The organism is Ruegeria sp. HKCCD9138 (assembly GCF_057220975.1).
In genome coordinates this window covers 115,343-169,220 of sequence record NZ_JBWVAZ010000002.1, presented here as the reverse complement: position 1 = coordinate 169,220, position 53,878 = coordinate 115,343, and the positions used below count along the sequence as shown (strand labels likewise).

Sequence of the window (53,878 nt, the reverse complement as noted above, 5' to 3'; positions counted from 1 at the left end):
CTTTCTCAGAACCAAGGCGGCTCCTGCAAAATCCCGACTGCCTACAAGGGCGAGCGCCCGCAAACGCCGGGCGGGGTCCGAGCCATCTCCGGCAAGTTCCATCAGAGCCTGGCGCGATCGACCTTCCCGTAATGCGGCGCGGGCGCGAAGCCGTGATCTTTCCGAGCGCCGGGAGTTGTCATGTTGCCGGTTCGCCAGAGCGTACCCCAACTCTGCAAACCCCAGATCGGTCAGGCGCTCGGATAAGGAAACGGCCGTTTCCAATGCCAAGGTTTCACGCACTTCTTCAGGCAGGCTCAGGACGTGCCTCAGAAAGGTCACGTCGGCTGCGCGCTCGGCCAGCAATTGCAAGATTTGATCGTGCGTTCTGCGCCAGTCCTTGTCATCAGGCGATGCCGAAATCCTGACCAACGCGGCGCCAAACTCCTGGTTCAGACCCAAAGCCAGCGCATGTGTGCGTTCCATCATCGGGCCAATTTCTGATCTGCGGAACTGCACCGCATAGGCGCCGGCAAGATCCAGTTCCTGTCCAGTTACTGCCCCTTGGTCCGACCATCTTTTTTCGATAAGCCGCGCAAGTGCAAGAGGCGCAATTGCGCCAGCGTCAGGCGCGGTTGCCGCTTTCTGCAACAGGTCTTCGGTCTGGTCTGCATTTCCTTCTGCAGCCGCCACACCAGCTTTGGCCATTGTCATCTCGGGCCGGTCGATCTCATCAACACGCCCGACCGCTCTCAAAATACGCCGAGACGCTTCCAGCTTGTCGGCCTCGACAAAGACCTCAGCCACGGCCGCTCCAAACTGGCGCTTGAGATGCGGAGGCAGGCGATAAAAGGAATGCTCGATCTCGTCCGACCGGGCGTCTGCGGTCAAGTGGCCCTCGGTCAGCAAGGCCCACAAGGCGGTGTCGCCACCGCAACGCTGCTGATCTGCAAAAGGATTCGGACTGATCGCCTTCCGGCCGTCCATAACCCGGGCAATCGCTTCGATCCGATCCCATTCTTCCACTCGCTCCGGTGCAAGCTTCAGCACCTGAACGGCTTCTGCACCAAAGCCGTGATAGGCATAAAGCTTTGCCAGCTTTTCGGCCTTGATCGCGTCCAGCCTGTCGAATTCCAGGAACAAGCCAACCCTCAGCTCGGAGACTTGTTGCGGGAAAGGCCGAGTTTCAGACCATGTGTCAAAACCCAGTTCCGCGTTCGCAATGCAGGTCGGCCGGGTTTCAACCTGCTGCAGCGCCGATCGTTCCAGTCCTGACAGTCCGTCCAAGATCGACGAGACATTTAGGTTTTGCGGCAGTTCAATAGGGGATTTCAGCGGCCCAAAGTACCCGGATTGGCGCGCACCAACGCCAGCCAGATCAAGATCGACGACCTCTCGATCCGCCCCTTGCAGAATTCGTGACATCAACTGGGTTTCAAAACTGCGGCGCTTCAACTGCAGCAATGAGGGTGAAAGCTCTGAGCCGAAAGACTGGACCCGGGTGGTTTTGTTCCCGGCAATACCCGATACCGGCAGAATTGGCGGCGGGGCAGCGGTTTCAATGGGTGGACTGTACTCGCCCGGCGCGATGTCCACGACAACCATTGTCTGGCGGTGCAAAAAGGCAGTGGCGATACATTCACAGCCAAAATCCATTTCCAACGCCGCGCCGGGTTCGGACTGGGACAAAGATGTCAATCGCCCCGAGGACAGGCGGTCAAAGGCAGAACTTGTGTCAAATTCCACGTTGTCCAATTCCAAGGACAAACGCGCGCCGTTCGGTTGTTGCGTCAATACCCAACCGGTGTCGGGTGGAACCTGAACGACAATGCGGGTGTAGCCGTCATGTTCCCCGGATCGGACTCTGACGGTTTGCGCCCACGTGCCCGACGCCGCTGCGATCAGAGCCAATGTCAGAGTGAATACGCGTTTCATGCGGCTGCCTGCTTCAATTCCTTCAGCGCATCCTCAAGCTCGGTAAACCCGGGGCGGTTGTGCGTCGGCGTATTCTGGCGACCCACCTCGATACACATTGCCGCGTTATGGTTGTGAAGGTTCGCGACAAGGACTTCCTTGATCAGCTGATAGAAATGGTTGTCTTCCTCGACCACCGCCTTGAGCTTGCCCGCGAAGGGGCCAACCAGGCCATAAGCGAGGAAAACACCAAGGAACGTACCGACCAGAGCCCCACCAATCAGCTTTCCCAACACTTCCGGTGGTTGGTCGATCGAGCCCATCGTCTTGATGACACCCAGAACGGCCGCCACAATCCCAAGCGCGGGCAGCCCGTCCGCTACGGTCTGCAATGCGTGGCTGGAATGCATGGCGTGATGAAAATTCGCTTCCATCCGTTTTTCCAGAACCTCTTCGACCTGATGAGGATCGTCGTAGTTCATCGCGGCCGACCGCATGGTGTCGCAGATCAGGTCCACCGCCTCCTTGTCGGCCTGGATTTTGGGATAGGTCGAAAACAGGTCCGAGGATTGGGGATCCTCAATATGCTGCTCCACCTCCACGGGGTTGGCGCGCGCGATGCGGATGAGCGAGAACAGAAGGCACAGCAGATCCCGATAGTCTTCGGGTTTCCATTTCGGGCCTTTGAAAACCTTTCCCATGTCCTTGGCCGTGTGTTTGACCGCGCTCATGTCATTGCTGATCAGAAATGCGCCAATAGCCGCGCCGCCGATCATCATCATTTCGAAAGGTAGCGACTTCAAAATGATCGCCATCTTGCCCCCGGCAGCGAGATATCCGCCGAAAACCATGACGAAGATACAGGCAATTCCAATCAGTCCAATCATGCGAAGTCTCCGGCGGTTTGGAAATCGGGGTGGCAGCACATTTCAGCTATTCCTCCGGCGCTGATGCATTGCGGCCAGCCATGACGACACTAATCGTGTATGCGGCTTCGGGGCTGAGCCCAGCCATCACACCTGCCGCAGCATCAGGTGGCATTCGAGACAGAAAGCCCGCCGCAAAAACGGGGTCCATCGTTTCGAACAAGGCCGCAGCATCCTTGGGTTTCATGTTCTGATAGACATCCGTAAGACGCGTCAGATCGGTTTCTGCGGCCTTGTCGGCTACTGCCAGCGTCTCGCGCAAAGAGTCTTCCGCATCCTGCAGCGCGGCCAGTCGGCTTTCGATTGCAAACTGTGCGATTTCCTGAGCCCTTTCCTTGTCCAAAAGAAGTGCCTCCCGGCGGTTCAGGTTTTCTTCTCGGCGCAGCAATTCAGTCAAAAGAACCTGCAAATCGGCCTCTGAAGTTCCTTCTGCCATGGACCCATCTGTTGGGGACTTGCCTGGTTCGACGCTGCGGGCCAGCGCCGGGCCTGCCTCCAGCCCCAAACGAATTACCGCCGACCCGATCATCAGCAGCGAAATCACGGTCAGAACGCCGCCGCGCGACCGTTTTGACCCGTTCTGCTTCGGCACCTTGGTCATTGTGATGTTCTGCCCTGCACCCGTGCGTGGCGAAAGAACATGATCCCCTCCGGGGCTTTTGACTGCCCGGCGTTCGTTTCTGTTACCGGCGCGACGGTTGTTTCGGATTTGGTCGTCGTCTTGGGTTCTCCAGCTTCGGACTCCTCCGCTTTTTCTTCTTGATCGGGCGAGCTGTCCTCAGCGATGTGCACAGGTTCCGACGTGGTCTCGGTTTTGGCAGAATCGTCCGGGATCACGTCGTGCATCGATGCCATCATCAGTTCCAGACGTTGGGCGACTGATTCCGCACGCTCGGTCAGGGCCTGCAGCGTTTCTCCTGACCGATCAGACGCCACGCGCGCGGACTCCAGCGAAGTCTTCAGCTCGTCCGCTTGCGCCGACAGAACGGACACCGCTCCGCCAACACCCTTCTCAAGATCGGTAAACCGTTTCAGGCGCCGGGCCAGAACAAAGCAATACAGCCCCGCACCAAGTGCGCCTGCGACCAGCAGAATATCCGCTATCAGTTCCAACTTCGCCTCCTAGTTCAAAACGAATTCCATGACGAGGACATCGCGCACGCGTCCTTCGCCGACCACGATTCCAATACGCCGCAGCAAGTGGCCCCGGATTCGGACCAGCGCCAGAGAATCCTCAAGATCGCTCAGCTCGACCGCGCGCAAATAGTTGTTCAGCACGTCCATGATTCGCGGCTGCATCTTTTCCACTTCACCAACATGGTTTGCGTTCACCTCAAGCTGGGCGTGAAACTTCAGGTGGCGAGAATCGCCCGCATCGACTGAGATGATCACCGGAGGCAGATCGACAAATGCGACATTGGGCAAAGCGTCTGCGGATCTGCCCTCACCCTTATCCGCCGCCTCAATCGGCGAGGCTTTGGTACCGATTGGCAGCAGGCCAGAGCTGGTGACAAAGAACCCGGCCGCCGCACCCGCGACAGCCAGAATCACCGCAATGATCATGCCCTTTTTCCCCGACTTCTTAGGGGCTTCTGCCTCTTCTGTTGTTGCGCCGGTCATGACGTCCTCATCCTTGCGTTCGACAAGTGTCATAACCCCGCAGGGACTAACCGATTGTTAAGGGCAATCGTTCAAACATGGGGCGAGCCGCACAGAATGTCGGCGAGTCGGAGGTGAGCGTGCAGCAGATCGGAGCTGTCTGGGCAAGTTTGGACAGGCGCAAGCAAATCATAGTGGCCGGCGCCGTCGTGCTGGTGTTCCTGGGTGTTCTCGCCATGTCGCGAATTGCAACGGCGCCTTCGATGACATTGCTTTACGCGGGGCTGGAAAGTGGTGCCGCCGGGGATATCGTGCGTTCGCTGGATCAGCGGGGTGTTCCTTACGAGATCAAGGGTGGTTCAATCTATGTCCCCGGGCGACATCGGGACGAGCTGCGCATGACTCTGGCCAGCGAAGGGCTGCCGACGAACGGCAATCGGGGATATGAGCTGTTGGATTCGCTCAGCGGCTTCGGCACCACGTCGCAGATGTTCGACGCCGCATACTGGCGCGCAAAAGAAGGCGAGCTGGCGCGGACGATTGTCGGCAGCCCTCATGTCAGCCAGGCACGCGTTCATATCGCCAATGGATCGTCAAACCCGTTCCAGCGCAGCGTTGCGCCGACTGCATCCGTCTATCTGGTGCCGTCCGGGTCTCAGATTACCGGCGATCAGGCCAAGGCGATCCGGTTTCTGGTTGCCTCGGCGGTCAGTGGGCTGGCTTCGGAAAATGTCGCGGTAGTCGATTCAAACGGCACGGTTATCGGAGTGCAGGATACGGTTACCGCTACCGACACGTCGGATGACAAGGCGAACCAGCTGCGCGAACGCGTTTTGCGCTTGGTCGAGGCTCGTGTCGGCGCTGGCAATGCTGTGGTTGAGGTCAGTGTGGATACAGTGACCGAGACCGAGTCGATCCGCGAGCGGCGCTTCGACCCCAAGGGACGCGTCGCCATCAGCACGGATGTCGAGGAACGGTCGGACAGTGCGCGCAATCAGTCTGCCGAGGTGACTGTTGCCTCCAACCTTCCGGACGGTGATGGGGCGGGCGGCGACGAATCCAACTCGACGACCACCCAGACCCGTGAACGGGTGAATTACGAAGTGTCCGAAACCGAGCTGGAGGTGCATCGAGCGCCCGGTGCGATCAAACGGTTGACGGTGGCGGTACTTGTGAACGGCACGCGTACCGTCGGCGCAGACGGCGTGGATACATTCGAACCTATGCCTCAGCCCGAGCTTGATGCGCTGGAGGAATTGGTGGCGTCAGCCGTTGGCTTTGATCCCGAGCGCGGAGATGTCATTACACTGAAGTCACTGGATCTGCCTGCGGTTGAACCACGGGGCACGTTAGCAGCGGCATCGCTGTGGCAGAAGATCCATCTCGACGCAATGGCGTTGATCCAGATGGCTGTGTTGGCGCTTGTTTCCCTTGTTTTGGGTCTGTTTGTAATCCGGCCGATCCTGACGAACCCGGCAACAGCTCCGTCCCTGCTGCCCGCAGGCGTTGAACCGCAGGCGGATGCGTCACCCTACCTGGTAGGAGAGATCGCCACCGAAGACTCTCAGGACTTCGCCCCGCTGCCCAATCAAAGCCAGCAGAATGTCCCAGCGCTGACCGGAGGTCAAAGCGAGGATGCGGTGGACCGCCTGCGTGCCATGATCGGCGACAAGCAGGAGGAGACAGTTGAAATCCTGCGCAGCTGGCTTGAAGAAAGCGAGGAGAAGGTGTGATGTCCATTGCCCATCTCCTTGAGGACTTTTCGGTTCAGGTCGGCACCGGCGCGATACATCTGCTGGACGATGACGCGCTAGAGGAGCAGCGTCTTGCCGCATTCGAGAAAGGATACGGCGCGGGTTGGGAAGATGCCGTTCAGGCGCAGGATCAGGGGCGCGATCAGCTTAGCGCCGAATTGACCAGCGCGTTGTCGGACCTGTCCTTTACTTATCACGAGGCGTTGACCCGTATGACGCTGTCACTGGAACCGATGTTTCAAAGCCTCGTCCAGACGGTTCTGCCGGAGATTTTGGATAAAGGTTTTGCGGCACGTCTGGTGGCCCAGTTGTGCGAGCTGGCGAAAGATCAAATAGGGCAGCCGATGATCCTGCGGGTGCCCGTCGGAACAGCTGCGCAGGTTGAACCGCTGATCCCGCAGGATTTGTCTCCGCAACCTCAGGTTATCGAAGACACGGCGCTGCAACCAGGTCAGGCCAGACTGCATGTCGGCTCCGCCAGGTCCGAGATGGACTGCGGAGCCTTGCTGACCGCCATTTCCGGCGCATTCGACGCCTATGTATTTGAAGCAAAAGAGGCTTTGTCAAATGAGTGATCCCCAAGCCCAGAAATCCGAAAAATCCAATCCGTTCGAGACCGTTCCGATTGAAGTGACCGTCTCTGTCGGCCGCGCGCGCCCGCTGATCCGCGATTTGCTGAACATGGGTGAAAACGCCGTTCTGACGCTTGACAAGCGGATTGAAGACCCGGTGGACCTGTATGTCGGTGATCGCCTTGTTGCCCGCGGATTACTGGAAGAAATGGAAGGCGATCAGGCCGGGCAACTTGCAGTACGCTTGACCGAGATTGCGGATTTGCAGAACGGGATCGGATAATGCGCCATCTGATCTGGCCGGCGGCAGTGGTTCTCCTGTTGCCCTCGATGGCCGTGGCGCAGGAGTTGTCGCTGTCGCTGGGCGATGGCGGTTCGATTTCGGCCCGGACCATTCAGCTTATCCTGTTGATCACGGTGCTGAGCCTTGCGCCGGGGATCGCGATCATGATCACCTGTTTCCCGTTCCTCATCACGGTGCTGGCAATCTTGCGGCAGGGCATCGGATTGCAGCAATCGCCACCCAACATGCTGATCGTCAGCCTTGCGCTGTTTCTGACCTATTTCATCATGGAGCCCGTGTTTTCGGAAGCCTGGACCATTGGTATCAAACCCCTGGTTGACGAAACTCTGGAAGTGGAACCCGCCTTGGAGCGCGCCTTGATTCCCTTTCGCGAGTTCATGGCGGCCCGTCTGGATACAGAGACGTTCCAGGCCATGGCGTCATTGCGACCGGATGGAGAGGCGATGCAGCTATCGCCCAAGGCGCCATTGTCGGTGTTGATGCCTTCCTTCATGCTGTCGGAAATTGCGCGGGCCTTTCAGATCGGGTTTCTGATCTTCCTTCCGTTTCTGATCATCGACCTGGTCGTGGCGGCCGTCCTGATGTCGATGGGCATGATGATGGTCCCGCCGGCCACTGTTTCCTTGCCGTTCAAGCTTGCTTTTTTTGTGATTGCCGATGGGTGGGCCCTGATCGCAGGGGCATTGGTGCGCAGTTACGCGCCATAACGCCTAGTGCCGAGTGATCTGCAAACGGGCGCGCAGGCCCTGATCGCCCGCTTCGAATTGCAGCGTGCCGCCATGTTGTTCGGCCACGGTCGTGGCGATCGTCAGCCCCAACCCGAACCCGTCGGACGACCCGGTATTCGAGCCACGTCGAAATGGTTTCAGCAGCGCCTCGATGTCTTCGACGGACAGGTCGGTTCCCTTGTCCTCGACAATAATGGTGGCAGTCTGCGCGTCTGTCTCCAGCGTGACCTCGGCGCGGCGGCCGTATTTCAGCGCGTTGTCGATCAGGTTCGTCAGGGCGCGTTTCAACGAGATTGGACGCGCCGTGACCAGAATGCGCCGGGTTTCGGTCAAAGACCCCCGGCCCCGGCGCGACATGAAGACCGACGGCGCCCCCTCGACGATCACCGGCGCTGTTTCCTTCAGGGTCACGGGCTGGCCCATGTCCTGATAATCGGCAACCATCGATTCCACGAGGGAAGTAAGAGAAATCTGGCGCGGTTCCTCGACGCTCAGTTCGGACCGGGTGTAAGTCAGAACGCTTTCGATCATGCCCGTCATCTGGTCAACGTCAGCTTCAAGCTTTTCGCGCAGTTCGTCATCGGGGATCAGCGCCGCGCGCAATCTGACACGGGTCGCTGGCGTGCCCAGATCATGGCTGACGCCCGACAGCACGATGGCACGTTTTTCCAGCTGTGCGCGTTCGGCATCCAGATGGGCATTCACTGCGGAAACGATATCCCGCAACTCTTCCGGACCGTCAGCATCATAGCTTTCGGGCCCGCCCCGGCGCCTGCGGTCCCTCAGGGCCTGCGAAAAGCGGGTAAAGCTGTCCGAGACATTTCCGATCGACGTCAGAATGACGGCCAGTGTCACTACCGCTGCAAGAATGGCTGGCAATCGAAGATCTGCCGGGGCCGCCTTGCATCCCCAGATATCCGTTCCGTCCACCTGCTGCCACGGGCCGCGACCGAATTGCGCGATCAGGATGGGCTCGCTGCAATAGGTTGCCAATAGGCGCGTCAGGTTGCCCATTTTCTCGGGCCCGGTCTGGTCGCTGCCAGATACGATACCTGAAATCGGATACACCAAACGGTCCGACATCACGGCCAGAGTCAGCTCGCGCCCGCTCAGCGGAGCGGAACTGTCGGTCAGGATAGACAGGTTGGTGACAAATCGACGACCGGAAAAACCGGGCATCTGTTCGAACATGCCGGCCTGCGCCAGGGCGGCGGTCTCGGCCGGCAAGGGCGCAATCGTAATCCCGGGGGTTTGGCCCAGCCCCGTTCGCAACTCTTCATAGACGGCAAAACCGGCTACGAAGGATCGCGTCAGGTATCTGTCCCAGGCTTGCGACGATGCAAACCACAATCCGGCCGACAGCATTCCCGAGGCAAACCCGGCCAGTGACCATACCCAGCCCAGACTGCGCAGGCGCAGGGTCATGTGTCCTCTTCCACCACGACGTCAGCCGCAAAGACATATCCCACGCCGCGCTCGGTCCGCAACATGTGCGGATCTTTCGGGTTGGCCTCGATCTTCGAGCGCAGACGACCCACAAGCATGTCGATGGCACGTCCTTGTGCCTCGGGCTTGTCCGCTTCGCGGGTGACGTCAAGGGCGGCGGCGATCTCGTCTCGGGTCAGTGGGATATGCGGGTTGGCCAGCAAGACCTTGAGCAGGGCAGTTTCCCGCTGTGACAGGGACACCAGATAGCCTTCGGGCGAATGCACTTCATCCCGCTTGCCGTCATAGATCCAACCACCAAACCGAAAGGTGCGGGTCCGGCGACGATAGGCCAGGGACGGAGTGCGTCGCGCCCGCTGCATCACGGCCCGGACGCGGGCCAGCAGCAGCTGGGGGTTGAACGGTTTGGCAATGTAGTCATCGGCACCGACTTCGTAACCGGCCATACGCTGATGATCTGCCGAAAGGGCCGAGACGAGAATGATAGGCACATCCTGTTCGCGTCGCAGGCGGGCGCAGATTTCCACGCCGTTCTCGTCACCCAGCATCACGTCCAGCAGGATCAGGTCGATGCGCCCGGATGTCAGATGCCGCTGCACTTCGGTCTCGGAACTGGCGGGCAGGGCGATGAAACCGTTCTGCTGAAAGAACTGGGTCATCATCGAACGCATGTCCGGATCGTCATCCACCACCAAGAGTCGCGGAATGCTCACGCTGCTTTTCCTCCCAATCTGCCCTCCGGTGTTGCCGCCAATTGTAACGTTCTGCAACGGATTCAAGGTCAACGTAACATGCTGTAACAAAAGCGGTGAAAATTTCCCGTTTGTCAGTGCTTTGACCCGGATTATCCGTTGTCAGACGGCATAATGGCCTCAGAATGGCGCACATGGCTGCCGTCTGGGCGGCAAGAAATTCTCAGGGAGGAGACAAGAAATGAAACGTTTTGCATTTGCCACCGTGTCGACTTTGGCCGTTGCGGCCGGGTCGTCCGTTGTGGCGGAACCGCAGGCGGAGGTTCTGCACTGGTGGACATCCGGCGGCGAGGCCAAATCAGTGGCCGTTTTGCAGGAAGAGTTCGCCTCGAACGGCGGTACCTGGACCGATATGCCCGTCGCGGGCGGCGGCGGTGATGCCGCGATGACCGCACTGCGTGCACGTGTCCTGGCAGGTAACGCACCGACCGCGGTTCAGCTGAAAGGCCCTGCGATTCAGGAATGGTATGAAGAGGGCGTGCTGGCTGACATTTCGAACGTTGCCGAAGCCGAGGGCTGGGCCGACGTTCTGCCCGCGTCGATCGCTGGTCACATGATGTGCGAAGGCACGTGGTGTGCCGCCCCAGTGAACGTCCATCGCATCGACTGGATCTGGGCGAACGCTGACGTTCTGGCCGCAAACGACATCGAAATGCCGACCACATGGGACGAATTCAACGCCGCGGCAGAAAAACTGCAGGCTGCTGGTGTGATCCCGCTGGCGCATGGCGGTCAGGCTTGGCAGGACGCCACCGTGTTCGAGGCAGTTGCTCTGGGTCTGGGCGGGCCGGAGTTCTATCAGAAGGCTCTCGTTGATCTCGACCCCGAGGCGCTGACCTCTGACACCATGGTTCAGGTTTTTGACCAGATGCGCACCCTGCGTGGCTTTGTTGACGAAAACTTCTCGGGCCGTGACTGGAACCTTGCCACCGCAATGGTGATGAATGGCGAGGCGGCATTCCAGATCATGGGTGACTGGGCCAAGGGTGAATTCCTGGCCGCTGGCAAAACCCCCGGCGAAGATTTCCTGTGCGCCTCGACCCCCGGCGACGGATATCTGTACAACGTCGACAGCTTTGCCATGTTCGAAGTAGAAGGCGACGACAACCGCGCCGGTCAGGAACTGCTGGCCAAGCTGATCGTGGCACCGAACTTCCAGGAAGTGTTCAACCTGAACAAGGGCTCGATCCCGGCGCGGACCGATGTGGCGCTGGATGCGTTCGACATCTGCGCCAAAATCTCGGCCGAAGATATGGGCTCGACCTCGGCTGGCGGTTCGTTGCTGCCGTCCTACGCGCATGGCATGGCGCTGCGCGGGTCGCAGGCCGGTGCGATCACCGACGTTGTGACCGCGCATTTCAACTCGGATATGTCCTCGGCTGACGCGGTTCAGCAACTGGCGGACGCAGTGGCAAACAGCTACTGATCCAATACGCTCTGCCCCCTATACTGCGGGGCAGAGCATCTTTCCCCGGAGGCTAAAATGTCCGAATGGCTGGAAAACCACCTGCCCAAGGTGGTGCTGGCACCGTCGTTCATCGCCGTATTGATCTTTGTCTACGGCTTTATCGGATGGACCGCGTGGGTGTCGCTGACACGATCAAAACTACTGCCGAAATACGAGATCAAGGGCTTCATCCAGTATGAACGCCTGTTCGACTCGCCCCGCTGGGATACGGCGATCAACAACCTGTATATCTTTGGCGCGCTGTTCATCGTCATCGCGATGGTACTGGGCCTGTTGCTGGCCATTCTGCTGGATCAGAAGATCCGCGTCGAAGGAGCGATCCGCACCATCTATCTGTACCCTATGGCGCTGTCGATGATCGTGACCGGTACAGCGTGGAAGTGGATTTTGAACCCGGGTCTGGGCATCGAATCCATGGTGCAGGGGTGGGGTTTTCCAAACTTTGAATTCGACTGGCTGGTGAACCCCGATTACGCGATCTACACCATCGTGATTGCCGCGATCTGGCAGAGCTCGGGCTTCGTCATGGCGCTGTTTCTGGCTGGCCTGCGGTCGGTGGATGGAGAGATCATCAAGGCCGCGCAGGTCGATGGTATCCCCACTTGGCGCATCTATACCGCAATCATCATCCCGTCGATGGCCCCGATCTTCCTGTCCGCCTTCATTGTGCTGGCCCACCTTGCGATCAAAAGCTTTGATTTGGTTATTGCCTTGACTGGTGGTGGCCCGGGCTACGCGACCGATCTGCCCGCCACCTACATGTACGCCATGGCGTTTTCGCGCGGCGACATCGGTCAGGCGGCGTCGTCCGCGATGATCATGATGCTGGTCGTCTTTGCCATCGTGGTTCCCTACCTTTACTCAGAGCTGAGGGCGAAAAATGACTGATCTGTCAATGCCCCAAACACAAACCCGCTCGCAGAGAGCCACCGGCAAGATTGCCTTGCGTTGGCTGCTCTATGTCCTGCTGGGCCTCTTCGCGCTGTACTACCTGATGCCGCTGTTTGTGATGGTGACCACATCGCTGAAAAGCCTTGAAGAAATCCGCACCGGGTCCCTGATCTCGCTGCCGCGCGAAGTCAGCCTCGATGCCTGGAAAACCGCATGGTCCAGCGCTTGTACCGGTATCCAATGTGAAGGTCTGCGGCCCTATTTCTGGAACTCCGTCCTGATCGCGGTACCGGCGGTTGCCCTTTCAACCCTGCTGGGCGCGCTGAATGGCTATGTCGTGGCGCAGTGGCGGTTCAAAGGGGCCAACATCATCTTCTCGCTGATGTTGTTTGGTTGCTTCATCCCGTTTCAGGTGGTCCTGCTGCCGATGGCACGTCTGCTGGGTATCATGGGCATCGCGGGCACCATTCCGGGCCTGATCTTTGTCCACGTGATCTATGGCCTTGGTTTCACCACGCTGTTCTTCCGCAACTACTATGTCACCATTCCGTCCGAGCTGACCAAGGCGGCGCGCGTCGATGGGGCTGGTTTCCTGCGGATTTTCTGGTCGATCTTCCTGCCATTGTCTCTGCCCATCATTGTGGTGACGGTGATCTGGCAGTTCACGCAGATCTGGAACGACTTTCTGTTCGGTGTGTCGTTCAGCCAGGCGGGCACGCAGCCCGTGACCGTGGCGCTCAACAACATCGTAAACTCCACCACCGGCGTCAAAGAGTACAACGTCGACATGGCCGCCGCGATCATCGCGGGGCTGCCGACGCTGCTCGTCTATGTCGTTGCCGGTAAGTATTTCATCCGCGGCCTGACCGCCGGTTCCGTGAAGGGATAAGACCCATGGCTCCCATCCTCGATATCAACAACCTCTACAAGAATTACGGCGCGACCGAGATTCTGAAGGACATCAACATCTCGATCGAACCGGGCGATTTCCTGGTGCTGGTCGGCCCGTCGGGTTGCGGCAAGTCCACCCTACTGAACTGTATTGCAGGGCTGGAGCCGATCACCGGCGGGACGCTGGCCATCGGGGGGAAGGACATGACCCATGTCAGCCCCAAGGATCGCGACATCGCCATGGTGTTCCAGTCCTATGCGCTGTACCCAACCATGTCGGTGGCCAAGAACATCACCTTTGGCATGAAGGTGCGCGGCGTCGATGCCGCCACGCAGGACGCGAAGCTGAAAGAGGTCGCCTCCCTGCTGCAGATCGAGCAATTGCTGAACCGCCGTCCCAGCCAGTTGTCGGGAGGGCAACGTCAGCGTGTGGCAATGGGCCGGGCGCTGGTGCGCGATCCAAAGCTGTTCCTGTTTGACGAGCCGCTGTCGAATCTCGACGCCAAGCTGCGGGTTGAGATGCGGACCGAAATCAAGAAGCTGCACCAGACGCTGGATGCCTCGATTGTCTATGTGACGCATGATCAGATCGAAGCGATGACATTGGCGACCAAGATCGTGGTACTGAAGGGCGGGATCGTGCAACAGATCGGCAGCCCGGCCGAGATTTACAACAATCCGGCCAACTTGTTCGTAGCCGACTTCATGGGCTCACCCGCGATGAACCTGATCCCGGCGAAAGCAACAAAAAACGGATCCGGAACTCAGATTTCGATAGCCCGCGAAGCTGGAGAGCCTCTCGTGCTCACCGACGCGCGCGACCTGTCATTGCCACCGGATGTCATTCTGGGTCTGCGCCCCGAAGACATTGCCGAGGCCGGGTTTCGGGCCGGTGCTGGCGTGCAGGAGGCCGCCTGTCTGGTCGACATGGTCGAACCTGCGGGCGCGGACACTTACGTGGTTTCTGAACTGGGTGGCAAACAGGTGACGGCGCGTCTGCATGCGGAAACCAGCGCGCAGGCGGGTGAGATGCTGAATCTCGCTTTCGATATGAGCAAGGTTTCCTATTTCGCGAAAGAAACCGGTGAACGATTGAACTAAGAAAACAGCCGCGCGAGGTGATCGCGCGGCTGTTATTCAGAAAAACGCGGACCGTATCAGCCGGTCTTGTTCAGGTCCTTGATCAACTGGTTCAGATTGCCTTTGCGTGCATCCAGCATCGCCCCGATCTCGGTCCGTTCGGTCAGCAGCAGGTTCACGCCTTCGATAAACATGTTGAAGAATTTGCCTTTACCGGATTTGTCCGACACCAGGAAGGTCACGTCAAACGGCGCCGAACCCTGCAGCTTGACCGAGGTTCTGACCTCATACCCAGCCTTGATCTTGCGCGCATTGCGAACGGTCACTTCCCCGCCGATGAATTCGCGGAACCGGCGGCCGTATTTGCGCGAGATATAACGCTCGAACGCCTTGGTGAACTGGCGCATCTGGGAAGGGGACGCGCTGCGGGCTTCGACACCCAGGGCATAGCGCGCCATGATCGGCACGTCGCCATATTGTACAAAAATCTTCTGGAAATCTCGCAGCATAGCGTTTTCGGATTTGCCGGACTCGATGACACGAGTGATATCGGCGACCACGCTATTGACCAGTTGCTTGGCACCGTCCTCGGTCAACGCAAATGCGGGCAGGGGTAATGTGACAGCCGCCAGCCCGGTCAGGGCCGTTGCGACAAATCGGCGACGGTTCATCAGGTTATTCGGCATAGGGGTCCTCGTAAGGGTCGAGATAGGGGTCTCTGACGGGGTCGGTCCCGGTTACGGCATAGGGGTCGTCATACAGTCCCAGATAGGCCTCTTCGTCATCCCTTGCCAGTTCGAAGCGACGGTTTTGCAGATAGATCAGACGAGCCTGCGCGTAACTGTCTGCACTTTCATACAAAATCGAGTCGACCGTATCCGAGAACCGGCCCCGGTCACCCATCCGCCGGACGATCTCGGCATAGACACCCAGGTTGTCCGCCGGGCGTGTCGGGCTGAAGTTAATCGGATTCGAAAAGAGATTGACCACAACGCCCACGGCATCGCGCGTGGTCGACGGGCCATAGAAGGGCAGCTCGACATACGCGCCTTCGCCAAAGCCCCAGACATGCAGCGTTTCGCCAAAGTCGGTATCCACAGGGGGCAGGTTCAATTCATCCGCGGGCGACGACAAGCCTGCACCGCCAACTGTCATGTTGATGACAAAGCGCAGCAGCGCGTTGCCGGACTGCTTGAGATTGCCCTGCAGCAGGTAATCGACTGCTTGTCCGGGCAAAGTCAGGTTCTCGGCAAAAGTGCTGAAACTGGTGACCATGGGGTCGGGCACGATTTTCACATAGCCCTTCGAGGCCGGGCGAAACAGAAACCGGTCGACCCCCAGATTGAACTTGTGAATGCCACGGTTCGCATTCTCGTAAGGATCGAAGATCTCACCACGGGCCGCTTCTTCCGGCGGCTGCGTTGCGCAGGCGCTCAGCACTGCCATGACGGACAGCGTGAAAAAATGTTTCAAACGGAATCTGCTCGACACGGTCTTTCGTTACTCCAGATCGCCAGCTCAATGTTGTCCGGCATTCAATCGATACTGCTGCGGCCGGGCGGTGGGGCCTCAAGTTGCTGACACATAAAAGTTTCAAACTGGAATTGAAACACCTAGCCTTTAACCCGACAAACACAATCCGGTAAAGTGACCGAAATCACCACTGCCGGAATAAGAGAACTTACGCTCAGATCGTGGCAGATGACGAAAAAGCCGGTTTCCGACTTTTCGAAGCGCGCCATCCCGGTTAGCGTCCGCGCGAGTCGAAATTTTGATGAGGATCAACTCATGAGCATCGCAGCAAAACTGGACAGCCTGGGCGTCAATCTGCCGGACGCACCTGCGCCGGCGGCGAATTACGTACCCTTCGTGCGCGTCGGTAACATCGTTTACGTCTCGGGCCAGATTTCCAAGGCCGAAGATCTGATCACCGGTAAGCTGGGTGAGAACATGGATGTGGAAGCAGGCGCGGCTGCGGCACGGGTTTGCGCCATCAACCTTCTGGCACAGGTCAAGGCGGCCTGTGGCGGCGACATCGATAAACTGGTGCGTGTGATCAAGTTGACCGGGTTCGTGAACTCGACAGCCGATTTTACGGCGCAACCGCAGGTGATCAATGGCGCCTCCGATTTTTTGGTCGAAGCACTGGGTGAAGCCGGTCGCCACTCGCGCTCGGCTGTCAGCGCCGCGTCTCTGCCGTTGGGTGTTGCCGTCGAAATCGAAGGCATTTTCGAGGTTCAATGACACCGCCTCTGCCAGCAGAGTTCCTGCAAAGCCCGATCGCGCATCGGGCACTGCATGACAAATCTGACAACCGCCCGGAAAACAGCCGGGCGGCAATCCGTGCCGCAGTCGACGCAGGCTATGGGATCGAAATCGATCTGCAACTTACCGCCGATGGTCGGGCGATGGTCTTTCATGACTATGACTTGGCCCGTCTGACCGGCCAGCCGGGTCCGATCCGTCAGATCAGCGCCGAACAGGCCCAGGCCACGCAATTGCTATGCGCTGACGACGGCATTCCGACACTGGACGAGGTATTGGAACTGGTCGCCGGAAAAGTGCCGCTGCTGATCGAATTCAAAGATCAGGACGGGGCCATGGGGCCAGAAATCGGGATACTGGAGCAGGATGCGATCCGTGCCTTGAAGGGATACGATGGTCCGGTTGCATTAATGTCCTTCAACCCGCACAGCGTCGCGGAACTGGCCCGGCTGGCCCCGGATTTGCCGCGCGGGCTGGTTACCAGTGCCTATGACCCCAACGGTTGGGCACTGCCCGCCGAAACCTGTGAAAATTTGCGCGCCGTTCGGGATTTCGATCGCGTTGGTGCCAGCTTCATCAGTCACGACGTAAAGGATTTGGACAGTCCCCGCGTGGCCGAGCTGAAGGCGCAGGGCGTGCCGATTCTGTGCTGGACCGTTCGTTCGCCCGAACAAGAGGCGCTGGCGCGCAGAGTTGCCGACAATGTGACATTCGAGGGTTATTTGGCACCGCATCCGGGTTGATCCCACCCCGCGCCGTCACAGATAAAGGTCAGGCGCGGAGGGGACATGGATCAGGCACAAATTGAAGTTCGGGTTCTGAGCTCGCTTTCGCAGATTTCTGCGGTCGAGTGGGACAGTTGCGCCTGCCCTGAAACAGCCGATGGCGGACGCCCGTTGGATCCGTTCACGACACATCGGTTTTTGTCCGCACTTGAGGAAAGCGGCTCGGTTGGGCGCGGTACGGGTTGGCAGCCCCAATACCTGACCGCATATCTGGACGGAATGCTGATCGGCGCGGCGCCGATGTATGCAAAATCCCACAGTCAGGGCGAGTACATCTTTGACCACAGTTGGGCGCACGCCTACGAGAGCGCCGGGGGTCGATACTATCCGAAACTGCAGATCGCGGTTCCGTTTACCCCGGCCACCGGGCGGCGGTTTCTTGTCCGGCCCGGATATGACGCTGTGGGCATGTCGGCGCTGGTGCAGGGGGCAGTGCAACTGGCCGCCGAAAACAGGGTATCATCCTTGCATGCCACGTTCTGCACCGAGGCCGAAGCGCTGGCGGGTGAGCAGATGGGACTGTTGCCGCGAACCTCGCAGCAGTTTCACTGGCTGAATGGCGGCTACACGGATTTTGATGGGTTTCTGGCCGCCCTGTCGTCCCGCAAGCGCAAGAATATCCGCAAGGAGCGGGCGCAAGCCTGCGGATTTGGCGGCGAAATTCGTACTCTGACCGAAGCTGACCTGCGTCCCGAACATTGGGATGCCTTCTGGCGCTTTTATCAGGATACCGGGTCCCGCAAATGGGGCGCGCCTTACCTGACCCGCCAATTCTTTGATATTGCGCAGGAAACATTGGCCGGGGACATGGCCCTGGTCCTGGCCGAGCGCAATGGCTACCCGGTCGCCGGTGCATTGAACTTCATTGGGCGCGAAACGCTTTTCGGGCGTTATTGGGGCTGTGTCGAGCATCACCCCTGCCTGCATTTCGAACTGTGTTATTATAGGGCGATCGACTTTGCCATTGCTCACGGCCTTGCCCGTGTCGAAGCCGGTGCGCAGGGCGAGCACAAGCTGGCGCGGGGCTATTTGCCCACCCGCACCTACAGCCTGCACTGGATCGGCGATCCGGGATTTGCGGACGCTGTTGCAAAATATCTGGACGCCGAGGCCCATGCAGTGGGAGAAGAGATCGAGATTCTGACGGATTACGGCCCGTTCAGAAAATCGAACCCGGAGGAACAGCAATGACCGAACTATTGTCGACCGAGACCCGCGGGCCGCTGCTGGACCCGCTGTTCAGAAATGGCTGGACCATGGTCGAAGATCGCGATGCGATCACCAAGACCTTCATCTTCGAGGATTTCGTCCACGCCTTCGGCTGGATGACCCAGGTGGCGATTTTTGCCGAGAAATGGAACCACCACCCCGAATGGTCCAATGTCTACCGCACGGTCGAGGTGGTGCTTTCCACCCATGATGTAGGTGGCCTTTCGGCTCTGGACGCCAAGCTGGCACGCAAGATGGACAGTCTGTTAGCGATCACCGCGTGATCCCATACCGCCTGCCAGCAGTGCAGCGGTACCCATCTGTTCGAACTCGGCCGGCGTCACCGTGCCATCACTGACGTTGATATTGCCCGGAATTCTGATCGTGCGGTTGCCGACAGACCGGACGCTTCGCGCGGCCGGGTTGATGTCCAGGCAGCGTGTCTTGTAGCAGGTCAGCCCGCTGGTATTGATCTGAATGCGTTCCTGCCCGTCCGGGCCCGTCACCACGGGTGCCTGCGGCACGTCGCACGCCGCCAGCAGCGCAACCGCGCCCAATCCGATCCATCTGTTCATTTTACGCTCCTGCCGCTAGTCCAAGCGGCCATTGCCATCCAGATCAGCCGCGTTGAAATCATCGTTCATCTGCGAGTCGTACTCTGCTCTGGAAATAAGGCTGTCCCCATTCCGGTCAACGGACTGGAACTGTTTGATATCCAGAAACGGCTTTGCTTCGCTCAGACCAAGGGTTCCGTTCTTGTCATCGTCCATTTCCTGAAAGGCATAATCCGAGAACGCATTGAATTCGTCTTTGGACAGAAATCCGTCATTATTCGTGTCGATGGCTTTCAACTCGGCTTCGTGCAGCTCTGCGACGCTCTCGGCCATTGCTGCGCCGGTCATCATCAGGGTCAGGATCACTGGTGTTACGGTTTTCATCTCAGCTCTCCTCAGCATGCGTATCTCTGGCCTTCGAAACCACCGGCGGCCGCGCCCGCGGCTGTCAGAATGGTCTTGCCCGACCCGCCGCCAAACTGGTTGCCGATGGCGCCACCGATCAGCGCACCGCCCAATGTTCCGCTGAGGCACGCAATCTCGTGCTGGCGCGCAGCCTGTTGTTGTGGTGTCGGGGCCGGGCCACAGGCCGCCAAAGCGCCCGAGCAGCCCAAAACAAGCGCAATTGCTTTAAACTTCATCAACAAACTCCCTGATTGTATGCGCCAAGTATTCGCACATCAGAGCGTTGTATCAAGTTAAATAGGTTTCATATGGCCCCGGGCAGCGCCGGGGGCCCAGGGGATCATACCACCTTCAACAACCCTTCGCCTGAAGAAACCTCGCAGGTGCCCGGGTTTTCTTCCAGATTCAGCGCCACGACCTGGCCATCCTCAACCAGCATCGCATAGCGCCTGGACCGGGCGATAAGCCCGACCGGTGGCGCGTCAAAGTCCATGCCTACCGCCTTGGTGAATTCGGATGTGGCATCAGCCAGCATGGTCAGGCCAGCATTGGTGGCGCTGGTGGCCTCGCCCCAGGCATTCATCACAAAGGGGTCGTTGACCGATATGCAGATGATTTCATCCACACCTTTGGCATCGAACTGTTCTTTTGTACGAATGAAGCTGGGCACATGCGTATTTGTGCAAGTGCCGGTAAACGCGCCGGGGACAGCGAAGATGACGACCTTGCGCCCCTTTGTCTTGTCTGAAATCCGAACTTCTTCCGGGCCGTTCGCGCCCATCTGAAGCAGTGTGGCGTCAGGCAGCGTGTCACCTGTTGAAATCATTTTTGTACTCCTGTCGTTTGGATTTGCAGAGTCGGTCCCAGCCGCAATATAGGTGAGCGAGCGAAGGTGACCACAGAAAGAAGACAGGCTGGGAGGAACATGAGCCATATTGTCGTGATCGGTGCCGGGCAGGCGGGTGCATCGCTTGTCGCAAGACTGCGCAAGGACGGGTTCGAGGGCGATATCACCCTGATCGGGGCCGAGCCGCATCTGCCCTATCAGCGCCCACCCTTGTCCAAGGCCTATCTGCTGGGCGAGATGGAGATGGAACGCCTGTTCCTGCGTCCCGAGAGCTTTTATGCCGAGAACAACATCACCCTGCGTCTGGGCGAACGCGTGACCGCAATCGATCCGCAGGCCAAGACGGTGACTGTGGGCGATGAGGTAGTCCACTATGACGAACTGGCCCTGACCACCGGTTCCGACCCGCGCCGTCTTCCTGCTGCCATTGGCGGCGAGCTGGGCGGTGTCCACGTGGTGCGTGATCTGGCCCATGTCGACGAGATGGGCCCGTACGTCACCGAAGGCGCGCGCGCCCTGATCGTGGGTGGTGGTTATATCGGGCTCGAGGCTGCGGCGGTCTGCGCCAAGCGCGGGGTCAAGGTGACTCTGGTCGAGATGGCCGACCGTATCCTCCAACGGGTCGCCGCGCCCGAGACCAGCGACTATTTCCGCAGCTTGCACGGCGCATACGGCGCCGACATCCGCGAAGGGGTCGGGCTGGATCGCCTGCTCGGAGAAGGTGGCAAGGTTACCGGCGCTGTACTGTCTGACGGCACCGAGCTGCCGGTCGATTTCGTTGTCGTCGGTGTAGGCATCGCGCCGTCGACGCAACTGGCCGAGATGGCGGGGCTGGAACTGGACAACGGCATCAAGGTCGATGCCCATGGCCGCACATCTGATCCATCGATCTGGGCAGCGGGCGACTGCGCGTCGTTCCCGCATCAAGGCAATCGCATTCGCCTGGAAAGTGTGCCCAACGCCATCGATCAAGCGGAAATCGTGGCTCAGAACATGCTGGGCGCGGCGCGCGACTATGTTGCGACGCCGTGGTTCTGGTCGGATCAGTATGACGTCAAGCTTCAGATCGCGGGCCTGAACACCGGCTATGACCGCGTGGTGACCCGTCAGGGCGAAGGGCAGACGGTTTCCTTCTGGTACTACAAGGGCGATCAGCTGATCGCCGTGGACGCGATGAACGATCCGCGGGCCTATATGGTTGGCAAGCGGTTGATCGACGCGGGCAAAACTGCCGATCCGGCCATCGTGGCCGATCCGGATGCGGATCTGAAACCGCTGCTCAAGGCGTGAGGATCATCGCCGGAGAGTTCCGGGGCCGGGCCTTGGCCTCGGTCGGCAAGGGGGATGTGGGGGCGCATCTGCGCCCCACTACCGACAGGGTTCGCGAAAGCCTGTTCAATGTGCTGACGCATCAGATCGATTTCGAAGGTCTGCGCGTGTTGGATCTGTTTGCCGGCACCGGCGCGCTGGGGCTTGAGGCGTTATCGCGTGGCGCGGCGCATGTCACGTTTGTCGATGACGGGCGTGCGGCGCAGAGCCTCATTCGCAAGAATATCGATCTGACCCGCAGCGCCGACCGCACCGAATTGATCCGGCGGGACGCGACCCGCTTGGCCGACAATCCGGGGGCACCTTGCGATTTGATCTTCCTTGATCCGCCGTACGGCAAAGCGCTGGGTCAAAAGGCAGTGGCGGCGGCGGTTTCCGGCGGATGGGTGAGTGACAAAGCCCTTTTGGTCTGGGAGGAAAACGCCCCGATGGTTGCCCCCGACGCGTTCGACCTGCAGGGCTCGCGGAAATACGGCGATACGCATATCTCCTTGATGTGGCGGAATGTTTCAGGCTGAAACAGGCGGAGGCCCACATGCACGATTTGGTCATTTTTGATTGCGACGGCGTACTTGTTGACAGTGAACCATTGTCCAATCAGGTGCTGGTCGAGAATCTCGCGCAATTTGGGTTGAACCTGACCCTTGAAGACAGCGTTGGCTTTTTCCTTGGCGGTACTATGACCGGCGTGCGCGACAAGGCGCGGGCGTTGGGTGCGGATTTACCGGACAATTGGGTCGATCAGGTTTATGCCCAAACCTATGACAGACTGCGCGCAGGCGTGTCTTTGGTGGCGGGCATCCCCGAATTGATCCAAAGGCTTGATCAACAGGAAATTTCATTCTGCGTCGCTTCAAACGGCAGCCGGGACAAGATGAAAATCACGCTGGGACAGAACGGATTGTGGGACCGATTCAGCGACGTGATGTATTCGGCACACGAGCTGGGAACCGCCAAGCCTGATCCGACGATGTTTCAAAAGGCAGCCGAACGGTTTGGGGCGACCTCTGCGGTTGTCATCGAAGACAGCCAGAATGGCGTAACCGCCGCGATCCGCGCCAATATGCGCTGTCTGGCCTATGCGCCGCACGGGGACGGTGCGAAGCTGGCAGACCTTGGTGCTGAACCATTTACCGACATGGCAGAGGTTCCGGCGCTTTTGGGTATTTGAACCGATCGTGCTAATATCCGGTCCATGGACCGTGCACTGACCCCTCCGCTCTGGACCTTTTCACGGGATGTCGAAACCGTGACCGGGCCCGAGCCCAAACCCCTGCGCGCGCCGGTCTTCATCCAGGATGCACTTACACCCTGGGGTAATGAGACTTTGCTGCTGAAAATCCTGCGCGAGCAGGCCGCGGATCAGGACGAATAGGTCGGGTGGAACTTTCCGCCCGGTGACAGGGTGAAGATTTCGACCCCATCCGCCGTAACACCAACCGAGTGTTCGAACTGCGCAGACAGTGATTTGTCGCGAGTAACAGCCGTCCAGTCATCGGCCAGGGTCTTGGTCTCGGGGCGGCCCAGATTCACCATTGGCTCGATCGTGAAGAACATGCCCTCTTCCAGCTTTGCGCCGGTTCCCGGACGACCGTAATGCAGCACATTGGGCGGTGCGTGGAACACGCGACCCAGCCCATGACCGCAGAAATCGCGCACGACACTCATCCGATGTGATTCGACATAGGACTGTATGGCATGACCGATATCGCCGAAGGTATTGCCCGGCTTGACCATTTCGATGCCTTTGAACAGCGCGTCATGGGTCACCTGGATTAACCGCTCGGCCTTGCGCGGCAGCTTTCCTGCGACAAACATGCGCGAAGTATCGCCGAACCAGCCGTCGACGATGACGGTGACATCGATATTCAGGATATCGCCATCTTTCAGCTTTTTGTCGCCGGGAATTCCGTGGCAGACCACGTGGTTGACCGAAATGCAGCTGGCGTGCTGATAGCCCTTGTATCCGATGGTCGCCGACTTTGCGCCCGCATCCTCGACCATCTGCGTGATGATCCGGTCAATCTCGCCTGTGCTTTGGCCGGGAAAGACGTGCTCTGCAATGTCGTCGAGAATCCGCGCAGCCAAGGCCCCTGCCGCGTGCATGCCGGCAAAGTCACCCTGTTCGTAAATGCGGATACCGTCCTTGGTCAGACGGCCACGATGTTCTTTCATCGACGCTAGGCTCCAAATGTTTCGCGCAGCACTCCTTTTACGCTGCTTGTGCAGAAAGTACCAGAGGGCGCGCAGTTACAATATCAAGTGCTCGGCGGCCAAACGCCTCATCTCAGGTGGACCCTCGCGACCGAATGAAATAGCACAAGGTAAACCCTACCCGGTTGCGTAAATGAGAGAAGGGCGCGCAGATGCTAAAAGCTGACCAGCTAAGGGCCGAGATCGCCAGCATTGGTGACCTGCTCAAAAACGGCCGACCGGAGCGGGCTTTCAAACGTGCAACCAAGGCCGCAAAGAAGTGGCCAAACGTGCCGGCCCTGCCAAGACTTGCGGGTTTGAGCGCAATCCAGCAGCAAAAGTTCAAGCTGGCCCAGACGCATTTCGAACAGGCCTGGCGCCTGGATCCGGCAAATCCGGAATTGATTCAGAATTACGGCCTGAGTCTGGTTCAGGGCGGAGATGCGGACGCAGCTCTGCGGTTCCTCGCAAAGATTGGTGCCAAAGCCCCTTTGACACCGCCGCAGCAGTTCATCCGCGCAATGGCGTTGCTACGCGAAGGTGAGCCTAAGAAATCTTTGGCCGCAATCGAGCAGGTGCTCGAACACCAGCCGGCGAATTTGCAGGCGCATTGCCTGCAGGCAGACATACTGGATGAACTGCGTCAGTGGGACCGCGCCATCGATGTGCTGACCGCTCTCGTCGGACAGAATCCGAAGTTCCACTATGGACAACTGCGTCTGGCCAAGGCTCTGGTCGGCGTGGGTCGGCTGGATGATGCGCTGACATATGCTCGCGCCGCATTTGAAATGGCACCGGCACATCCCGAAACGCTTGAGTTCATGGCAAAGCTTCCGAACCTGTCGCCGGATGACCAATCGGCTTTGAAAACCCAGGTTTCATCGGCGCTTGGCGCCGCCATGCCCAACCGGGAAGCTGCCGCGATGGTCTGCTTCGCCGCCGCCAGTCTGGCGCAGCGGGACAAAGACACACCGCAGGAGATGCATTTTCTCGGCGAAGCGCACAAGCTGTTGCGAGAAGGCTTTCAGAATTGGGAATCCCGTAGCGCGAAGGAATGCCGGAAACGGCTGGCTGCGCCCCTACCCGTTGCGGCAGTTGATCCGCACCCGGATGCCGCGCGCCCGATCTTTGTCGTCGGCCTGCCCAGATCGGGCACAACGCTTGTCGAACGCATTCTGTCGGCACATTCCCGTGTTCAGGGATTGGGGGAGTTTGCCAGCGTTCACCAATGGGCCAGAAAGGCCGAAGCGCAGCCCTCGGAATTGCGGCAGGCGCAGAAACTTACGGATTTCTATAGCAATAATCTACCCGAACTTGCCGATAACACTGTGGCCTTTGTGGACAAGGCCCCCGGCAACTACGCGTTCATTGGTGCCATGGCTCAGGCCTTCCCGAACGCGGTCATTCTGAATGTTCAGAGGGACCCAAGAGATATCGCCCTTTCCATGTGGCGCACACATTTTGGGGCCGCAGGGCTCTATTTCACACATGACCTGAATTGGATGGCGGCCGAGGCCAATCGCTATCGCCGCTACATGCTGCATTGGCAAAACGAGCTGCCGGGTCGCATCCACGACATCCAATACGAATACCTGGTCGAAAACCTGAACGATGCCGCCACCAAGCTTGCACGGATTTGCGATCTGCCCTTCGAAGACGCTATGTTGTCGCCACAAAAATCTTCGGATGCGGTCAGGACGGCCAGCAGTTTGCAGATCAGAAAGCCGGTCAGCGCGTCCTCGGTCGGGCGCTGGCGGACGGTGGCGATCCAGCTTGACCCGTTTATTCAAGGCCTGGATGCGGAATTGTGGCCGGATCTGAAGGAAGAAAACTAAGTCGCAGCAGGCCGTCGGTTCCGTCACATCCTCGCCCGGGCGTTGAATAGGGCTCTAAGAACCGCTTTTCAAATAGGCTGCCTCATCCGGTTTACATCCACCCAAACGCCCTTGGGCGAAATGCGCGTTCCATAGACCAAACGCTCCACTCCCTTGGCCTGTGCCACCTCGAACGCGGTGGCGTAAGCCGGGTCGATATCTGACGCCAGCGCAAAACGGTCGCAATCCGTCCGCTGCACCAGATACAGCATGACTGCCCGGTGCCCCTGCGCCACCATGGCTGACAACTCGCTCAGATGCTTGGCGCCGCGGGCGGTAACACTGTCCGGAAACTCGGCCAGACCCGGCTGGCGCGAAAGGGTGACGCTTTTGACCTCGACATAGGCATCCGGCAATCCGGGTTGGGTCAGCAGAAAATCAATGCGGCTGTTTTCGCCGTACTTCACTTCGGCGCGCACGCTCTGGTACTGCGCCAATTCGGGAAGCTCTCCGGCCTCCAACGCAATGCGTAAGGCCTTGTTCGGAACCGAGGTATCAACCCCTGTGAAATGACCGTTTTCATGATCGACCAGCCGCCAGCCGAATTTCAGCTTTTTCTTCGGATCGTCGTTCGGTTCCAGCCAGATTTTCTCGCCCGGCTCGGCCAATCCCATCATCGAGCCGGGATTGGCGCAGTGGGCCGTTACTTCGCGTCCATCCTCCAATATGCAGTCGGCCAGAAATCGTTTGTAGCGGCGGATCAGGCGGGCGGGAACAAGAGGGGTTTCAAATCGCATGGCCAACGGCCTATACCTGCCCAGACAGTCGATCAAGAGGAGAGGGTGCCATGGCCAATCCAACTGCCGCGATGCTTGTGATCGGGGATGAGATCCTGTCGGGAAGCACCCGCGACGCGAATATGCATTTCCTGGCACAGGAGCTGACCAAACACGGGATCGACCTGAAAGAAGCACGTGTTGTCAGCGATGATGCCCCGGCGATCGAAACTGCGGTGAAGGCTCTTTCCGAGGCGTATGATCATGTCTTCACCAGCGGCGGCATCGGTCCGACCCACGACGATATTACCGCGGATTGCATGGCGCGCGCCTTTGGTGCCTCAATTGACGTCCGCGCGGATGCGCGGGCCTTGCTTGAGGTGCATTACGAGAAGTCCGGGCTGGAACTGAACGCGGCCCGCCTGCGCATGGCCCGCATTCCGGACGGGGCGGTACTAATCGACAATCCCGTTTCGACGGCGCCGGGGTTCAGTATCGGCAATGTGCATGTGATGGCCGGTATTCCGGTGATCTTTCAGGCCATGGTGGCAAGCGTCTTGCCTCGTCTGACCGGTGGCAGGCCGCTGTTGTCCCAAACCCTGCGGGTCAACCGCGGAGAGGGTGACATCGCCGCCACCTTGGCGGCCTTGGCCGAGGAGTTCGGTGATCTTTCCATCGGGTGCTATCCGTTCCAGATGAATGGCGTGTTCGGCGCCAATGTGGTGGTTCGGGGAACCGAAGGCGCGCGTATCGACGCCGCCATGACACGCCTCGCAAAAGAGCTTGAACTGTGAACGTTGACTGGGCTGATATTGTCGACACCACATGGCCTGCCGCGCGGTTTGAACGGCTGGGTTCGCTGCAGTTGCGCCACGGACAGGGTGGCGGGTCCCGCGTGTCGGCAGCCAGCCGGCTGGGCGAGGTGAGCAGCGCCGATATTGACGCGGCCGAGGCTGCGATGCTGGCCATCGGCCAGAAACGTCTGTTCTGCCTGCGTCCCGGTGACGAGGATCTGGATGGCCAACTGGCGGATCGCGGATATGATATTTTCGATCCGGTGAACATTTACGCCTGTCCGGTCGACCACCTGACCAACCTGCCAATCCCCCGTGTCACCATATTTAATATCTGGCCACCTCTTGCGATCATGCGTGAGATCTGGGCGCAGGGCGGCATTGGTCCCGAACGGCTGGCGGTCATGGATCGGGTTCAGGCCTTAAAGACCGGCCTTTTGATGCGGCGCCAGGATCAGCCTGCGGGTGCGGGATTTGTTGCCATTCACGCCGGCATCGCCATGGTGCACGCGCTGGAGATTCTTCCGGAGCACCGCCGTCACGGGCTGGGCCAATGGGCCATGCGTGCCGCGGCCATTTGGGCGCTGGACAACGGAGCCCAGACCCTTAGCGTTATCTGTACCAAGGCGAATGCCGGGGCCAACGGCCTCTACCATTCGCTGGGGATGGAGATCGTCGGAGAATACCACTACCGGCAACGCGTCTGAGGAGACCGAATTGACGAAACAGGACCTGCCCACCGCGCTGAACCTGGCGGTTGTGGACCCGCTGCCGCCCGAGACACAGAAGTATTTTGATATCTGCGTCGAGAAACTGGGGATGATCCCCAATGTGCTGCAGGCCTACGCATTCGACATCGACAAGCTGAACGCGTTCACGGCGATGTATAACGACCTGATGCTGGCCGACAGCGGGCTGTCCAAGCTGGAACGTGAGATGATTGCGGTGGTCGTCTCGTCCATCAACAAGTGTTTCTATTGCCTCGTCGCCCATGGCGCGGCTGTGCGCCAGCTGTCCGGCGATCCCCAATTGGGCGAGATGCTGGTGATGAATTACCGCGTTGCCCCCCTGAACGACCGCCAGCGCGCGATGCTGGATTTTGCGGCGAAGATGACCAGAGCCAGTGCCGAAGTGGAAGAACCGGACCGGCAGCGCCTGCGCGATATCGGCTTTTCTGATCGCGACATCTGGGACATCGCGAATGTGGCCGGGTTCTTCAACATGACGAACCGCGTGGCCAGCGCCACCGGCATGATTCCGAACCCCGAATATCACGCGCAGGCCCGATGATCCGAATTCTGTCCCTGTGCGCGTTTCTGTCTGCCAGTCCTGTTTTTGCGCAGGAGCTGACATTGCCAGCAAGTGCGCGACAGATCAGCGAGCGAACCAGCGCGCTGGACAGCTATCAACTTCCCGTCGGCGCCTTCGCGGATGATGCCGTTCCTGCCCGCACCGTCGAGGGTCGGGTCGAGCGGATCACGTGGCGATTGCAGGCGGGATCCAGTACGACGCTGCAAATCCTGGCGCCCTTGCGGGATCAACTGCAGGCGCAGGGGTTCGAGATGGAATTCGAATGCGAAGCCCGCACCTGCGGCGGTTTCGATTTCCGATTTGGCACCGAGGTTGTGCCGACGCCCGACATGTATGTGGCGATCCACGACTACCGTTTCCTGTCAGCCACGCGCGGGCAAGAGGTTCTGAGCCTGCTAATCAGTCGCAACCCGCCGGACGGCTACGTCCAGATGATCCGGGTGACCCCGGTTGGTGCGCCGCCTGAACCGCCATTGGTGATCGAAGAAACGGTCGACGGGTCGGGTGGGCTGTTGTCCGATTTGCAGCGTGACGGGCATGTCATTCTGGACGATCTGCACTTCAATACGGGTGAGGTGGCGTTGGGCGAGGGGCCTTTTGGCTCACTGGCATTGCTGGCCGCCTATCTGGCCGATAATCCCGGAACGCGACTGGCGCTGGTGGGGCACACGGACGATACCGGTGCGCTGCAGGCCAATATCACGGTCAGCACCCGACGCGCCGAGGCCGTTCGCACTCGCCTGATCGACACGTATGGTGTGGCTGCCGACCGGGTCGAGGCACAAGGGGCCGGGTATCTGGCGCCGATCACTTCGAACGCCACCCCCGAAGGCCGGGATATCAACCGCCGGGTCGAGGCTGTGTTGCTGGTCAACTGACCCACCACAGGTATAGCGGCAACCCGACCGTGATATTGAACGGAAAGGACACACCCAGGGACAAGGTCAGGTATATCCCGGCTTCGGCCTTTGGCAGCGCGATCTTCATGGCGGCCGGCACGGCGATGTATGAGGCCGAGGCTGACAGCACCATGAACAGGAACAGACTGCCCTGGGACAAGCCGATCATCGAACCCATCACCCAGGCCATCATCGCGCCGATCAGCGGCATCAGCACGCCAAAGGCAAACAATCCGAGCGACAGTTTGTCCCGGTTCTTGATCAGGCTGCGCCCTGCGGACAGACCCATATCTAGAAGAAACAGACACAGAATGCCGGTGAAAGGCGTCACGATGAATGGCGCGATCATCTGCATCCCTTCGCCGCCGGTGATGGCACCGATCAGGAATGACCCCGTCAACAGCACGATTGACCCATTGGCCAGCAGATCGCGCCAGAGCTTGTCATCTTTGACACCGTTGTTGCCGGCTTTGTGCGCCAACCACAGGGCGGACAGGATCGCGGGCACCTCCATCGCCGCTGCGACGGCCACCATGAACCCGTCATGGGTCAGCCCTACCAGGTCCAGCAGACTGGTGGCGGTGACAAAGGTCACGATCGAGATCGAGCCGTAATGCCCGGCTACCGCTGCCGCGTTTAGCGGATCAAGACGTGTCATCACCCGCAGCAGACCAAAAGCCACGAACGGGATGGCAAATGACAGCACGACGCCCCCCAGCAGGGTCAGGAAAAGGTCCAGATGGATGCCATGCGCGGCCAGGCTGCTGCCGCCTTTGAAACCAATGGCCAGCAACAGGTACAGCGACATGAATTTCGCCGCTCCGGCGGGGATCGAAAGGTCGCTGCGCGCAAAGGATGCCAGCAGGCCAAGGGCAAAAAACAAAATGGTCGGCACCAGCAGGTTGCTGGACAGCGTTTCGATCACTCCGGGCATAAATGGGCTCCTGTTCCCTTTTTCTGGGCTAGGTGCCTTGCAAATTAGCTTTGGCCAAATACTATCTTTCTAATGGTTGATTAGTTTGAAGTTATATAAATGCGACCTACCCTGCGCCAGTTGGAATACATCGTCACAGTCAGCCGTTTGGGCCGGTTCAGTCTGGCGGCCGAAGTCCTGAACGTCAGCCAGCCCAGCCTGTCGGCCCAGATTGCCACGGTAGAACAAGAGCTTGGCATTCGAATTTTTGACCGAAATCGCGGCGGTGTGCAGGTGACGGCGCGTGGAGAGGACTTCATTTCGCGCGCTCAGAAAATCTTGGCCGACGTGAAAGACCTGCGCCATGCCATGACCAGCGACATGCCGGTCGGCGGGCGCCTCCGCCTGGGGGTCTTACCCTCGATCGGCCCGTATCTGCTGCCGCAAGTGATCAAAGAGGTACACCGATTGCGTCCCGGCCTTCGCATCGTTGTGCGCGAGGAAAACACCCGCGATCTGGAACAGGGTCTGAAATCCGGGCGCTTTGACTTGATCCTTTCGACACCTGAGGATCACCCGAATACCGTGCAACGACGGCTGTTCAATGAAACCCTTTGGGTTGCCGTAGCAGTCGATGACGTTCTGGCCAGGGACTTGCACGGGGTCACCACCGCCGATCTGCAAAACCGCCTTTTCCTGACGCTGGACCAAAGCCACCGGTTGTCGCGCATCGTCTACGCACTTGCCGCGGAATGCGGCGGTGTCGTCTCGGACGAATACGAAGGCACAACGCTGGATTCCATCGTTCTGATGGCTGCATCCGGGGTTGGCGTTGCAGTATTGCCCGATCTTTATGCGCGCAAGCAGGGGATCTACCGGGACGAAGTGCGCCTGCGCCCGTTGAATATCCCGAATGCCAACCGCGATATCGCACTGCTCGCCGGGCGCTCCGAAACCCCGTTGCCCGGACAGGCGGTTTTGACTCAGTCGCTCCGTTCGGTTGCCAGGGCGATGGGACTTTCGGTGATAGACGAATAAAAAAAGCCCGCGCAAAGTGGCGCGGGCCTGTAGTTGCCAAGGGAGGTTATTACCAGTCCATCGGACCCTTTTCCGCAAAGGATTCGACAAGAAAATCAATGAATGCCCGCACTTTGGGCTGCGTGAAGCGGCCGGGCGGGTATACAGCGTAAATGCCCTGAACTTCGTCCGGCAGCGATGGCATTGCATCAACCACCTGACCCGATTTCAATGCGTCTGCATACAGATAGCTGGGCAGATGTGCGATCCCCAGGCCCGAGATGGCCGCGTTCAGCAGCGATTGCCCGTCGTTGACACTCAACCAACCGGCAGTGCGCACCTGGCGCTTTTCGCCGGATGGCGCGGTCAGCCTCCAGACGCTGCCGGAAGATTGGCTTGAGTAATGCAACAGTTTGTGTTCGTTCAGATCGTCGATCTTCTGCGGGCGCCCGAATTGTTCGATATATTTCGGCGCCGCAACCATGCGTTTCACGGTTTCCGTCAGTTTGCGCGCGCGCAGAGTGCTGTCCTCCAGCTCACCAATGCGGACCGCGACATCAAACCCTTCGGAAATCAGTTCCACATAGCGGTTGTTCAGCACCATGTTCACGGTGATATCGGGGTAAGAGGCAAGAAATTGAGACAATACCGGAGAGAGGTGATTTACACCGAAATCCGTTGCAACACTGATCCGCAACAGACCGGACGGCGCGGATTGCATCGAAGTTACCAATGCGTCTGCTTCGCCTGCGTCGTTCAGAACGCGCCGGGCGCGGTCATAGTAAGCCAATCCAATTTCGGTTGGTGAAACCCGGCGCGTCGTCCGGTTCAGCAGCCGTGCACCCAATCGCGCCTCAAGGCTTGATACGTGCTTTGATACGGCCGATTTGGAGATGCCCATCTTTTTGGCCGCGTCGGTGAATCCCCCCTGGTCCACCACGTTGGAAAAGGCCTCCATTTCGGTTAGTCGATCCATTCTCGTTCCCCAGGTCTTCTGTTCATTGTTGCACTATCGCGCTCAATCTGGGCGAGAACGGGGCAGACATGGGATAATATCAGGGTTTTCATTTGGATCGTTTTCAACTGGGAAACGTGGAAACGATGGTCTCGAAGGGCGTCTATCAGCCTTGTGAGACGCGGTTTTCCGGATTTCTTTCCAACTATGCTATGCTGAGAATGGCAAATTTGTGACCTGGGAGGAGATCATGAAAGCCTTTTTTTCAGCCGTTCTATTCAGTCTGACCGCAACCTTTGTCTGGGCCGGGGGCGAGACACCGTCAAATCCTGATGCAAAAGTCTATTTCGTGAACTTGTCGGATGGAGATTTAGTGCAATCCCCCGTGACCGTCGTCTTTGGATTGAGCGGAATGGGCGTAGCGCCCGCCGGAACGGAGAAGGAAAACACCGGCCACCATCATCTTTTGGTTGACCGTCCGCCTTTGGGAGAAGGTGAAGACGGCGCTGACGAACTGGCCTATGGGTTGCCTTCGGATGACAATCACCTGCATTTCGGCGGTGGCCAGACCGAGGTGACGCTGGAGCTGGCTCCGGGCGAGCATACCTTGCAACTGGTTCTGGGTGATGCCGGGCATGTGCCGCATGCCACACCGATTGTGTCCGAGGTGATTACGATTACCGTGGAGTAACCACCCAACAGGAGATCGTTGCACAATTCACCAGATCCGATGGTGTTTACAATTGATGCTGAATAGGGAACCTTGCAGGCCATCGCTATTGAGGGGCTTGCATGTCGCTGGAGTTCTTTCTCACATCCCTGATTGTCGTGCTGCTGCCGGGCACCGGTGTGATTTATACATTGGCCATAGGGCTTGGCCGCGGGTTCAGGGCCAGTCTTGCGGCCGCCCTCGGGTGTACGATTGGGATCGTGCCTGCCGCCGTTGCCAGTATCATCGGACTGGCCGCGCTGTTGCATACCAGCGCGCTCGCCTTTCAGATCATCAAGTATCTCGGCGTGCTCTATCTGTTCTACATGGCCTGGGGCATCGTAAAGGACGGCGGCGCGATGGAGGTCAACGCCCGGAAGACGACCAAAGGGTATTTTAAAATCGCAATCACCGGGACGTTGATCAATGTCCTGAACCCAAAGCTGTCCCTGTTTTTCCTGGCCTTCCTGCCTCAGTTCATACCGGCCGACACATCGCACGCAGGGCTTGAGCTGGTAAAACTCGCCCTTGCCTTTATGGCCATGACCTTTGTTGTCTTCATTGGGTACGGCGCGTGCGCCGCGCTTGCGCGCGACTATGTCATAAGCCGCCCATCGGTGATGGCATGGATCAAACGGTGCTTTGCGACGGCTTTCGGTGCGATGGGCGCCAAATTGGCGCTGTCCGAATGAACCTCATCCAAACCTTGCGACGCGTCTTACAGTTCCGCGGCCAGTCGCGTGCCCTGGTTGATTGCCCGCTTGGCGTCCAGTTCGGCCGCAACGTCCGCACCGCCAATCACGTGCGGCGTGACACCGCGTTCGATCAAGTCATCCGCAAGGCTGCGTTCTGACACCTGACCAGAGCACAGCACAATCGAGTCCGCCGCGATTACCGTTGGATCCGCGCGTTCTTCGCCAAAGCTGATGTGTAGCCCGGCATCGTCGATACGTTCATAATTCACGCCGCCGACGAAATTGACGTTCTTCATTTTAAGCGTCGCGCGGTGAATCCAGCCCGTTGTCTTGCCCAGCCCCTTGCCGTGCGCCTGTTTTTTGCGTTGCAGGAGTGTGACCTGACGCGCGGGGCCTGCGGGTTGCGGGCCCTCGGGGGCCAGGCCAGACCGGTGTTCCTCTGGATCGGTCACACCCCATTCCTTCATCCAGAGCGGCAAGTCGGTTGTCGCGCTGTGCCCTTCTTCCAAGAGGTATTCAGACACATCGAACCCGATCCCCCCGGCCCCGATCACGGCAGCCGACTTGCCAATCTTGGCCTTGTCGCGCAGCACATCGACGTAGCTTAGGACATTGTCCCGATCCTGGCCCGGTATCTGCGGATCGCGCGGGGTGACGCCGGTGGCAATCACCACTTCGTCAAAGCCGGTCAGGTCATCGGCGCTGACGTCCCGGTTCAGCTCAAGCCTGACGCCGTGATCGGCAATCATCGTGCGGTACCAGTCGACCAGCCCCCAGAACTCTTCTTTGCCCGGAACCTGTTTGGCCATGTTCAACTGACCACCGATTTCACTGGCGCGGTCGAAAAGCGTCACGTCATGGCCGCGCTGGGCGGCCGTCATGGCCGTCGACAGGCCGGCGGGTCCCGCACCGACGATGGCGATTTTCTTGGCGGCTTCCGCCTTGGTGATCACCAACTCGGTCTCGTGGCAGGCGCGCGGGTTCACCAGGCATGAGGTCAGCTTGCCGCTGAAGGTGTGGTCCAGACAGGCCTGATTGCAGGCGATGCAGGGTGCGATCTTGGCGGCCTCACCCGCTATCGCCTTGTTCACGAAATCAGCATCCGCCAGCATTGGGCGCGCCAGCGACACCATGTCGGCGCAGCCGGTCGACAGAACCTCTTCTGCGACTTCGGGCGTGTTGATGCGGTTCGAAGTGATCACCGGGATCGAGACCTTGCCCATCAGCTTTTTCGTCACCCAGGCAAAGGCCGCGCGGGGAACACTGGTGGCAATGGTCGGAATCCGAGCTTCATGCCAGCCGATGCCGGTGTTGATGATCGTGGCGCCTGCTTCCTCGATCCGCTGCGCCAGCTCAACAACCTCTTCATGGGTCGAGCCGTTTGGCACAAGGTCGATCATCGACAGGCGGTAGATGATGATGAAATCGGTGCCCACTGCTTCACGCGTGCGGCGCACCACTTCAATTGGAAGACGCATCCGGTTCTCGTAAGATCCGCCCCAGCGGTCGGTGCGCTTGTTGGTGTGGGTCACGAGGAACTGGTTCAGGAAATATCCCTCAGATCCCATGATCTCGACCCCGTCATAACCCGCTTGCTGGGCAAGAACCGCAGCGTTGACGATGTCGCGGATCTGCTTTTCGATGCCCTCTTCGTCCAGCTCATTCGGCGGGAACGGAGAAATGGGGGATTTCACCGGGCTGGGAGCCACGCACTTCGGACCATAGGCATAGCGCCCTGCGTGCAGGATCTGCATGGCAATCTTACCGCCTGCCTGATGCACACGGTCCGTCACGATGGAATGGTTCGCCACGTCTTTTTCGGTCGCCATCATCGCAGCACCTGGCAAAACCGAGCCTTCGAGGTTCGGTCCGATGCCGCCCGTCACCATAAGCGCCACGCCGCCCCGCGCTCGGTCGGCATAGAATTCTGCAACCCGGTTCCAGTCGCCGGTTTCCTCAAGCCCTGTGTGCATCGAACCCATCAGCACACGGTTCTTCAGAGTGGTGAAGCCCAGATCCAGCGGGGCCAGCATGTTAGGATACGCAGTCATGGCGGAACTCTCCCTCGCGAATTTCGGTGTTAGATTGACGTTCGCGTCAACTTTGTCACGCGAAACCTAACGTCATCCCCTTTGCTGCCGTTACGGCCCTTGATACAGACGGTTCATAGCACTTGCATGAGGCCGAACATGACCCCCGAAGAGATCGCCAATCTGCCTTATCGCCCCTGCGTCGGGCTGATGTTGATGAATGTCGAGGGAAAGATATTCGTCGGTATGCGCAATGACGGCCCCAAGGACGCGTGGCAAATGCCCCAAGGCGGCGTCGACAAAGGCGAAGACCCGCGTGATGCGGCATTGCGCGAATTGTGGGAAGAAACCGGTGTGACCTCGGATCTGGTCGAGATCGTCGCCGAAACAGATGGCTGGCTGCCCTATGATCTGCCCCACGACATTGTTCCGAAGATCTGGAAAGGCCGTTATCGGGGGCAGGAACAGAAATGGTACCTGATGCGCTTTGTCGGTCAGGACGATCAGATCAATATTCAGACCGACCACCCAGAGTTCACGCAGTGGAAATGGCAGGACCCGGCCCGGTTGGTTGAGGAAATCGTCCCGTTCAAGCGAGAGGTTTATGAGCAGGTGGTCGCGGCATTTTCCGCGCACCTGACTGCTTAGGTCAGCGGCGAGTTATAACGGTCTATCCTGTCAGGCCAATCGCACGAGTGATCTCGATGCCGGTGTTGATCGCATGATAGGTGGGATACGCGGCGCGGCCTGACATGTCGATGTCGCGCTGCAGCCAGTCTTTCGCCTCGAGCTGATGCAATGACTTCGACAACGCCCGATCCGTGATCGTCCCCAGATCCGACTTGATGGTCGAAAAGCGCCGGGGCGCGTCTGTCAGCGCCAGTATCGGAACCGTCCAGTTTCGCCGCAACAGCGAAAACTCGGTATCATTTGGAACCAACTGGATAATCCTGCTGGCAATCTCCGCGGCCTCTTGGCCGGCCTGAGTTAACCTGAACTCCGGGCGCAGCGGATGCCCATGACCCGGGTTCCGCTCAAGAAGCCCGAGCTCCACAAGATGTTCCAGGCTTGATGCAAAGGCAGTTCGGCTTGCGCCGGTTGCGGCAAGCAACGGGGCCTGTCGTCCCGGCACGTGCGCATGCAGTGCTGCTAGAATACTCAGAGACCAGGCACGGGATGTGAGCTTGACAAGTGTCTTTATGTCCATAAAGTATAGTTACTATATTTTTAATCTCAAGGAAAGCGCCATGCCACTTGTTTCGTTGGAGAACACCATTACGCTTGCAATCTCGGTGCGCGATCGGCACGCCAGCGCCGATTGGTACACCGAAAAGCTCGGGTTCGAACTTATCCACCACATTGATGAGGCCGGTTGGAGCGAGATGCACACCATGACTACGGGTGTGACCCTTGGGCTTGGCGAACAAACAGAACCCGCGCCCGGAAATACCGTTCCGGTATTCGGCGTGGCAGATATTGAAACCGCGCGCGGAGCCCTGGAGTCAGCCGGTGTCCGGTTTGATGGGGCAACCGAAACCATCGAAGGGATGGTCAGCACGGCCACCTTTTACGATCCGGATGGCAACGCGATGATGTTGGCTCAGGACCTGACAGGGGCAGGCTGACCCGCCCCGCAATTTTAATAGGTCGGCAGTCAAATCAATCCTTCGGCCCGCATCAACTCCAGCATATTCGCTTCGGGTCTCGGGCCGATATGGCTGATCACTTCGCGGGCGCAAACATTACCCATACGGGCACAGGTCTCGTAATCGCGGCCTGTTGCCATGCCGAACAGGAAACCGGCGGCAAATTGGTCGCCGGCTCCCGTGGCGTCCACGGGCACGACTTTCTCAACGGGTACGTCGATGCGGGTGCCTTCGTTCAGCACGGTCACACCGTCGCCCGAACGGGTGCAAACGACCAGTGGGCAGATCTCCGCGGTTTTGGCCAACGCCTCTTCCAGATCTTCGGTTTCAAACAGGGATTTGATCTCGGCCTCATTGCCGATCACGAAATCCAGCTCGTTTTCGATCAACAGCAGGAAATCGACCCGGTGCCGTTCCACGCAGAACGGATCGGATATGGCGATGCCGGTCTTGCCGCCGCCCTTGTGACAGTCACGCGCGGCCTCCAGGAACGCGGCCTTGCCCTTTTCCTTGTCGAACAGGTAGCCCTCAAGGAACATGATCTGGCTGTTGCCCGCCACGTCGCTGGAAACGTCCTCGGAGGACAATTCCGAGGAGATTCCCAGATAAGTATTCATCGATCGCTCACCATCGGGCGAGACAAAGATCATCGAACGGGACGTCGGTAACTCCCCCCCGGGAACCGGAGGATTGACGAAATCCACGCCGTCTTCGTTCATGGCGTCCGCATAGAAGCGCCCCAGCGCGTCGTCATGCACACGACCGATAAAGGCCGCGTCCAGGCCCAGAGCGCCTGCACCCGCGATCGTATTGGCCACCGATCCACCCGGCGTCTGCACACGCGACTCCATCGCGGCATAAAGAACCTCGCCGCGTTCGCGTTCGATCAACTGCATGATGCCTTTTTCGATGCCCATCAGTTCGAGGAAATTGTCATCGGCCTGGGAAATTACGTCCACAACGGCATTTCCAATGCCGACAAGCTGGTAGGTTTTCATAAGTTCTTGTCCTCGAATTGGCAGAGATCGCGGATGATACAGGTTCCGCATAAAGGTTTGCGCGCCTTGCAGTGGTACCGGCCGTGCAGGATCAGCCAGTGATGTGCGTGCAACTGGAAATCGGCCGGGATGTTGTCCTCGATGGCGCGCTCGACCGCATCCACATCCTTGCCGGGGCAGATACCGGTGCGATTGCCGACACGAAAGATATGCGTGTCCACTGCCTGCGCCGGTACGCGCCACCACATGTTCAGAACCACATTGGCCGTCTTGCGCCCGACACCGGGCAGCGATTGCAGCGCAGCGCGGGAGTTGGGAACCTCGCCACCGTATTCTTCAACCAGAATGCGGCTGAGCTTGATCACGTTCTTCGCTTTCTGCCGGTACAGGCCGATGGTCTTGATGTGCTCGATCAGGCCTTCTTCACCCAGATCCAGCATCTTTTGCGGTGTATCGGCGATCTTGAACAGCTCACGTGTGGCCTTGTTGACCCCTGCGTCGGTGGCCTGCGCCGACAAGGCAACAGCGACCACCAGAGTATAGACATTCACATGCTCCAGCTCGCCCTTGGGCTCCGGGTCAGCCTGCTGAAAGCGCGTAAAGATCTCGCGGATCGTATGATAGTCGAGTTGTTTTGCCATCCCGCCCGGTATGCCCTGCCAGACAGTTGCCCGCAATTGAAAAGGCGCCGGAATGGCAACACAATCGCCGTGTGTTGACCAAGTCTACACCGACGGCCCCCGGATCTCTGCCCCGGCTGCTGCAAGGTTCGTTTTGACCTTTGACCATTGCGTTGGATTTGCAGCCAGTACCGCCGTGGTGTCGATGTGGACCCGGTACCCCCGGTTCAACGCCCCTTGTGCGGTCTTGTTGACGCAATGACAGCCGTCAAGTCCGGTCAGGATTACGGTTCCGATCCTGTTGTCTTCGAGAAACTGTTCGAATTCCGGGGAAGAAAACGCATCGCCGACGGATTTGATGAACTCGGCGTCTGGGATCAGATCCAGTCGCGGGTCGATTACAGTTCCGGCTGATCCTTCATTGCCGCGACCCTGATTGAACCAACCGTTCAGCAGGTTCGCCAGTTTGCCTTTGAATTCATGCCGGATGGCAATCACAGGTATTTGGGAATGGCGGGCTTGCTCTGTCGATCTTGCAACACTTAAAAAGGCGCTTTCCAGGTCGGCCGTTTTCCATCCGGGCATCGATGTAAAATCAGTCTGCATATCAATCACCACCAGCGCGGTTCCCGGACGAGAAGAGAGATCGATAACTGGACCACTCGTCGGTGTGCCAATCTTGCGAATTCCATTGAGGACGTACAGAACCGCAATCACGAGACCGGCGGGAATGATCCAGAAAACAGACATCTCAGGCCTCCTTGGCTATGTCAGCAAAGAACTGTGCAAGCGCGAGCTGAACCTTGTGATAAGTGGCCAGCTCATCCGGCGAAAAATCGTCCGAGAATCTGGACAGCTTCGACATCTCGTCGCTCCTGATGGCTGTGATGACGTCACTGCCTTTGGCTGTCAGCCGATAACAGAAGGAGCGGGCGCGTTTGGGGTTGGTCCGGCTTTCGACCAAATCGGCCTCCAACACTTCCTGAAGGATGCGAGAGACATATTGACGCTTTAACTGCAGCTTCTTGCACAACAGCGGGGCCGTTGCGCCGGGGAACAGTGACAAGCCCTCTAGTATTGCGCGCTGCCCAACTGTCACTCCTTTTCGGCTGCTGCCACGCTCGACTGCCGCTGTGATGTTTCGCAGCAGCGGGCGCGTGGCCTGAACCGCCTGATAAAGCTGGTCTAACGAATGTTCCATGCCTTCAATTTAGAGTAACCTGCAGCGATTCGTCAACTGAGTTGACAAGTGTTTGCGCAGGTTTCGGGTCGCCGCATCGGGCCGGTCGGGGTATTGTTCCTGCAAGCGAAGAGGTGAGTTATGAACGTTCAGAACCCCGAGACCGGTTATCATTTCAACGTCATGCGACGAGCTATCGACCTGATTGATCAGGGCGGAGAATCGCTCAGTCTCGAAGAACTGGCGGGGCAGATGGATATGAGCCCTGCACATTTTCAGCGCCTGTTCTCGCGCTGGACCGGGGTGTCACCGAAACGGTATCAGCAATATCTGACGCTTGGCCACGCCAAGGCTTTGCTGCGCGAACGATTCACGACGCTGGAGACTGCCCACAATGTAGGATTGTCCGGCAGCGGGCGGCTGCACGACCTGTTTCTGAAATGGGAATCCATGAGCCCGGGCGAATATGCCCGCAAGGGTGAGGGCCTGACGATCTACTGGGGTTGGTTCGAGAGCCCCTTTGGCCCCGCACTGGTCATGGGCACAGACAAGGGTATCTGTGGGATCGCGTTTGGCTCGGAAACCGGCGAGGCCCCGGCGATGGAAGATATGACCTCTCGCTGGCCCAAGGCGGAATTCGTGGAAAACGCCGAACATCTGCGCCCATGGGTTCAGAGCGCTTTTGGCCTGACCCGGTCTGAAACACCGCTGTACCTGATCGGATCGCCACTGCAGATCAAGGTGTGGGAAGCGCTGATGCATATTCCGACGGGTCAGGTCACAACTTATTCTGAAATCGCAGAGCGGGTGGGGGCACCGCAGGCCGTTCGCGCGGTGGGCACGGCGGTCGGGCGCAACCCGGTCAGTTGGCTGATTCCGTGCCATCGCGCGCTGCGTAAATCGGGAGGCTTGGGCGGGTACCACTGGGGGCTGCCGGTCAAACGCGCCATGCTAGCCTTCGAGGCCGCGCAGGCGGATGCCTGACTGACCAGAAAAAGACGTACAGATCACAGGCAAAGTGCTAGACCTGTTTCGAGGTAGCAAGAAAACAGGTTGATGGTCCAGAAATTCGCCCTGTGGTCGATTCCGATTTCAATCGCGGTATTGGCATTGAAACTTTTGGCTTGGTGGCTGACGGGCTCGGTTGCCTTGCTGTCCGACGCTATGGAATCGGTGGTCAACGTAGCGGCAGCCTTACTGGCGTTCTTTGCCGTGTCGATTGCCGGGAAACCGCCCGATGACAACCACCCGTTCGGGCATAAGAAAGCGGAATACCTGTCAGCCGTTGTCGAAGGAACGCTGATTGTTCTGGCCGCACTGCTGATCATCCGAGAAGCCGTTCTTGCGCTGCCTTCCCGACATTTGGAACAGGCACCGATGCTCGGCGTGGCAATCAACGTTCTGGCGACCTGCGTGAATGGTGTGTGGGCGTTTCTTCTGTTGCGGATCGGGCGGCGGCAGTCATCCCCGGCCCTTGAGGCCAGCGCAAGGCATATTTTCACTGACATCACCACATCAATTGGCGTGGTCGCCGGTGTTGTGCTTGCCGTGGTGACCGGTTGGCTGATACTTGACCCGATCATCGCCATTCTCGTTGCCTTGAACATTCTGTGGGAGGGGTGGAAAGTAATCCGAAACTCGGTCGATGGCCTGATGGACGTGTCCTTGTCCGAATCCGAGCTGGCCGCAATTCGCGGCATGATCGAAGCTAATCTCGGTCCGGCGTTGGAATACCACGATCTGCGCGGACGCAGATCCGCCAGCATGATCTTCGTCGAATTCCATCTTGTTGTGGATGGCAACATGACGGTCTCAGCCGCTCATGATATCTGCGACGATATCGAGGCAGCCCTGACCGAAAAACACCCCGGCTCGGTTTTCGTGATCCATCTGGAGCCGGATTCCGAGGTCAAGGGACCGGCGCGGTAGAAATCGCAAACGAGGCGCCGAATGACGCCTCGTTGCTGTGTTGTGTATGATGATTACTCGACCGCCCAGCCGCCGACGGCTTTGACTTCGAGGAAGTCTTCCAGCCCCCAAACGCCGCCTTCGCGCCCGTTGCCGGATTGTTTCATTCCGCCGAACGGCGATCCGGCGCCGCGGGACTGGCCGTTCATTTCCACCATGCCGGACCGGAGCGCACGGGCCATGCGGTTGGCGCGGTCGCCGTTCTGTGTCTGGACATAGTTGGTCAGGCCATAGGGCGTGTCATTGGCGATCTCGATGGCCTCTTCCTCGGTGTCGAAGGGGATCATGGTCAGGACCGGGCCAAAGATTTCCTCGCGCGCGATGGTCATCTGATTGTTTGCGTCCGCAAAGACGGTCGGGCGGACGTAGTATCCCTTGTTCAGCCCCTCGGGCCGTCCGGTGCCGCCTGCAACCAGGCGGGCGCCCTCATCTATGCCTTTTTGAATCAGATCCTGAATCTTGGTCCACTGAACTTCGTTGACAACAGGGCCAATGTGCCGGCCTTCGTCCAGTGCGTTGCCAACGGTGACCTTTTCCGCGACTTCCGCGGCCGTTTCAACCGCCTGATCATAGATCGGCCGCTGAACCAGCATTCGGCTGGGGGCGTTACAGCTCTGACCTGTGTTATTCATCATGTGCAGAACGCCGCGTTTGACGGCCTTCTCGTCGGCGTCCGCGAAGACCACGTTCGCGCCCTTGCCGCCGAGTTCGAGATGCACTTTCTTCAGAGTGTCCGCGGCGTTCTTGGAGATTGCAGTGCCTGCGCGGGTCGAGCCTGTAAAGCTGACCATATCCACATCCGGGTGACCGGATAGTTGCGAGCCCACACCAATGCCGTCACCATTCACCAGGTTGAATACACCGGGCGGGAAGCCTGCTGCATCCATCATCTCGGCAAAGATCATCGCGTTCAGCGGGCTTTGTTCCGAAGGTTTCAGAACCATTGTACAGCCTGCAATCGCCGCGGCACCCACCTTGAGCGTGATCTGGTTCATTGGCCAGTTCCAGGGGGTGATCAGGGCGGCGACACCAACGGCCTCGTAAATGATCCGGTCATTTGGCGCGTGATCCCCCAGGGGGCGTTCGAACCGGAACGCTTTTGCCGCACGGATGAAGTTCTTCAGGTGCCAGATTCCAGCCCCGACCTGTTGACTGCGCGACATATCGATCGGTGCGCCCATCTCCAGCGACATGGCTTGTGCCAGATCCTCGCCGCGGGTCTTGTAGATGTCGATCAGCTTTTCGACCAGCGCGATGCGCTCTTCAACCGGTGTCGCCATCCAGCCGGGAAGGGCAGCCTTGGCTGCGGCCACGGCGGCGTTTGCATCGGCCTCGGACCCAAGTGAGATCACGGCGCAGGGGTCTTCGGTCGATGGGTTGATGACAGTGAAATCGCTTGTCGTTGACGGGGCGACCCATTCGCCGTTGATATAGAAGTTGCGTTTTTCGATCATGGCTTCCTCCGGATCAGAGTTTATTCGACCGGTTGGTCGGTTTTATGGGCACTCTGTCACCTCACGGCCACTGGGGCAAGCCAATTCATAATTTGATCAAATTATGGTGGCAACCAAAATTTCAGCTGCCTTCACTTGGATGGTTTAACCTGAGTGCAAAGTGATTAGGTTTATGGCAACCGACTCGGTTCACACACAGGAGAGGAGATGCCCCATGGGTTTGCGCATCAATGACACCGTCCCGAATTTCACCGCCGAAACAGATCAGGGAACCGTACAGTTTCACGACTGGATTGGTGACAGCTGGGCCATCCTGTTCTCGCACCCCAAGGATTTCACCCCGGTTTGCACCACCGAGTTCTCGGTTGTCGCTCAGCTGAACGATGAGTGGGCCAAACGCAACACCAAGGTGATCGGGGTTTCGGTCGACAGTGCCGAAGATCACCGCAAGTGGAAGAAAGACATCGAGGCCTATGGAAAGGCCAACCCGGGCTTCCCGATCATCGCGGATGACGGCCTGGCCGTGTCCAAGGCATTCGACATGTTGCCGGCCGAGGCATACCTGCCCGATGGCCGCACGCCGGCGGACAGCGCCACGGTGCGGTCGGTCTTTATCATCGGACCGGACAAGCAGCTGAAACTGTCGATGACCTATCCGATGACCGTCGGCCGCAACTTTGCAGAAATCCTGCGCGCGCTGGACGGGCTGCAAATGAGTGCCAAGGGCGTGGCGACCCCGGCCAACTGGGTACCCGGAGAAGATGTGATCATCCCGCCGGCCGTATCCAACGATGAGGCGAAGGAGAAATTCGGGGAGTTCGAAACGATCTTTCCCTATCTGCGCAAGACAAAGGCGCCGACTTAATAAGATCGCCGTGTCAGGGGGGCTGTCTGCCCCCCATCGTGCCTTACGGCACGATTCCCCCCGAGGATATTTCCAGCCAGATGAAGCAGGCGGATTTTCGCGCCGGCTTTGAGCATGTCCCCGCGAGCGATGCGCGGGAACATGCGAAGGGGCGGTGAAACCGGAGAAAAACTCCCGCCCCTTTGGGGGTCAGAATCTGTAGCGCAAGCCGAAGTTTACGCTGAACGTGTCCAGATCATCCTCGACCGTTCCGGTAGAGGCGCCATTTGGTGCCAAACGCTGGCTTGAGACATCGAACGCGCGAGAATAGCGTGCATCGACGGTGAATGCAGTGGATGAATTGATGTCATAGGCGACCCCGGCAATCAGCTGGGCGGCAAAATTGGTATCACTGTCGTCCAATGCGACGCCCGGGCCATAAACGAAATCGAGATCCGAATATGTCGCGCCCAGACCGAATCCGGCATAGGGGGTAAAGGCGCTGTTGCCCTTGAAGTCAAACAGGACATTGGCAAACAGCGAAGTCTGGCTGACGTCTCCCGAGACATTGCCCTCAGGCGCTGGTCCGTTGCCGCTGAAATTCACACCATCCACATCGCTGTCGCGATAGGACAGTTCCAGCTCCAGCCGGGTGCCGATAGCGCTGCCGGACCACTGGGGAATTTCCCTGCCAACGGCGACGCCGAGACCAAAGCCCGCGTCGAAATCTGTATCGACCGATTGGTTCGCACCGCCGATACTGCCGGTAAAGTCGGTATCCTGAAGCTGGCTGTACCCGAGGAACCCCTGGATATAAGCCCCATTGGCCAGGCTTTGCGCCGCCAGGGTCGAGGCGCTGAGTGTCAGAACGGTGGATGCGAGAATGAAGCGGGTGAGCATGGTCAGGTCCTTTGTTCCACGAAATGCATGACGCAGATGTGGTCGTGCTGGGACCAAAGGGAAGGCAACGGCGCATCACTTCGGCTCACGGGGTTTTGGGCTCGCGTGAGTGAATAAATCGCCCAATGGCATTGGCTGGGATGAAGAACACCGTCAGACCAAATGGGCGTTACGAATTTGGTCGATCCAGCAAGGGTTCTGACAACAATTCTTCGACGAAGAAACTGAGCAGCTGCAATCGCCCGGCAACACCCGCCTTGCGGTACACGGCAGCGCTCTGAGCCTTGATCGTGCCTTCCTTGGTTTGCCTCAGTGCGGCAATTTCGGCAATGGACAGACCTTTGAGGGACAGCATCGCAACGTCGCGTTCGGCATTGCTGAGCTTCCAATCGTCGAACTGTGTATCAATCACCTGTGCGAATGCGCCCTGCGCCACGCCAAGCTGGCGCTGGATATCCCGGACGCGCTGGTTCTGGGTGCGGATCAACGCGACCGTCGCTGTCAATCCACCCAACAGGGCCAGTGAAAGAAAAAGCTCAAAACCGTGCAAACGCCGGAAACCGGCGCTTTCACCGCCGGTCCAGTCCATCATGGCATCGGTCAGGAAAAAGGTGGCGCAGAGGGCCTGCACCACCAATAGGAGCCACAACAAAGACGTTTGGGATATCTTCATGACGCTCCTTTGGTCGCGTGAGATCAGTCGTCGTCCTCTTCCGCTTCGATGTCGGTCACGGTGCCATCCGCGCTGTTCAGGACAAGTTCAGTTTCCACACCATCCTTGCTGAGTTCAACCTCGATCTCTCCGTCTTCGATTTCGAACTCTTCGATCACGTATCCCTGGGCCTCCAGAGCCGCGCGGATTTCAGCTTCGTCGGTTCCCAGTTTGTCACCTAGCCCGACATTGGCCAGCGCCAGTACCGGCGCGGTTGCAATCAGCCCGGTCAGAGTCAGCAATTTCAACGTTTCCATATCGCATCTCCTTCTTGCGTTGTGGCGATGCAAACGAGTTGGGGGCAAGGGCCGTTCGCCGCGATTGGCTTTTGGTTGAATGGGGGCGAATTGGACCAAGGTTTATGGCGTCCGAAAGCGGTATTGGGCCGTTATGTTCTGAAAGCAGTCGATTTGTGCTAGGGTAGCGCTGGGGAAATTCTACAGGCATGCGACCAGTGACGTCGGGATTTCAGACTGTTTTGAACAGGAGATGACGATGGCATTTACAGATTGGTACGTCGAAGGCGATGCATTTGGGAACTGTAACTGCGGCTATGCATGCCCCTGCCAGTTCGAGGACCTGCCGACCCATGGTCATTGCCGTGGGTTTGAGGTTCTGGAGGTCACAAAGGGACATTTCGACAATACGGATTTGGCCGGTACCAAGGCGGCGCTGATCTACGCCTGGCCGGGTCCGGTCTTTGAAGGTGGCGGTGAAATGCAGGTCATTATCGACCCCAAAGCAACCGAGACCCAGCGCTCCGCGCTGGAAAAAGTCTTTCTTGGGGAAGAGACGGAGGAGATGGCGACACATTGGTTCGTCTTCCGTGCGATGTGCGACAAAGTGCACGAAACCCTGTATTTGCCGATTGATTTCGAAATGGACATGGAAGGACGCAAGGCCAGGGTCGAAATAGGCGATGTGTTGAAATCAACCGGTCGCCCGATTCAGGCGCCGCATGGTGGCGGAGAGCATCGCGTGCGGATCGACATTCCTGGCGGCATCGAATTCACCCTGGCCGAGATCGGCAGCGCTTCGACCAAGGCGAACGCGGCGATCAAGCTGGATCTGAACGACAGCTATGGTCAGTGGCACATCATGAAACACGGACCATCAGGCGTGGCGCACTAACGCTCAGGCCTCACCAAAGTCCACCAGAACCGGGGCGGTATCATAGATGATCCGAACCGACTTGAACCGGCTCTGATCCTCGGTCAGTTCGAACAGGTCCACGCATTCGATGGTCTCGGGGTGCCCGTCCCTGATGGTGCGCGTGTAGTCGAAATGCACGGCCATCTGCAGCGAACCGGATGTGTCTGCAAAGGTGTTCTTGTGAATGGTGGACCGGTCGCTCGTGATTTTCATCACGTTGGAATAGAAATCCCGCGCCGGTTGTTTGCCTGAAACCGGCGAGGTCGCCGTCGCATCCGTAGCAAACAGGTTCAGCATCTCGGACACGTCGCCACTTTCGATGGCATGCAGATATTGCCGCGCCAGGTCTTCAATCCGATCTTTGTCCGACATCGCCATCCCTCCATCTGGGCCTGATGCCACTCTAGCACAAAAAAGGCCCCGGCGGTTTCACCGGGGCCTCTGTCACTGGAAAGAAGGGCAGATTACTCTGCGCTTTCCTCTTTCTTCTCTTTCTTCTCGGGAACGATCTCTTCGCCGGTCTCCTGATCGACAACTTTCATCGACAGGCGCACCTTGCCGCGATCGTCAAAGCCCAGCAGCTTGACCTTAACTTCCTGACCTTCCTTCAGAACATCCGAAGGATGGTTCAGGCGGCGGTTTTCGATCTGGGACACGTGGACCAGACCGTCGCGCTTGCCGAAGAAGTTCACGAAGGCGCCGAAGTCGACGATCTTGACCACTTTACCGGTGTAGATCTGACCTTCTTCCGGCTCGGCCACGATCGAATAGATCATGTCATAGGCCTTCTTGATCGATTCACCATCGGGCGAGGCGATCTTGATGACACCGTCGTCGTTGATGTCGACCTTGGCACCCGAGGTTTCCACGATCTCGCGGATGACCTTACCGCCCGAGCCGATCACTTCACGGATCTTGTCGGTGGGGATGTTCATGGTCTCGATGCGCGGAGCGTGGACCGAGAATTCGTTGGTCTCGGACAGGGCTTTGCCCATCTCGCCCAGGATGTGCATCCGGCCTTCTTTGGCCTGTGCCAGAGCGGTTTCCATGATCTGGGGCGTGATGCCTGCGACCTTGATGTCCATCTGCAGCGAGGTGATGCCGTTCTCGGTACCTGCCACTTTGAAGTCCATATCGCCCAGGTGGTCTTCGTCACCCAGAATGTCGGTCAGAACAGCGTATTCGCCGTCATCTTCCAGGATCAGACCCATGGCCACACCGGCAACCGGCGCTTTCAGCGGAACACCCGCATCCATCATCGACAGCGAACCGCCGCAGACAGAGGCCATCGAAGACGAGCCGTTGGATTCGGTGATCTCGGACACCACGCGAACGGTGTAGGGGAAGTCGGTCGGCGCAGGCAGAACCGCCTGCAGCGCACGCCATGCCAGTTTACCGTGGCCGATCTCGCGACGGCCGGGCGAACCCACACGGCCCACTTCACCAACCGAATACGGAGGGAAGTTGTAGTGCAGCAGGAAGTTCGATTTGAAGTTGCCATGCAGCGCGTCGATGAACTGTTCGTCGTCACCGGTGCCCAGCGTGGTCACGGCCAGCGCCTGTGTTTCACCACGGGTGAACAAGGCGGACCCGTGGGTGCGCGGAAGCAGCGAGGTTTCAGCTTCGATGGCACGAACATCAGTGGTCGAGCGACCGTCAATGCGCTTGCCGCCTTTGACGACGTCACCGCGCAGGATGCCGGCTTCCAGCTTCTTCATCGCCGATCCAAGATTGGCGTCTTCCAGCTGTTCCTCGGTCAGCGCTTCCTTGATCGCTTCACGGGCAGCGGCAACAGCGGCGGTGCGCTCTTGCTTGTCGGTGATCGCGAAAGCGGCGCGCATCTGCTCTTCACCGGCAGCCGAAACAGCGGCGTACAGCTCCGAGTAGTCGGGGGCGACGAATTCAAACGGCTCTTTTGCGGCTTCTTCGGCCAGCGAAATGATCAGGTCGATGACCGGCTGGATTTGCTCGTGCGCGAAGGTCACGGCGCCCAGCATTTCTGCCTCGGACAGCTCGTACGCTTCCGATTCCACCATCATCACGGCGTCTTTGGTACCGGCCACAACCAGGTCCAGACGCTGTTCGGGGTTCAGGCGCAGGTCCTGCATGTCGTCCACGGTCGGGTTCAGGACGTATTCACCGTCCACGAAACCAACGCGGGCACCGGCGATCGGGCCCATGAAAGGCGCGCCGGAAATGGTCAGGGCTGCAGATGCCGCGATCATCGCCACGATGTCGGGATCGTTGACCAGGTCGTGGGACAGCACGGTGCACATGACCAGAACTTCGTTCTTGAAGCCGTCAACGAACAGCGGGCGGATCGGACGGTCGATCAGACGCGCGGTCAGCGTCTCTTTCTCGGTCGGGCGCGCCTCGCGTTTGAAGAAGCCGCCCGGAACCTTACCGGCGGCATAGTATTTTTCTTGATAGTGCACGGTCAGCGGGAAAAAGTCCTGACCGGGCTTTTGTTGCTTGGCAAAGGTCACGTTGGCCATAACGCTGGTTTCGCCCAGCGTGGCAATCACGGTGCCGTCCGCCTGACGGGCAACCTTGCCGGTTTCCAGTGTAAGCGTCTCCTCGCCCCACTGAATCGATTTCTTTGTTACATCAAACATATGCGTATCCTAGAAGGGAGCGCTCCCGGCCCTCCGGGTCTCCCGTTTGCATGGCGGCCCCATTGCCGCCGACCCCAATTTATCTTCCGTTCGAGTGCCGGGGTCAGGGCACAACGTCTCAGATATCGCGCGCATACATGAGATTGCGACCAAAGGAAAGAGCGCAGATGTGCGCTCAACGCGGTGCAATCCCGGAAATCAAAGCGTTTAGGCTATGACTTTTGGTGGGATCCCGACGACTGGGTAAGCAACCGGTTCGCTGTGCGGATCAGGTAGGTTTCAATCTTCAGAAAATAGATGTGCGAAATGATTAGATTAAAGGCCAGGAGAAGCACGACCAGAACCATGAAAACCGGGTAGCTCAGGTCGCTGTACGTCGGAACATAATAGACGATGACCGGAATCAGGACCGCATGGATCAGATACAGGGCATAAGATGAATCTCCCAGCGGGCTGAGGAAATTGAAGAACCTCAATCCCCATCCATTCCGCTCAAGGATCACCACACCCGCAACCAGAAATACGCTTGGCACGCCCCACAGCACGACGACCGGGTAAACCCAGAAGCCCAAGGCGACGCTCAACCAGAAACCCAGGATCGCCACAACGACCATCAAGGCCCCGAGCCAGGTCGGAAAGACAATGGTGCGGGTGGCGACCCAGCCAAGAAATGCACCTGCTGCAAACTCCAGCAGCAAGCCATTGGTCATCAATCTCGGCAGCCCAAAGGCGGTATCAACAGTGGGTTGCCAGATTAGGCCGATCACGATGCTCAGCATGAAAATGACACCCAGCCAGATGACCCTTTGAAACAACGGAATACGCAGCGCGATCAGGGCTGCGAAAACCGCGTAGAAATACACCTCGTAGGCCAGTGTCCAACCGACATCAATCAAGGCGCTGGCCCCGTTGGGCAGCAGGAGGAACGAACCAATCCAGATTTCAGGCTGATCCGGCAGTTCCCGACCAATCAGCAGCGCCAAGGGTATGCCGATCGCCGCGACCAGCCAATAGGACGGATAAATACGCGAAAACCTCTTGCGCAGAAATCGGGTCCAGTTGCCGCCATTGTCCTGATTTGTCCACATCATGATGAAGCCGCTGACGACAAAGAAAATGTGAACCCCGGCTGCGCCCAGCCCGGAACTGGAAAACGTGTTGGGAAAGGAAACGCCCAGACTTCCGTGAAGCCAGATCACGCAGTGATAATAAGCAACGCCTGCGGCCGCAATCGCCCGAAGTGCCTGAATGGAATGAAGCAATGGTAAAACCCAAATCTGCAAGCAACGATAGCCTACGGGCGCGGAGAGAATCGCGTCAAGGCCCTTGATCGTTCCGAAATTTCATCTGCGCGTGGTCATGATTTTCAGTGGTTTATTAGGAAATTTGAATGCGTTTTGAGAAAAATCGCTGCGCGTGTAGGCTGTTACCACAAGACCCAAGGCCGAAATGGCGGCAGAACGCCAAGGGAATTCACGTTTCAGACCCGTCAGCCGGCCGAATACCTTGGCGTTTGCACCCAGCGAACAGAGGGGCAATCGAATGGCTCAATCCAAGAAAATGCTGGACCCGGATCCACGCATCTATGATTTCGAAACGGAATTCGAACTGGGACAGGACAACGTTCGGCCTTTCGGGCTGGACATCCACAACCCGGTCTTCCTGATCTCAAGTATCCTGATCTTTGCGTTCGTTTTGATCGCATTGGCAAACCAGGAGGATGCGGCCACGTTCTTTGGCTGGCTCAGACCCTGGCTGACCAGCACTTTCGACTGGTTCCTGGTGCTTTCGGTCGATGCCATCACCCTGTTCTGTCTGGCATTGATCATCTTGCCGGTTGGCAAGGTTCGGATCGGCGGCAAAGACGCCAAGCCCGACTATTCCTATGCTGGCTGGATCGCCATGATGTTTGCTGCCGGCATCGGTATCGGTCTGCTGTTTTTTGGCGTGTTAGAGCCGGTTTACTACAACTTTGCCGAAGGCGGTAACGCCCGCCCACTGGGCATCGATATCGCAGTGCCGGGGAATGAGTATGTCGGTATCGTCGGCACGATCCACCATTGGGGCCTCGAGGGTTGGGCGGTCTATGCCGCTGTCGGTCTGAGCCTCGCAATCTTCAGTTATAACCTCGGTTTGCCGTTAACACTACGGTCCGCCTTTTTCCCACTGCTGGGAGAGCGTGTCTGGGGCTGGTGGGGTCATATCATCGACACACTGGCTGTTTTTGCCACGCTGTTCGGGCTGACCACTTCGCTGGGACTAGGCGCGCAGCAGGTTGCAGCGGGGTTGAACGAGGTGTTTGGCATTGAACCCAGCCCCACAGTCGTCGTTCTGCTGATCATCGGTATTACCATGATCGCGCTGGGCTCGGTCCTGTTGGGTATGGATGCGGGTGTCAAACGGCTGAGTGAGATCAATATGATCATGGCCGTTGGCCTGTTCCTGTTTGTGATCGCAGTTACGGGCATCGGCACTGCCATCGCCCGCTATTTCAGCGTAATGACCGACTACGTCATGATGCTCCCGGCCTTGTCCAACCCGTTCGGCCGAGAAGACACAAGTTACTTCCACGGGTGGACAACGTTCTACTGGGCGTGGTGGATCGCTTGGTCGCCCTTTGTTGGCATGTTCATCGCCCGTATTTCCCGCGGTCGCACTGTGCGTGAGTTCGTTATTTGCGCCCTGCTGGCGCCGACGGCCGTTTGCGCGCTTTGGATGTCAACGTTTGGCGGCGCTGCAATCGATATGCTGAACGCAGGCGGCGCAGAAGGTGTCCACGCGACAGTGATCGAAACCTACGCCCCGGAAGGCGCGTTGTTCGGTTTCCTGAAGGAACTTCCGCTCTACGGTATCGTGGCACCGATCGCCCTGATTCTGATCGTGGTATTCTTTGTCACGTCATCGGACTCCGGCTCGCTTGTGATCGACACGATCACCGCTGGCGGTAAGATGGACGCCCCCGTGGTGCAGCGCGTGTTCTGGTGCACCCTCGAAGGTCTGGTCGCCATTGCTTTGTTGCTGGGCGGCGGTCTTGCGGCCCTGCAAGGCGCTGCCGTGTCGACCGGTATCCCATTCACGCTGGTGGTACTGATCATGTGCTATTGCCTTTGGCTGGCACTGAAGTCCGAGAAGGCCAAGATTTAGCGTTCGGCTTTAAAAAACGTGAAACGCCCGTTGCAAGACGGGCGTTTTGTTGTGTTTGCAGAGTCTGACGCGCCGCCAGATGCGTCTGTCGCGATTGAGGTCACAAAACAGCGCATGCTTCCGCAATCAATCCCACTGAAGCGTGTAGGTTCGGACAGTTTCGGTTTTGCCCTTTAGGTCAAGCTCATTGGAATTGAAGTTGGTAACCGGTGTGTTCAGCCTTTCGAACACAGACTCTGTCAGAAGAATTTGGTTCTCTGCCGCCTGACTTTGAAGCCGGGCTGCTGTGTTCACAACATCTCCGACAGCGGTGAAGTTCCGGGATGACCCCATCGCCATTTCGCCGATCTGAGCGATGCCAATGTTCATTCCAATTCCGATACCCGGCATATTGGGTTCGGAATTGACTCGGTCCAAAAGGCGCTGAGCAGCACGGAGCATTACGTCTGCTGTTCGTTTCCCAAGCGATGCCATTGGCACCGGGTATATCGCCATAACCTGATCGCCGATGAATTCGATCAGCGCATCGTCGCGAGTGATTTCTTCCTCCGCGATTTCATAAAACCGAGACAGCATTTCGGCGACTTCGGAAGGTGAATGGATTTCGGACCAGCTGGTAAAACCCCGCATGTCCGCAAACATCAACCCCGCTTCCACATCAAGGGTTTTGGTTGGCAAACCTTCAAAACAACTTCGGCAAAAGTTTGGGTTTTCAGCAGCGGGTTTAATGCCCAAGATTGCGCCAACTCCGCGAAACGGCACCAGGCACAATCGGCACCTCGGCGAAGCGGGCAGTATCCGAGTGACTTTCCTGACCCTTCCGACAAACCCACTTTCACAA

Annotated in this window: 62 protein-coding genes (1 of these 62 only partly in view); 31 read left to right on the top strand and 31 right to left on the bottom strand. The window is 58.5% G+C overall.

The annotated features are described in order from the left end of the window. The 5 genes in view from AC2TEL_RS04130 to AC2TEL_RS04110 are tightly spaced (at most 46 nt apart) and all read right to left on the bottom strand, a layout consistent with a single transcriptional unit that may run on beyond the window. A protein-coding gene (locus tag AC2TEL_RS04130; protein ID WP_480902069.1) for a hypothetical protein crosses the window boundary here: on the bottom strand, positions 1 to 1,914 show its 5' portion. It extends 243 nt beyond the left edge of the window; only the first 1,914 of its 2,157 coding nucleotides appear in the window; its start codon is at positions 1,912 to 1,914; its stop codon lies beyond the left edge, outside the window. Further along, positions 1,911 to 2,780: a flagellar motor stator protein MotA gene (motA, locus tag AC2TEL_RS04125; RefSeq protein ID WP_480838284.1), complete on the bottom strand. Its 870-nt coding sequence runs from the start codon at positions 2,778 to 2,780 to the stop codon at positions 1,911 to 1,913. The genes AC2TEL_RS04130 and motA overlap by 4 nt, the downstream gene beginning before the upstream one ends. Positions 2,781 to 2,826: 46 nt before the next feature. Further along, entirely contained in the window at positions 2,827 to 3,420 is a 594-nt protein-coding gene (locus AC2TEL_RS04120) for a MotE family protein (protein WP_480902066.1), read from the bottom strand. After that, positions 3,417 to 3,932: a hypothetical protein gene (locus AC2TEL_RS04115; RefSeq protein WP_480902064.1), complete on the bottom strand. Its 516-nt coding sequence runs from the start codon at positions 3,930 to 3,932 to the stop codon at positions 3,417 to 3,419. The genes AC2TEL_RS04120 and AC2TEL_RS04115 overlap by 4 nt, the downstream gene beginning before the upstream one ends. A 9-nt stretch (positions 3,933 to 3,941) precedes the next feature. Next, positions 3,942 to 4,472, bottom strand: a complete 531-nt coding sequence (locus AC2TEL_RS04110) for a flagellar basal body-associated FliL family protein (RefSeq protein WP_480902062.1) — start codon at positions 4,470 to 4,472, stop codon at positions 3,942 to 3,944. 86 nt (positions 4,473 to 4,558) lie between these two features. Between AC2TEL_RS04110 and fliF the strand changes: the two genes are divergently transcribed. From fliF to fliP, 4 genes are read left to right on the top strand one after another with little or no spacing between them, the layout of a single operon-like run. Continuing rightward, entirely contained in the window at positions 4,559 to 6,151 is a 1,593-nt protein-coding gene (gene fliF, locus AC2TEL_RS04105) for a flagellar basal-body MS-ring/collar protein FliF (RefSeq protein WP_480902059.1), read from the top strand. Then, on the top strand, positions 6,151 to 6,747 hold the full coding sequence (locus AC2TEL_RS04100) for a FliH/SctL family protein (RefSeq protein WP_480902057.1): 597 nt from the start codon (positions 6,151 to 6,153) through the stop codon (positions 6,745 to 6,747). The genes fliF and AC2TEL_RS04100 overlap by 1 nt, the downstream gene beginning before the upstream one ends. Then, positions 6,740 to 7,027: a FliM/FliN family flagellar motor switch protein gene (locus AC2TEL_RS04095; protein ID WP_480838272.1), complete on the top strand. Its 288-nt coding sequence runs from the start codon at positions 6,740 to 6,742 to the stop codon at positions 7,025 to 7,027. The genes AC2TEL_RS04100 and AC2TEL_RS04095 overlap by 8 nt, the downstream gene beginning before the upstream one ends. Continuing rightward, positions 7,027 to 7,755, top strand: a complete 729-nt coding sequence (fliP, locus tag AC2TEL_RS04090) for a flagellar type III secretion system pore protein FliP (RefSeq protein WP_480902055.1) — start codon at positions 7,027 to 7,029, stop codon at positions 7,753 to 7,755. The genes AC2TEL_RS04095 and fliP overlap by 1 nt, the downstream gene beginning before the upstream one ends. A 3-nt stretch (positions 7,756 to 7,758) precedes the next feature. Here fliP and AC2TEL_RS04085 read toward each other — a convergent pair whose 3' ends face one another. Continuing rightward, positions 7,759 to 9,201: a sensor histidine kinase gene (locus AC2TEL_RS04085; protein WP_480902052.1), complete on the bottom strand. Its 1,443-nt coding sequence runs from the start codon at positions 9,199 to 9,201 to the stop codon at positions 7,759 to 7,761. Continuing rightward, entirely contained in the window at positions 9,198 to 9,935 is a 738-nt protein-coding gene (locus AC2TEL_RS04080; protein WP_480838266.1) for a response regulator transcription factor, read from the bottom strand. Before AC2TEL_RS04080 ends, AC2TEL_RS04085 begins: the two co-directional genes overlap by 4 nt. A 220-nt stretch (positions 9,936 to 10,155) precedes the next feature. Between AC2TEL_RS04080 and AC2TEL_RS04075 the strand changes: the two genes are divergently transcribed. Genes AC2TEL_RS04075 through AC2TEL_RS04060 form a run of 4 tightly spaced genes read left to right on the top strand, consistent with a single transcriptional unit; the run spans position 10,156 to position 14,325 of the window. Continuing rightward, entirely contained in the window at positions 10,156 to 11,400 is a 1,245-nt protein-coding gene (locus AC2TEL_RS04075; protein ID WP_480838264.1) for an ABC transporter substrate-binding protein, read from the top strand. Positions 11,401 to 11,457: 57 nt separating this feature from the next. Next, the gene (locus AC2TEL_RS04070) at positions 11,458 to 12,330 is read left to right on the top strand and encodes a carbohydrate ABC transporter permease (protein WP_039543053.1); all 873 of its coding nucleotides are present in this window, start codon (positions 11,458 to 11,460) and stop codon (positions 12,328 to 12,330) included. Further along, entirely contained in the window at positions 12,323 to 13,222 is a 900-nt protein-coding gene (locus AC2TEL_RS04065) for a carbohydrate ABC transporter permease (RefSeq protein WP_480902051.1), read from the top strand. The genes AC2TEL_RS04070 and AC2TEL_RS04065 overlap by 8 nt, the downstream gene beginning before the upstream one ends. A gap of 5 nt (positions 13,223 to 13,227) precedes the next feature. Further along, complete coding sequence (locus AC2TEL_RS04060; protein WP_480902049.1) at positions 13,228 to 14,325, top strand: ABC transporter ATP-binding protein; 1,098 nt, start codon at positions 13,228 to 13,230, stop codon at positions 14,323 to 14,325. 56 nt (positions 14,326 to 14,381) lie between these two features. Here the strand turns inward: AC2TEL_RS04060 and AC2TEL_RS04055 are convergent, their stop codons facing one another. Both AC2TEL_RS04055 and AC2TEL_RS04050 read right to left on the bottom strand, forming a co-directional pair. Beyond that, a complete protein-coding gene (locus tag AC2TEL_RS04055) occupies positions 14,382 to 14,990 on the bottom strand; it encodes an MlaC/ttg2D family ABC transporter substrate-binding protein (RefSeq protein WP_480838258.1) in 609 nt (202 codons plus the stop codon). Next, positions 14,980 to 15,750 carry an MlaA family lipoprotein gene (locus AC2TEL_RS04050; RefSeq protein ID WP_480902047.1) on the bottom strand — a complete coding sequence of 257 codons (771 nt, stop codon included), beginning with the start codon at positions 15,748 to 15,750 and terminating at the stop codon, positions 14,980 to 14,982. Before AC2TEL_RS04050 ends, AC2TEL_RS04055 begins: the two co-directional genes overlap by 11 nt. 342 nt (positions 15,751 to 16,092) lie before the next feature. On the opposite strand from AC2TEL_RS04050, the gene AC2TEL_RS04045 reads away from it, so the two are divergent. From AC2TEL_RS04045 to AC2TEL_RS04030, 4 genes are read left to right on the top strand one after another with little or no spacing between them, the layout of a single operon-like run. After that, a complete protein-coding gene (locus AC2TEL_RS04045) occupies positions 16,093 to 16,548 on the top strand; it encodes a RidA family protein (RefSeq protein ID WP_480902045.1) in 456 nt (151 codons plus the stop codon). Then, positions 16,545 to 17,312 carry a glycerophosphodiester phosphodiesterase family protein gene (locus AC2TEL_RS04040; protein ID WP_480902043.1) on the top strand — a complete coding sequence of 256 codons (768 nt, stop codon included), beginning with the start codon at positions 16,545 to 16,547 and terminating at the stop codon, positions 17,310 to 17,312. Before AC2TEL_RS04045 ends, AC2TEL_RS04040 begins: the two co-directional genes overlap by 4 nt. A gap of 45 nt (positions 17,313 to 17,357) precedes the next feature. Beyond that, a complete protein-coding gene (locus AC2TEL_RS04035; protein WP_480902041.1) occupies positions 17,358 to 18,545 on the top strand; it encodes a GNAT family N-acetyltransferase in 1,188 nt (395 codons plus the stop codon). Next, a complete protein-coding gene (locus AC2TEL_RS04030; RefSeq protein ID WP_480838248.1) occupies positions 18,542 to 18,847 on the top strand; it encodes a 4a-hydroxytetrahydrobiopterin dehydratase in 306 nt (101 codons plus the stop codon). The genes AC2TEL_RS04035 and AC2TEL_RS04030 overlap by 4 nt, the downstream gene beginning before the upstream one ends. Here the strand turns inward: AC2TEL_RS04030 and AC2TEL_RS04025 are convergent. The 4 genes from AC2TEL_RS04025 to AC2TEL_RS04010 form a co-directional block, all read right to left on the bottom strand. Then, complete coding sequence (locus AC2TEL_RS04025; RefSeq protein ID WP_480838246.1) at positions 18,830 to 19,138, bottom strand: hypothetical protein; 309 nt, start codon at positions 19,136 to 19,138, stop codon at positions 18,830 to 18,832. The two genes, AC2TEL_RS04030 and AC2TEL_RS04025, sit on opposite strands and share 18 nt — an antisense overlap. Positions 19,139 to 19,153: 15 nt before the next feature. Further along, positions 19,154 to 19,501 carry an EF-hand domain-containing protein gene (locus tag AC2TEL_RS04020; RefSeq protein ID WP_480838244.1) on the bottom strand — a complete coding sequence of 116 codons (348 nt, stop codon included), beginning with the start codon at positions 19,499 to 19,501 and terminating at the stop codon, positions 19,154 to 19,156. 11 nt (positions 19,502 to 19,512) lie between these two features. Continuing rightward, positions 19,513 to 19,758, bottom strand: a complete 246-nt coding sequence (locus AC2TEL_RS04015) for a glycine zipper 2TM domain-containing protein (protein WP_480838242.1) — start codon at positions 19,756 to 19,758, stop codon at positions 19,513 to 19,515. A gap of 104 nt (positions 19,759 to 19,862) precedes the next feature. Next, positions 19,863 to 20,348, bottom strand: a complete 486-nt coding sequence (locus tag AC2TEL_RS04010) for a redoxin family protein (RefSeq protein ID WP_480902039.1) — start codon at positions 20,346 to 20,348, stop codon at positions 19,863 to 19,865. 99 nt (positions 20,349 to 20,447) lie between these two features. Here AC2TEL_RS04010 and AC2TEL_RS04005 point away from each other — a divergent pair, with 99 nt between their 5' ends. Genes AC2TEL_RS04005 through AC2TEL_RS03990 form a run of 4 tightly spaced genes read left to right on the top strand, consistent with a single transcriptional unit; the run spans position 20,448 to position 23,073 of the window. Further along, the gene (locus AC2TEL_RS04005) at positions 20,448 to 21,659 is read left to right on the top strand and encodes an NAD(P)/FAD-dependent oxidoreductase (RefSeq protein WP_480838238.1); all 1,212 of its coding nucleotides are present in this window, start codon (positions 20,448 to 20,450) and stop codon (positions 21,657 to 21,659) included. After that, the gene (gene rsmD / locus AC2TEL_RS04000) at positions 21,656 to 22,216 is read left to right on the top strand and encodes a 16S rRNA (guanine(966)-N(2))-methyltransferase RsmD (RefSeq protein ID WP_480838236.1); all 561 of its coding nucleotides are present in this window, start codon (positions 21,656 to 21,658) and stop codon (positions 22,214 to 22,216) included. The genes AC2TEL_RS04005 and rsmD overlap by 4 nt, the downstream gene beginning before the upstream one ends. 17 nt (positions 22,217 to 22,233) lie before the next feature. After that, positions 22,234 to 22,869 carry an HAD family hydrolase gene (locus AC2TEL_RS03995; RefSeq protein WP_480838234.1) on the top strand — a complete coding sequence of 212 codons (636 nt, stop codon included), beginning with the start codon at positions 22,234 to 22,236 and terminating at the stop codon, positions 22,867 to 22,869. Positions 22,870 to 22,893: 24 nt separating this feature from the next. Continuing rightward, positions 22,894 to 23,073, top strand: a complete 180-nt coding sequence (locus tag AC2TEL_RS03990; RefSeq protein ID WP_480902037.1) for a hypothetical protein — start codon at positions 22,894 to 22,896, stop codon at positions 23,071 to 23,073. Here AC2TEL_RS03990 and map read toward each other — a convergent pair. Further along, complete coding sequence (gene map / locus AC2TEL_RS03985; protein ID WP_480838230.1) at positions 23,061 to 23,873, bottom strand: type I methionyl aminopeptidase; 813 nt, start codon at positions 23,871 to 23,873, stop codon at positions 23,061 to 23,063. The genes AC2TEL_RS03990 and map overlap by 13 nt on opposite strands. Positions 23,874 to 24,064: 191 nt before the next feature. Between map and AC2TEL_RS03980 the strand changes: the two genes are divergently transcribed. After that, positions 24,065 to 25,726: a tetratricopeptide repeat-containing sulfotransferase family protein gene (locus AC2TEL_RS03980; protein ID WP_480902034.1), complete on the top strand. Its 1,662-nt coding sequence runs from the start codon at positions 24,065 to 24,067 to the stop codon at positions 25,724 to 25,726. 68 nt (positions 25,727 to 25,794) lie between these two features. Here the strand turns inward: AC2TEL_RS03980 and sfsA are convergent, their stop codons facing one another. Then, positions 25,795 to 26,502 carry a DNA/RNA nuclease SfsA gene (sfsA, locus tag AC2TEL_RS03975; protein ID WP_480902032.1) on the bottom strand — a complete coding sequence of 236 codons (708 nt, stop codon included), beginning with the start codon at positions 26,500 to 26,502 and terminating at the stop codon, positions 25,795 to 25,797. A gap of 50 nt (positions 26,503 to 26,552) precedes the next feature. Here sfsA and AC2TEL_RS03970 point away from each other — a divergent pair, with 50 nt between their 5' ends. The 4 genes from AC2TEL_RS03970 to AC2TEL_RS03955 are packed head-to-tail and all read left to right on the top strand — an operon-like array spanning position 26,553 to position 29,464. After that, entirely contained in the window at positions 26,553 to 27,275 is a 723-nt protein-coding gene (locus tag AC2TEL_RS03970) for a competence/damage-inducible protein A (protein WP_480838224.1), read from the top strand. Further along, the gene (locus AC2TEL_RS03965) at positions 27,272 to 27,982 is read left to right on the top strand and encodes a GNAT family N-acetyltransferase (RefSeq protein WP_480902030.1); all 711 of its coding nucleotides are present in this window, start codon (positions 27,272 to 27,274) and stop codon (positions 27,980 to 27,982) included. Before AC2TEL_RS03970 ends, AC2TEL_RS03965 begins: the two co-directional genes overlap by 4 nt. 10 nt (positions 27,983 to 27,992) lie before the next feature. Then, a complete protein-coding gene (locus AC2TEL_RS03960; protein WP_480838219.1) occupies positions 27,993 to 28,565 on the top strand; it encodes a peroxidase-related enzyme in 573 nt (190 codons plus the stop codon). Continuing rightward, entirely contained in the window at positions 28,562 to 29,464 is a 903-nt protein-coding gene (locus tag AC2TEL_RS03955) for an OmpA family protein (RefSeq protein WP_480838217.1), read from the top strand. Before AC2TEL_RS03960 ends, AC2TEL_RS03955 begins: the two co-directional genes overlap by 4 nt. On the opposite strand, the gene AC2TEL_RS03950 is transcribed toward AC2TEL_RS03955, so the two are convergent. Then, entirely contained in the window at positions 29,457 to 30,419 is a 963-nt protein-coding gene (locus AC2TEL_RS03950; RefSeq protein WP_480838215.1) for a sodium-dependent bicarbonate transport family permease, read from the bottom strand. The two genes, AC2TEL_RS03955 and AC2TEL_RS03950, sit on opposite strands and share 8 nt — an antisense overlap. Positions 30,420 to 30,518: 99 nt before the next feature. Between AC2TEL_RS03950 and AC2TEL_RS03945 the strand changes: the two genes are divergently transcribed. Further along, on the top strand, positions 30,519 to 31,436 hold the full coding sequence (locus AC2TEL_RS03945) for a hydrogen peroxide-inducible genes activator (RefSeq protein ID WP_480838213.1): 918 nt from the start codon (positions 30,519 to 30,521) through the stop codon (positions 31,434 to 31,436). A gap of 49 nt (positions 31,437 to 31,485) precedes the next feature. Here the strand turns inward: AC2TEL_RS03945 and AC2TEL_RS03940 are convergent, their stop codons facing one another. Further along, positions 31,486 to 32,391, bottom strand: a complete 906-nt coding sequence (locus AC2TEL_RS03940) for a LysR family transcriptional regulator (protein WP_480838211.1) — start codon at positions 32,389 to 32,391, stop codon at positions 31,486 to 31,488. Between the two features lie 229 nt (positions 32,392 to 32,620). Between AC2TEL_RS03940 and AC2TEL_RS03935 the strand changes: the two genes are divergently transcribed. Continuing rightward, positions 32,621 to 33,061, top strand: a complete 441-nt coding sequence (locus AC2TEL_RS03935) for a DUF4399 domain-containing protein (protein WP_480902028.1) — start codon at positions 32,621 to 32,623, stop codon at positions 33,059 to 33,061. A gap of 101 nt (positions 33,062 to 33,162) precedes the next feature. After that, complete coding sequence (locus AC2TEL_RS03930) at positions 33,163 to 33,771, top strand: LysE family translocator (RefSeq protein ID WP_480902027.1); 609 nt, start codon at positions 33,163 to 33,165, stop codon at positions 33,769 to 33,771. Positions 33,772 to 33,797: 26 nt separating this feature from the next. Here the strand turns inward: AC2TEL_RS03930 and AC2TEL_RS03925 are convergent, their stop codons facing one another. After that, positions 33,798 to 35,825 (bottom strand): FAD-dependent oxidoreductase, encoded by a 2,028-nt coding sequence (locus AC2TEL_RS03925; RefSeq protein WP_480902025.1) that lies wholly within the window; start codon positions 35,823 to 35,825, stop codon positions 33,798 to 33,800. 138 nt (positions 35,826 to 35,963) lie between these two features. Here AC2TEL_RS03925 and AC2TEL_RS03920 point away from each other — a divergent pair, with 138 nt between their 5' ends. After that, positions 35,964 to 36,452, top strand: a complete 489-nt coding sequence (locus AC2TEL_RS03920; protein ID WP_480838203.1) for an RNA pyrophosphohydrolase — start codon at positions 35,964 to 35,966, stop codon at positions 36,450 to 36,452. 22 nt (positions 36,453 to 36,474) lie between these two features. Here the strand turns inward: AC2TEL_RS03920 and AC2TEL_RS03915 are convergent, their stop codons facing one another. Continuing rightward, positions 36,475 to 37,011, bottom strand: coding sequence for a winged helix-turn-helix transcriptional regulator (locus AC2TEL_RS03915; protein WP_480861949.1), 537 nt, complete (start codon positions 37,009 to 37,011; stop codon positions 36,475 to 36,477). Positions 37,012 to 37,051: 40 nt separating this feature from the next. Between AC2TEL_RS03915 and AC2TEL_RS03910 the strand changes: the two genes are divergently transcribed. Next, positions 37,052 to 37,429: a VOC family protein gene (locus tag AC2TEL_RS03910; RefSeq protein ID WP_480838199.1), complete on the top strand. Its 378-nt coding sequence runs from the start codon at positions 37,052 to 37,054 to the stop codon at positions 37,427 to 37,429. Positions 37,430 to 37,458: 29 nt separating this feature from the next. On the opposite strand, the gene AC2TEL_RS03905 is transcribed toward AC2TEL_RS03910, so the two are convergent. The 4 genes from AC2TEL_RS03905 to AC2TEL_RS03890 form a co-directional block, all read right to left on the bottom strand. Beyond that, the gene (locus AC2TEL_RS03905; protein ID WP_480861948.1) at positions 37,459 to 38,448 is read right to left on the bottom strand and encodes an adenosine kinase; all 990 of its coding nucleotides are present in this window, start codon (positions 38,446 to 38,448) and stop codon (positions 37,459 to 37,461) included. Beyond that, positions 38,445 to 39,089, bottom strand: a complete 645-nt coding sequence (gene nth / locus AC2TEL_RS03900) for an endonuclease III (RefSeq protein WP_480838195.1) — start codon at positions 39,087 to 39,089, stop codon at positions 38,445 to 38,447. The genes AC2TEL_RS03905 and nth overlap by 4 nt, the downstream gene beginning before the upstream one ends. Before the next feature lie 84 nt (positions 39,090 to 39,173). After that, positions 39,174 to 39,818, bottom strand: a complete 645-nt coding sequence (locus AC2TEL_RS03895) for a cysteine hydrolase family protein (protein WP_480902022.1) — start codon at positions 39,816 to 39,818, stop codon at positions 39,174 to 39,176. 1 nt (position 39,819) lies between these two features. After that, positions 39,820 to 40,269, bottom strand: a complete 450-nt coding sequence (locus AC2TEL_RS03890; protein WP_480838191.1) for a MarR family winged helix-turn-helix transcriptional regulator — start codon at positions 40,267 to 40,269, stop codon at positions 39,820 to 39,822. Positions 40,270 to 40,389: 120 nt separating this feature from the next. On the opposite strand from AC2TEL_RS03890, the gene AC2TEL_RS03885 reads away from it, so the two are divergent. After that, positions 40,390 to 41,232, top strand: a complete 843-nt coding sequence (locus AC2TEL_RS03885; protein ID WP_480861945.1) for a methylated-DNA--[protein]-cysteine S-methyltransferase — start codon at positions 40,390 to 40,392, stop codon at positions 41,230 to 41,232. A gap of 72 nt (positions 41,233 to 41,304) precedes the next feature. Next, a complete protein-coding gene (locus AC2TEL_RS03880) occupies positions 41,305 to 42,177 on the top strand; it encodes a cation diffusion facilitator family transporter (RefSeq protein ID WP_480861944.1) in 873 nt (290 codons plus the stop codon). A 53-nt stretch (positions 42,178 to 42,230) separates the two neighbouring features. Here the strand turns inward: AC2TEL_RS03880 and AC2TEL_RS03875 are convergent, their stop codons facing one another. Continuing rightward, positions 42,231 to 43,670, bottom strand: a complete 1,440-nt coding sequence (locus AC2TEL_RS03875; protein ID WP_480902020.1) for an aldehyde dehydrogenase family protein — start codon at positions 43,668 to 43,670, stop codon at positions 42,231 to 42,233. 214 nt (positions 43,671 to 43,884) lie between these two features. Here AC2TEL_RS03875 and AC2TEL_RS03870 point away from each other — a divergent pair, with 214 nt between their 5' ends. Continuing rightward, positions 43,885 to 44,535: a peroxiredoxin gene (locus AC2TEL_RS03870; RefSeq protein WP_480838183.1), complete on the top strand. Its 651-nt coding sequence runs from the start codon at positions 43,885 to 43,887 to the stop codon at positions 44,533 to 44,535. 189 nt (positions 44,536 to 44,724) lie between these two features. On the opposite strand, the gene AC2TEL_RS03865 is transcribed toward AC2TEL_RS03870, so the two are convergent. The 3 genes from AC2TEL_RS03865 to AC2TEL_RS03855 form a co-directional block, all read right to left on the bottom strand. Next, positions 44,725 to 45,414, bottom strand: a complete 690-nt coding sequence (locus AC2TEL_RS03865; RefSeq protein WP_480902018.1) for an outer membrane protein — start codon at positions 45,412 to 45,414, stop codon at positions 44,725 to 44,727. Positions 45,415 to 45,583: 169 nt separating this feature from the next. Next, positions 45,584 to 46,087 (bottom strand): helix-turn-helix transcriptional regulator, encoded by a 504-nt coding sequence (locus tag AC2TEL_RS03860; protein ID WP_480902015.1) that lies wholly within the window; start codon positions 46,085 to 46,087, stop codon positions 45,584 to 45,586. A 23-nt stretch (positions 46,088 to 46,110) separates the two neighbouring features. Further along, entirely contained in the window at positions 46,111 to 46,383 is a 273-nt protein-coding gene (locus AC2TEL_RS03855; RefSeq protein ID WP_480838177.1) for a PepSY domain-containing protein, read from the bottom strand. A 238-nt stretch (positions 46,384 to 46,621) separates the two neighbouring features. On the opposite strand from AC2TEL_RS03855, the gene AC2TEL_RS03850 reads away from it, so the two are divergent. Beyond that, positions 46,622 to 47,257, top strand: a complete 636-nt coding sequence (locus AC2TEL_RS03850; RefSeq protein WP_480902013.1) for a DUF1326 domain-containing protein — start codon at positions 46,622 to 46,624, stop codon at positions 47,255 to 47,257. A gap of 3 nt (positions 47,258 to 47,260) precedes the next feature. Here AC2TEL_RS03850 and AC2TEL_RS03845 read toward each other — a convergent pair whose 3' ends face one another. The 3 genes from AC2TEL_RS03845 to AC2TEL_RS03835 all read right to left on the bottom strand — a co-directional run bounded on the left by AC2TEL_RS03845 (position 47,261) and on the right by AC2TEL_RS03835 (position 51,155). Further along, a complete protein-coding gene (locus tag AC2TEL_RS03845) occupies positions 47,261 to 47,650 on the bottom strand; it encodes a nuclear transport factor 2 family protein (protein WP_480902011.1) in 390 nt (129 codons plus the stop codon). A gap of 92 nt (positions 47,651 to 47,742) precedes the next feature. Continuing rightward, positions 47,743 to 49,893 (bottom strand): polyribonucleotide nucleotidyltransferase, encoded by a 2,151-nt coding sequence (pnp, locus tag AC2TEL_RS03840; RefSeq protein ID WP_480902010.1) that lies wholly within the window; start codon positions 49,891 to 49,893, stop codon positions 47,743 to 47,745. Between the two features lie 212 nt (positions 49,894 to 50,105). Then, the gene (locus AC2TEL_RS03835; protein WP_480902008.1) at positions 50,106 to 51,155 is read right to left on the bottom strand and encodes an acyltransferase family protein; all 1,050 of its coding nucleotides are present in this window, start codon (positions 51,153 to 51,155) and stop codon (positions 50,106 to 50,108) included. Positions 51,156 to 51,435: 280 nt separating this feature from the next. Between AC2TEL_RS03835 and AC2TEL_RS03830 the strand changes: the two genes are divergently transcribed. After that, positions 51,436 to 53,037, top strand: coding sequence for a BCCT family transporter (locus AC2TEL_RS03830; RefSeq protein ID WP_480838167.1), 1,602 nt, complete (start codon positions 51,436 to 51,438; stop codon positions 53,035 to 53,037). A gap of 126 nt (positions 53,038 to 53,163) precedes the next feature. On the opposite strand, the gene AC2TEL_RS03825 is transcribed toward AC2TEL_RS03830, so the two are convergent. Further along, complete coding sequence (locus tag AC2TEL_RS03825; RefSeq protein WP_480902006.1) at positions 53,164 to 53,679, bottom strand: adenylate/guanylate cyclase domain-containing protein; 516 nt, start codon at positions 53,677 to 53,679, stop codon at positions 53,164 to 53,166. Between the last annotated feature and the right edge of the window lie 199 nt (positions 53,680 to 53,878).

Bases quoted from the DNA above. Each gene is read 5' to 3' on its own strand.
- map (WP_480838230.1), bottom strand. From the start codon at position 23,873: ATGAAAGAACATCGTGGCCGTCTGACCAAGGACGGTATCCGCATTTAC.
- AC2TEL_RS03855 (WP_480838177.1), bottom strand. From the start codon at position 46,383: ATGGAAACGTTGAAATTGCTGACTCTGACCGGGCTGATTGCAACCGCG.
- AC2TEL_RS03935 (WP_480902028.1), top strand. From the start codon at position 32,621: ATGAAAGCCTTTTTTTCAGCCGTTCTATTCAGTCTGACCGCAACCTTT.
- AC2TEL_RS03920 (WP_480838203.1), top strand. From the start codon at position 35,964: ATGACCCCCGAAGAGATCGCCAATCTGCCTTATCGCCCCTGCGTCGGG.
- fliP (WP_480902055.1), top strand. From the start codon at position 7,027: ATGCGCCATCTGATCTGGCCGGCGGCAGTGGTTCTCCTGTTGCCCTCG.
- AC2TEL_RS04085 (WP_480902052.1), bottom strand. From the start codon at position 9,201: ATGACCCTGCGCCTGCGCAGTCTGGGCTGGGTATGGTCACTGGCCGGG.
- AC2TEL_RS04005 (WP_480838238.1), top strand. From the start codon at position 20,448: ATGAGCCATATTGTCGTGATCGGTGCCGGGCAGGCGGGTGCATCGCTT.
- sfsA (WP_480902032.1), bottom strand. From the start codon at position 26,502: ATGCGATTTGAAACCCCTCTTGTTCCCGCCCGCCTGATCCGCCGCTAC.
- AC2TEL_RS04045 (WP_480902045.1), top strand. From the start codon at position 16,093: ATGAGCATCGCAGCAAAACTGGACAGCCTGGGCGTCAATCTGCCGGAC.
- AC2TEL_RS04065 (WP_480902051.1), top strand. From the start codon at position 12,323: ATGACTGATCTGTCAATGCCCCAAACACAAACCCGCTCGCAGAGAGCC.
- AC2TEL_RS03890 (WP_480838191.1), bottom strand. From the start codon at position 40,269: ATGGAACATTCGTTAGACCAGCTTTATCAGGCGGTTCAGGCCACGCGC.
- AC2TEL_RS04050 (WP_480902047.1), bottom strand. From the start codon at position 15,750: ATGGCAGTGCTGAGCGCCTGCGCAACGCAGCCGCCGGAAGAAGCGGCC.
- AC2TEL_RS03895 (WP_480902022.1), bottom strand. From the start codon at position 39,818: ATGTCTGTTTTCTGGATCATTCCCGCCGGTCTCGTGATTGCGGTTCTG.
- AC2TEL_RS03995 (WP_480838234.1), top strand. From the start codon at position 22,234: ATGCACGATTTGGTCATTTTTGATTGCGACGGCGTACTTGTTGACAGT.
- nth (WP_480838195.1), bottom strand. From the start codon at position 39,089: ATGGCAAAACAACTCGACTATCATACGATCCGCGAGATCTTTACGCGC.
- AC2TEL_RS04060 (WP_480902049.1), top strand. From the start codon at position 13,228: ATGGCTCCCATCCTCGATATCAACAACCTCTACAAGAATTACGGCGCG.
- AC2TEL_RS04030 (WP_480838248.1), top strand. From the start codon at position 18,542: ATGACCGAACTATTGTCGACCGAGACCCGCGGGCCGCTGCTGGACCCG.
- pnp (WP_480902010.1), bottom strand. From the start codon at position 49,893: ATGTTTGATGTAACAAAGAAATCGATTCAGTGGGGCGAGGAGACGCTT.
- AC2TEL_RS04035 (WP_480902041.1), top strand. From the start codon at position 17,358: ATGGATCAGGCACAAATTGAAGTTCGGGTTCTGAGCTCGCTTTCGCAG.
- AC2TEL_RS03955 (WP_480838217.1), top strand. From the start codon at position 28,562: ATGATCCGAATTCTGTCCCTGTGCGCGTTTCTGTCTGCCAGTCCTGTT.
- AC2TEL_RS04075 (WP_480838264.1), top strand. From the start codon at position 10,156: ATGAAACGTTTTGCATTTGCCACCGTGTCGACTTTGGCCGTTGCGGCC.
- AC2TEL_RS03875 (WP_480902020.1), bottom strand. From the start codon at position 43,670: ATGATCGAAAAACGCAACTTCTATATCAACGGCGAATGGGTCGCCCCG.
- AC2TEL_RS03930 (WP_480902027.1), top strand. From the start codon at position 33,163: ATGTCGCTGGAGTTCTTTCTCACATCCCTGATTGTCGTGCTGCTGCCG.
- AC2TEL_RS04110 (WP_480902062.1), bottom strand. From the start codon at position 4,472: ATGACACTTGTCGAACGCAAGGATGAGGACGTCATGACCGGCGCAACA.
- motA (WP_480838284.1), bottom strand. From the start codon at position 2,780: ATGATTGGACTGATTGGAATTGCCTGTATCTTCGTCATGGTTTTCGGC.
- AC2TEL_RS03980 (WP_480902034.1), top strand. From the start codon at position 24,065: ATGCTAAAAGCTGACCAGCTAAGGGCCGAGATCGCCAGCATTGGTGAC.
- AC2TEL_RS03825 (WP_480902006.1), bottom strand. From the start codon at position 53,679: ATGTTTGCGGACATGCGGGGTTTTACCAGCTGGTCCGAAATCCATTCA.
- AC2TEL_RS03950 (WP_480838215.1), bottom strand. From the start codon at position 30,419: ATGCCCGGAGTGATCGAAACGCTGTCCAGCAACCTGCTGGTGCCGACC.
- AC2TEL_RS04020 (WP_480838244.1), bottom strand. From the start codon at position 19,501: ATGAAAACCGTAACACCAGTGATCCTGACCCTGATGATGACCGGCGCA.
- AC2TEL_RS03925 (WP_480902025.1), bottom strand. From the start codon at position 35,825: ATGACTGCGTATCCTAACATGCTGGCCCCGCTGGATCTGGGCTTCACC.
- AC2TEL_RS04100 (WP_480902057.1), top strand. From the start codon at position 6,151: ATGTCCATTGCCCATCTCCTTGAGGACTTTTCGGTTCAGGTCGGCACC.
- AC2TEL_RS03990 (WP_480902037.1), top strand. From the start codon at position 22,894: ATGGACCGTGCACTGACCCCTCCGCTCTGGACCTTTTCACGGGATGTC.
- AC2TEL_RS04010 (WP_480902039.1), bottom strand. From the start codon at position 20,348: ATGATTTCAACAGGTGACACGCTGCCTGACGCCACACTGCTTCAGATG.
- AC2TEL_RS04120 (WP_480902066.1), bottom strand. From the start codon at position 3,420: ATGACCAAGGTGCCGAAGCAGAACGGGTCAAAACGGTCGCGCGGCGGC.
- AC2TEL_RS04095 (WP_480838272.1), top strand. From the start codon at position 6,740: ATGAGTGATCCCCAAGCCCAGAAATCCGAAAAATCCAATCCGTTCGAG.
- AC2TEL_RS03860 (WP_480902015.1), bottom strand. From the start codon at position 46,087: ATGAAGATATCCCAAACGTCTTTGTTGTGGCTCCTATTGGTGGTGCAG.
- AC2TEL_RS03885 (WP_480861945.1), top strand. From the start codon at position 40,390: ATGAACGTTCAGAACCCCGAGACCGGTTATCATTTCAACGTCATGCGA.
- AC2TEL_RS04055 (WP_480838258.1), bottom strand. From the start codon at position 14,990: ATGCCGAATAACCTGATGAACCGTCGCCGATTTGTCGCAACGGCCCTG.
- AC2TEL_RS03865 (WP_480902018.1), bottom strand. From the start codon at position 45,414: ATGCTCACCCGCTTCATTCTCGCATCCACCGTTCTGACACTCAGCGCC.
- AC2TEL_RS03830 (WP_480838167.1), top strand. From the start codon at position 51,436: ATGGCTCAATCCAAGAAAATGCTGGACCCGGATCCACGCATCTATGAT.
- AC2TEL_RS03870 (WP_480838183.1), top strand. From the start codon at position 43,885: ATGGGTTTGCGCATCAATGACACCGTCCCGAATTTCACCGCCGAAACA.
- AC2TEL_RS03910 (WP_480838199.1), top strand. From the start codon at position 37,052: ATGCCACTTGTTTCGTTGGAGAACACCATTACGCTTGCAATCTCGGTG.
- AC2TEL_RS03905 (WP_480861948.1), bottom strand. From the start codon at position 38,448: ATGAAAACCTACCAGCTTGTCGGCATTGGAAATGCCGTTGTGGACGTA.
- AC2TEL_RS03880 (WP_480861944.1), top strand. From the start codon at position 41,305: ATGGTCCAGAAATTCGCCCTGTGGTCGATTCCGATTTCAATCGCGGTA.
- AC2TEL_RS04015 (WP_480838242.1), bottom strand. From the start codon at position 19,758: ATGAAGTTTAAAGCAATTGCGCTTGTTTTGGGCTGCTCGGGCGCTTTG.
- AC2TEL_RS03915 (WP_480861949.1), bottom strand. From the start codon at position 37,011: ATGGACATAAAGACACTTGTCAAGCTCACATCCCGTGCCTGGTCTCTG.
- AC2TEL_RS03850 (WP_480902013.1), top strand. From the start codon at position 46,622: ATGGCATTTACAGATTGGTACGTCGAAGGCGATGCATTTGGGAACTGT.
- AC2TEL_RS03940 (WP_480838211.1), bottom strand. From the start codon at position 32,391: ATGGATCGACTAACCGAAATGGAGGCCTTTTCCAACGTGGTGGACCAG.
- AC2TEL_RS04025 (WP_480838246.1), bottom strand. From the start codon at position 19,138: ATGAACAGATGGATCGGATTGGGCGCGGTTGCGCTGCTGGCGGCGTGC.
- AC2TEL_RS03945 (WP_480838213.1), top strand. From the start codon at position 30,519: ATGCGACCTACCCTGCGCCAGTTGGAATACATCGTCACAGTCAGCCGT.
- AC2TEL_RS04040 (WP_480902043.1), top strand. From the start codon at position 16,545: ATGACACCGCCTCTGCCAGCAGAGTTCCTGCAAAGCCCGATCGCGCAT.
- AC2TEL_RS03845 (WP_480902011.1), bottom strand. From the start codon at position 47,650: ATGTCGGACAAAGATCGGATTGAAGACCTGGCGCGGCAATATCTGCAT.
- AC2TEL_RS04070 (WP_039543053.1), top strand. From the start codon at position 11,458: ATGTCCGAATGGCTGGAAAACCACCTGCCCAAGGTGGTGCTGGCACCG.
- AC2TEL_RS03970 (WP_480838224.1), top strand. From the start codon at position 26,553: ATGGCCAATCCAACTGCCGCGATGCTTGTGATCGGGGATGAGATCCTG.